Origin of the sequence: Billgrantia pellis (genome assembly GCF_008297955.1) — a bacterium.
Lineage (GTDB): Bacteria > Pseudomonadota > Gammaproteobacteria > Pseudomonadales > Halomonadaceae > Halomonas > Halomonas pellis.
Genome location: NZ_VTPY01000003.1, coordinates 846,766 through 901,041, shown reverse-complemented (window position 1 = coordinate 901,041; position 54,276 = coordinate 846,766). Strand labels below are relative to the sequence as shown.

Genomic DNA, 54,276 nt, shown 5'->3' with positions numbered 1-54,276 from the left:
GAGCAACGCATTCATCCGTCAGCGCTTCGAGCAGGGGGCGGGCCATGGTGAGGTCTGTCTGGTCGAGCAGCAGAGTGCGGGGAAAGGCCGTCGCGGGCGTGTCTGGTCGACTCCCTGGGGACGGGCGCTCATGCTCTCGGTGGGCTGGCGTTTCGAGACCGGCGTAACGGCTCTGGAAGGGCTGAGTCTGGCCATCGGCGTGGCGCTGGCCAGAGTGCTGGAACAGCATGGCGTCAGGCCCAGGCTCAAATGGCCCAATGATGTCCTGCTGGAGGATGATGAAGGTCGGTTGGGCAAGCTGGCAGGTATCTTGGTCGAGATCAGCGGTGACACCGCCGGGCCCTGCGAAGTCGTAGTGGGCATGGGAATCAACTTTGACTTGCCCCAGGCCTTCCGTGCACGGATCGAACAGCGTGTCGCGGCAGTGCACGACCAAGCGCCGCAGCTGTCACGCAATCGGCTGGCAGCAGAGTTGCTGGACGAGCTGATGCCGTTGCTTGCCGGCTACGAGACGCTGGGCTTTGCCGCCTGGCAGGAGGAATGGAACGCTCGGCATGCATTTGCCGAGTGCGACGTCGAGGTGCATCGGGGGGCGGAGCGGCTCACTGCGGTAGCGGAATCGGTGGACGAGGCGGGCAACCTGTGGATCCGGCATGGCGAAAGGCGTGAGCGTCTGGGAGGGGGGGAAATCAGCGTGCGTGGGCGCTCATGATCCTGGATCTTGACATTGGCAATACGCTCTCCAAGTGGCGCCTGAAGGATGCCGACAGCAGCGAGATTCGTTCGCGTGGCGCCGTGTGGACCCGTGAGGAATGGAGGCCGGGCTCGGACATTCCCGATCTCGATGTGGTCGAGGCGGTGAGGATCTCCAGTGTCGCCAGGCAAGCCGTGCTCGAGCAGACCGTGGCGTTGTTGCAGAGCCGCGTCAGCCATGTCCATGTGGCGCGCTCGGTGTCGGAAGCGTTGGGGGTTGTCAACGGGTATGAGGAGCCGCATCGCTTGGGAGTGGATCGCTGGTTGGGAGTGCTGGCCGGCTATCAGTTGGCTGGAGGATGCTGCGCGGTGGATTGTGGCAGCGCCATCACGATCGATTTCGTACTGCCGGGGGGGAGGCATCTAGGCGGCTACATTATTCCCGGTCTGAGATTGATGAAGGAGAGCCTCAAGCTGGGCACGCGCAATGTAGCGATCGATCCTGACAGCGAGGCGGAAGAGCTGCTGCTTCCGGGCAAGCGCACCGTCGAGGCGGTCAATCATGGGATCTACCTGGCTGCCGTCAGTGCGGTGAACCGCATCTATGCCGAGGTTTGCGATCGTGAAGGGATCGCTCTGCCGATGTTGCTGACCGGCGGCGATGCTCGCGTCGTGGCACGCGGTGTTCAATCCCCCCACGCCGTCTGGCCTGACATGGTGTACGGCGGCCTGGAAGCCTGCTTTCCACTTACCGCTGCCGAGCGCGCCGGGCGCATGTCGGGGGCGCCCCGAGTTCCGCAACCGGCCGGCCTCGAAAAAATCAGGGCCGGACTTGCATTCTCAATGCTGCTTTGACACAATGCAGCGCGTTCCGAGGCCGCAGGCTCGCCCGAGGGGGTGAGTGTCGAGCAAGTCGCTGATAAGTAAGCGCTTGACAGGGGTTCGGTAGGCGGTAGAATAGTCCGCCATCTGGAGGGGTTCCCGAGTGGCCAAAGGGAGCAGACTGTAAATCTGCCGCGAAAGCTTCGAAGGTTCGAATCCTTCCCCCTCCACCAGATGAGCCGATCAAGATCGATGAGGTCTGGATTGGGAAGAGTGGGTAGGCGGGCATAGTTTAATGGTAGAACCTCAGCCTTCCAAGCTGATGATGCGGGTTCGATTCCCGCTGCCCGCTCCAGGCATTGCGATGCCAGAGGTTGCGCTCATGTAGCTCAGGGGTAGAGCACACCCTTGGTAAGGGTGAGGTCGACGGTTCAAATCCGTCCATGAGCTCCAAATAGCGAAAGGCGGGCCGAGGCTCGCCTTTTTCTTTTCCGGACGTGTCGACGTGCCGGAAGGGGTTGCCAGCTTGCGAGACCTTCGCTATCATGGCGCCCGCTGTTGTGCATGCCATCTGCAAAGGATGGTGCATATCAGATACAGGCCAGTAGCTCAATTGGCAGAGCAGCGGTCTCCAAAACCGCAGGTTGGGGGTTCGATTCCCTCCTGGCCTGCCAGCTTTCCCCAGGCTGGCATCCTTCTTTACGAACACTCGATTGCCGCACCCTGAGGAGTCTCGTTTGCATGAAACATAACGCCGAGGTGCAGGAGTCGCGCCACGACGGGCTCAAGTGGGCGGTTGTCGTCACGTTGCTGGTTCTGGCGGTGGTGGGTAACGCCTATTTCGCCGACCAGGCAATCCTTTATCGTGTGCTTGGCGTTGTCGTGCTGTGCGCGGCAGCCGCGGCGATCGCGCTGATGACCGCCAAGGGGCGAGAGTTGGCCGAGCTTGCCAGGAACGCCAAGAAAGAAATTCAGCGCGTGGTATGGCCGACCCGACCCGAAACCGTGCAGACGACCGCCATCGTGCTCGTTGCCGTGCTGATCGTCGGGCTGATGCTGTGGCTGATCGACACCCTACTTGGCTGGGCGATGTCCGGCGTCATCGGTTAGGAGTTCTCATGTCCAAGCGTTGGTACGTCGTACACGCCTACTCCGGCTTCGAAAAGCATGTCATGCGCTCTCTCAAGGAGCGGGTGAAGATGTACGGCATGGAGGATCGCTTCGGCGAAATCCTGGTGCCGACCGAAGAGGTCGTCGAAGTGCGTGACGGCAAGCGCCGCAAAAGCGAGCGCAAGTTCTATCCCGGCTACGTGCTGGTCGAGATGGAGATGGAGGACGCGACCTGGCACCTGGTCAACGAGACGCCGCGGGTCATGGGTTTCATTGGCGGTACCAAGGAGAAGCCTGCCCCCATTACCCAAAAGGAGGCGGATGCCATCCTGCGTCGGGTGAAGGACGGTAGCGACAAGCCCCGGCCCAAGACGATGTTCGAGCCGGGCCAGTCCGTGCGCGTCGTCGACGGCCCTTTTGCCGACTTCAATGGCGTGGTGGAAGAGGTCAACTACGACAAGAGTCGCCTGCAGGTCAGCGTACTGATCTTCGGCAGGGCGACGCCGGTCGAGCTGGAATTCTCTCAGGTCGAGAAAGAGTGACGTTTCTCGATCGATGATTTGCTGTGCGGTCACTTCGGTGGCCGTTTAACCCGGGGAGCCGCAAGGCGCTATTACCCAACTGGAGTGCATCATGGCCAAGAAAGTACAGGCTTACATCAAGCTGCAGGTTGCAGCCGGTAAGGCCAATCCGAGTCCCCCCGTGGGCCCCGCGCTGGGTCAGCACGGCGTGAACATCATGGAGTTCTGCAAGGCGTTCAACGCTGCGACCCAGGACATTGAGCCGGGTCTGCCGACGCCGGTGGTTATCACCGTATACTCCGACCGCAGCTTCACCTTCATCACCAAGACCCCGCCCGCGGCCGTCCTGCTGAAGAAGGCCGCTGGCATCAAGTCCGGCTCTGGCGAGCCGAACAAGAAGAAGGTCGGTACCGTGACCCGCGAGCAGCTCGAGGAAATCGCCAAGACCAAGGAGCCGGACCTGACGGCTGCCGACCTCGATGCCGCGGTGCGTACCATTGCCGGTAGTGCCCGTAGCATGGGCCTCAACGTGGAGGGTCTGTGATCATGGCCAAGCTTTCCAAGCGCGCTCAGATGATTCGCGAGAAAGTCGACCCGACCAAGGCGTACTCGCTGGAAGAGGCCGTGGCCCTGCTCGCCGAGCTGTCCACCGTCAAGTTCAAGGAGTCGTTGGACGTCGCCATTAACCTGGGCGTCGATCCGCGTAAATCCGACCAAGTGGTGCGTGGTGCGACCGTCATGCCCAACGGTACCGGCAAGGACGTGCGCGTCGCCGTGTTCACCCAGGGCGCCAATGCCGATGCCGCCAAGGAAGCCGGTGCCGATATCGTCGGCATGGACGACCTGGCCGAGCAGGTCAAGAAGGGCCAGCTCGACTTCGACGTGGTCATCGCCTCGCCGGACGCCATGCGCGTTGTCGGTCAGTTGGGTCAGATCCTCGGTCCGCGCGGCCTGATGCCGAACCCCAAGGTCGGCACCGTGACGCCCGACGTGGCGACAGCGGTCAAGAACGCCAAGGCGGGTCAGGTGCGTTTCCGTACCGACAAGAACGGCATCATCCATACCACCCTGGGCAAGGTCGATTTCGATGCCGACGCCATCCGGGGCAACCTGGAAGCGCTGGTTTCCGACCTCAAGCGTCTCAAGCCGAGCACGTCCAAAGGCATTTATTTCAAGAAGGTCACCCTGTCCACTACCATGGGACCGGGTCTGACCATCGACCACTCTGCCCTGGCTTAAGGGCAGGTGAAAGACGAGTAGCAAGAACTTTGCGGTCCCCGAGCCTTCTGCTTGCCAGGTGGCGAGGGGCGCCGTCAAAGACCGCAGGCGCCACTCCCCTGGCGGGGGTGGCTTAATCTCCCCAAGTGGGTGCCTGCGCAGATGGTGTGGCCGCCAGAACGCTGGTGAGCACCATCACCCAGGACTTCCAGCCGCTGCTTGCGGCGCTGGAAGAGATGGTAACCCCGGAGCCCGCTCTGCGAGGTTCCGGCACGAAGGAGTGATCACTGTGCCACTAGCACTCGAAGGCAAGAAGGCGATCGTTGCCGAGGTCAGTGAAGCGGCCAAGGGCGCTCTCTCCGTCGTAGTTGCCGATTCTCGTGGCGTCACGGTCGAGAAAATGACCGGTCTGCGCAAGCAGGCACGCGAGAATGGCGTCCAGCTGCGTGTTGTTCGCAACACCCTGGCACGCCGCGCCCTCTCCGGCACTCAGTGGGAGTGCCTGAACGAGAGCTTCGTTGGTCCGACTCTGCTGGCGTTTTCCACCGAGCATCCGGGCGCTGCCGCCCGCCTGTTCAAGGAGTTCGCCAAGGACGAGAAGAACTTCGAAGTCAAGGCGCTGGCCTACGAAGGCGAGCTGATCCCGGCAAGCGACATCGACCGTCTGGCGACCCTGCCGACCTATGACGAGGCCATCGCTCAGCTGATGTCCGTCATGAAGGAGGCATCCGCCGGTAAGCTGGTTCGTACGCTGGCCGCGCTGCGCGACCAGAAGCAGGAGCAGGCCGCCTGATCGGCGAACTGATTTCTGCTGCCTGAATCGAACACTGAACAGACGAGTACTCGGTGCGCCGAGGCTCCCGCAAAGTTAGGAATTATCGAAATGGCACTGACCAAAGAAGATATCATCAACGCCGTCGCCGACATGTCCGTCATGGAAGTCGTCGAACTGATCGAGGCGATGGAAGAGAAGTTCGGCGTTTCCGCCGCTGCTGCCGTCGTGGCCGGCCCGGCTGCGGGCGGTGACGCTGGCGCCGCCGAAGAGCAAACCGAGTTCGACCTGGTGCTGACCAGCGCGGGCGACAAGAAGGTCAACGTGATCAAGGCCGTTCGCGAGATCACTGGCCTGGGCCTGAAGGAAGCCAAGGGTGCCGTCGACGGCGCTCCGGCAACCATCAAGGAAGCCATGTCCAAGGACGAGGCCGAAGAGGCCAAGAAGAAGCTGGAAGAAGCCGGCGCCACCGTGGAACTCAAGTAACCCTTTGGTTTCCATGGCTTCACGCGCTGCGTAAGCTTCCATGGCTGGTGGCGGGCCTTCCCGCTGCCGGCCTTTTTCTGTTGCACTAGCGCCTTGCTGACGCAGCGTCGCTAGAAGAATCCCGACGGCGAGCTACCCCTGTGGAGCTTGCCGTCAGCGCCTGACGGGGGCGTCTCGTCGGGCGGCGCCGACCACGCATCGGTCACCCATGGTGAACAAGCTGGGGAATACAGATGGCTTACTCATACACTGAGAAAAAACGCATCCGCAAGGATTTCGGCAAACTGCCCCAAGTGATGGATGTGCCCTACCTGCTGGCGATCCAGCTTGATTCCTACTACGACTTCCTCCAGCAGGACCGCTCGGCCGATGAGCGTCTCGAGGTGGGGTTGCATGCGGCCTTCAAGTCCGTGTTCCCGATCGAGAGCTTCTCCGGTAATGCCGCGCTCGAGTACGTCAGCTATCGCTTCGGTACCCCGGCGTTCGACGTCAAGGAGTGCCAGCTGCGTGGTGTCACCTACTCCGCACCCTTGCGGGTCAAGGTTCGCTTGATCATCTATGATCGCGACTCTTCGAACAAGGCCATCAAGGACATCAAGGAGCAGGAAGTCTACATGGGGGAAATCCCCCTGATGACCGAGAACGGTACCTTCGTGGTCAACGGCACCGAGCGGGTCATCGTCTCCCAGCTTCACCGCTCGCCGGGTGTGTTCTTCGATCACGACAAGGGCAAGAGCCACTCGTCCGGCAAGCTGCTCTATTCCGCTCGGGTGATTCCCTACCGTGGCTCCTGGCTCGACTTTGAGTTCGATCCCAAGGACAACGTCTTCGTGCGTATCGACCGCCGCCGCAAACTGCCGGCCACGGTGCTGCTGCGCGCGCTGGGCATGAGTGCCGAGGAGATTCTCGACGAGTTCTTCGATACCAGCACTTTCCACATCGAGAAGTCCGGCTTCTCCGTGGAGCTGGTGCCGTCGCGTCTGCGCGGCGAGACCGCCACCTTCGATATCAAGGATGCCGATGGCAACCTGATCGTCGAGGAAGGTCGCCGCATCACTCAGAAGCATATTCGGCAGCTGGAGAAAGCCGGCCTCGAGCGTCTCGAGGTGCCGATGGATTACCTGTTCGGCAAGACCCTGGCCAAGGATCAAGTCGACCCGAACACGGGCGAACTGATCTGCCCGTGCAATAGCGTGATCACGCCCGAGCTGCTGGAGAAGCTGGGCCAGGCGGGTATCACCTCGCTCGAGACCCTTTACACCAACGACCTCGATTGTGGTCCGTTCATCTCCGAGACCCTGCGTCTGGATACCACCGGCTCTCAGCTCGAGGCACTGGTGGAGATCTACCGCATGATGCGTCCCGGCGAGCCGCCCACCAAGGAAGCGGCCGAGACGCTGTTCCATAACCTGTTCTTCACCGAAGACCGCTACGACCTTTCCGGCGTCGGTCGCATGAAGTTCAACCGCCGGCTGCGTCGCGAAGCCGACACCGGTTCCGGCGTGCTCGACAACCGCGACATTCTCGACGTGCTCAAGGAGTTGATCTATATCCGCAACGGCTTCGGCGAAGTCGACGATATCGATCACCTGGGCAACCGCCGCATCCGCTGCGTGGGCGAGATGGCCGAAAACCAGTTCCGCGTGGGTCTGGTGCGCGTCGAGCGCGCGGTGAAGGAGCGCCTCTCCATGGCCGAGAGCGAAGGCCTGATGCCGCAGGACCTGATCAACGCCAAGCCGGTGGCGGCGGCGGTCAAGGAGTTCTTCGGCTCCAGCCAGCTCTCGCAGTTCATGGACCAGAACAATCCGCTCTCCGAGGTCACCCACAAGCGACGCGTCTCCGCGCTCGGCCCGGGCGGCCTGACCCGCGAGCGGGCCGGCTTCGAGGTGCGCGACGTTCACGCCACGCACTACGGCCGCCTATGTCCGATCGAAACGCCGGAAGGGCCCAACATCGGTCTGATCAACTCGCTGGCCACCTACAGCCACACCAACAGCTACGGCTTCCTCGAAACGCCGTACCGCAAGGTGGTGGATCGTCAGGTCACCGACGAGGTGGTGCACCTCTCGGCGATCGAGGAGGGCGACTTCGTCATCGCCCAGGCCTCGGCCACCGTGGATGAATCGAACAAGCTGGTCGACGATCTCGTGCAGGTGCGCCACAAGGGCGAAACCACCTTCATGCGACCCGAGCAGGTCACCCTGATGGACGTCTCGCCGCGCCAAGTGGTTTCCGTGGCCGCGGCGCTGATCCCGTTCCTCGAGCATGACGACGCCAACCGCGCTCTGATGGGCTCGAACATGCAGCGCCAGGCGGTGCCCACGCTGCGCGCCGAGAAGCCGCTGGTCGGCACCGGCATGGAGCGTTTCGTTGCGCGCGACTCCGGCGTGTGTGCCGTGGCGCGTCGTGGCGGCGTGATCGACTCCGTCGACGCCAAGCGTATCGTGGTGCGGGTCAACGAGGACGAGATCATCGGCGGCGAAGCCGGCGTCGATATCTACAACCTGACCAAGTACGTGCGCTCCAACCAGAATACCTGCATGAACCAACGCCCGATCGTGCGCCCGGGCGACGCAGTGGCACGTGGCGACATTCTCGCCGACGGCCCGTCCGTCGACATGGGCGATCTGGCCCTGGGCCAGAACATGCGCATCGCCTTCATGCCCTGGAACGGCTACAACTTCGAGGACTCGATTCTGCTCTCGGAGCGCGTGGTGCAGGAGGATCGCTTCACCACCATTCACATCCAGGAGCTGACCTGCGTTTCGCGCGACACCAAGCTGGGCCCGGAGGAGATCACCTCCGATATCCCCAACGTCGGCGAATCGGCGCTCTCCAAGCTGGACGAAGCCGGTGTGGTCTACATCGGCGCCGAAGTGGGGCCGGGCGACATCCTGGTGGGTAAGGTCACGCCCAAGGGCGAGACCCAGCTGACGCCGGAAGAGAAGCTGTTGCGGGCGATCTTCGGCGAGAAGGCCTCCGACGTGAAGGATACCTCGCTGCGGGCGCCCACCGGCATGAAGGGGACGGTCATCGACGTTCAGGTCTTCACCCGCGACGGCGTGGAGAAGGACTCCCGCGCGCTTGCCATCGAGCAGATGCAGCTCGACGAAGTGCGCAAGGACCTCCAGGAGACCTACCGCATCGCCGAGGACGCCACCTTCGAGCGCCTCAAGCGTACGCTTTCCGGCCAGGCGGTCAACGGCGGTCCCAAGCTGAAGAAGGGCGACGTGCTCTCCGACAGCTATCTTGAGGAGTTGCCGCGCCAGCAGTGGTTCAAGCTGCGCCTGCAGGACGAGTCGCTCAACGAGCTCCTGGCTCAGGCCGACGAGCAGCTCGAGGGGCGTCGCAAGGAGATGGAAGAACGCTTCGAGGACAAGAAGCGCAAGCTGACCCAGGGCGACGACCTGGCGCCGGGCGTGCTCAAGATCGTCAAGGTCTACCTGGCGGTCAAGCGTCGTATCCAGCCGGGCGACAAGATGGCCGGCCGTCACGGTAACAAGGGCGTCATCTCGGCGATCATGCCGGTGGAGGACATGCCCTTCGACGACAACGGGGAGCCGGTGGACATCGTGCTCAACCCGTTGGGCGTGCCGTCGCGGATGAACGTGGGGCAGATCCTCGAGACCCACCTGGGCCTGGCGGCCTGGGGGCTGGGACAGAAGATCGAGGCCATGCTGCGCGACGCTCGCGATCAGCAGGTCGCCGAGATCCGCAAGTTCTTGGGCGAGGTCTACAACGCCACCGAGGGAACCCGGGTCGAGGATCTCGATTCGCTGACCGACGACGAGGTGATCGCGCTGGCGAAGAACCTGCGCGGTGGCGTGCCGATGGCCTCGCCAGTGTTCGACGGTGCCCAAGAGGGCGAGATCAAGCAGCTGCTGCGCCTGGCCGACCTGCCGGACTCCGGCCAGATGACCCTGTACGACGGGCGTACCGGCGACGCCTTCGACCGCCCGGTCACGGTGGGCTACATGTACATGCTGAAGCTCAACCACCTGGTGGACGACAAGATGCACGCCCGTTCCACTGGCTCCTACTCGCTCGTCACCCAGCAACCGCTGGGCGGCAAGGCGCAGTTCGGCGGTCAGCGTTTCGGTGAGATGGAGGTGTGGGCCCTGGAAGCCTACGGTGCCGCCTATACCCTCCAGGAGATGCTCACGGTGAAGTCCGACGACGTGGAAGGTCGCACCAAGATGTACAAGAGCATTGTCGACGGCGACCACACCATGCATGCCGGCATGCCGGAATCCTTCAACGTGTTGGTGAAGGAGATCCGTTCGCTGGGCATCGATATCGAGTTAGAGAGCTAGGAGCCGACTCCATGAAAGATTTGGTGAAAGTCCTCAAATCGCAGTCACAGTCCGAAGAGTTCGACGCGATCAAGATCTCGCTCGCCTCTCCGGACATGATTCGCTCCTGGTCCTACGGCGAGGTCAAGAAGCCCGAGACCATCAACTACCGCACCTTCAAGCCGGAGCGGGACGGGCTGTTCTGCGCCAAGATCTTCGGTCCGGTGAAGGACTACGAGTGCCTGTGCGGCAAGTACAAGCGCATGAAGCACCGCGGCATCATCTGCGAGAAGTGCGGCGTCGAGGTGACCAAGGCGGCGGTGCGCCGCGAGCGCATGGGCCACATCGAGCTGGCCAGCCCCGTTGCGCACATCTGGTTCCTCAAGTCGTTGCCGTCGCGTATCGGCATGTTCCTCGACATGACCCTGCGCGACATCGAGCGGGTGCTCTACTTCGAGAGCTTCGTGGTCATCGACCCGGGCATGACCACGCTCGAGCGTGGCCAGTTGCTCAACGACGAGCAGTACTTCGAGGCCCTCGAGGAGTTTGGTGACGACTTCGACGCCCGCATGGGCGCCGAAGCGATCCAGGCACTGCTCAAGGATATCGACCTCGTCGAGGAGGTCGAGCGCCTGCGCGAGGAGATTCCGCAGACCAACTCCGAAACCAAGATCAAGAAGCTCTCCAAGCGTCTCAAGCTGCTGGAGGCGTTCCACAACTCCGGCAACGACCCGGCCTGGATGGTCATGGAAGTGCTGCCGGTGCTGCCGCCGGACCTGCGTCCGCTGGTGCCGCTGGATGGTGGCCGTTTCGCCACCTCCGATCTCAACGACCTCTATCGTCGGGTGATCAACCGCAACAACCGCCTCAAGCGGCTGCTCGACCTCAACGCGCCCGACATCATCGTGCGCAACGAGAAGCGCATGCTGCAGGAGGCGGTGGACGCGCTGCTCGACAATGGCCGCCGCGGTCGTGCCATCACCGGTTCCAACAAGCGCCCGCTGAAGTCCCTGGCCGACATGATCAAGGGCAAGCAGGGACGTTTCCGTCAGAATCTGCTGGGCAAGCGCGTCGACTACTCCGGCCGTTCGGTCATTACCGTGGGCCCGACGCTGCGCCTGCACCAGTGTGGCCTGCCCAAGAAGATGGCGCTGGAGCTATTCAAGCCGTTCATCTACTCCAAGCTGCAGTCGCTGGGCCACGCGTCCACGATCAAGGCGGCCAAGAAGATGGTCGAGCGCGAGTTGCCCGAGGTGTGGGACATCCTTGCCGACGTCATCCGCGAACACCCGGTATTGCTCAACCGTGCGCCGACCCTGCACCGCCTGGGCATTCAGGCCTTCGAGCCGCTGCTCATCGAGGGCAAGGCGATCCAGCTGCACCCGCTGGTGTGTGCCGCTTACAACGCCGACTTCGACGGCGACCAGATGGCGGTTCACGTGCCGCTGACGCTGGAAGCCCAGCTCGAAGCGCGGGCGTTGATGATGGCCACCAATAACGTGCTGTCGCCGGCCAACGGTGATCCGATCATCGTGCCGTCCCAGGATGTGGTGCTGGGTCTGTATTACATGACCCGCGAGAAGATCAACGCCAAGGGCGAGGGCATGGTGTTCTCCGACCTCAATGAGGTCGAGCGCGCCTTCGGCACCCAGAACGTATCGCTGCACGCCCGCGTCAAGGTGCGTCTCACCGAGGTGCGCGTCGACGAGGAGACCGGCGAGCACAGCACTGAACGCACGCTCTACGACACCACCGTGGGTCGCGCGCTGCTATTCCGCATTCTGCCTGACGGCGTGCCGTTCGAACTGGTCGACCAGGCGATGAAGAAGAAGGCCATCTCGAAGCTGCTCAACGAGGTGTATCGGCGCGCCGGACTCAAGGCGACCGTCATCTTCGCCGACCAACTGATGTACACCGGTTTCCGTATGGCGACCTGGTCGGGGGCGTCCATCGGCGTCAACGATTTCGTCATCCCTGAGGCCAAGACCGAGATCGTCGAGGCCGCCGAGGCCGAGGTCAAGGAGATCGAAGACCAATTCTCCTCGGGGCTCGTTACCGCCGGCGAGAAATACAACAAGGTCATCGACATCTGGTCCAAGGCCAACGACAAGGTGGCCAAGGCGATGATGGCGGGCATTTCGAAGGAGACCGTGGTCGACCGCGAAGGCAACGACGTCGAGCAGGACTCGTTCAACAGCGTGTTCATCATGGCCGACTCCGGCGCCCGGGGTAGTGCCGCCCAGATCCGCCAGCTGGCGGGAATGCGCGGGCTGATGGCCAAGCCGGACGGCTCGATCATCGAGACGCCGATCGTCGCCAACTTCCGCGAAGGCCTGAACGTACTGCAGTACTTCATCTCGACCCACGGTGCACGCAAGGGCCTGGCGGATACGGCGTTGAAGACCGCCAACTCGGGTTACCTGACGCGGCGCCTCGTCGACGTGGCCCAGGACGTGGTGATCACCGAAACCGATTGCGGCACCGAACAGGGTCTGACCCTGCATCCGGTCATCGAAGGCGGCGACATCATCGTCTCGCTGGCTCAGCGCGTGCTGGGTCGCGTGGTAGCACAGGACGTCATCGACCCGAGTACCGACGAGATCCTGATCGAGAAGGGTACGCTGCTTGACGAGGCTTGGTGCGAGCGTCTCGACACCATGGGCGTCGACGAGATCGTGGTGCGCAGCGGCATTAGCTGCGCGTCGACCCACGGGGTCTGTTCGGCATGCTACGGCCGCGACCTGGCGCGGGGCCATCAGGTCAACATCGGCGAAGCGGTGGGCGTCATCGCCGCGCAGTCGATCGGCGAGCCGGGTACGCAGCTGACCATGCGGACCTTCCACATCGGCGGTGCGGCGTCTCGCGCTTCGGCGGTGGACAGCGTTCAGGTCAAGCATGGCGGCAAGGTGCGCCTGCACAACATGAAGTTCGTCGAGCGTGCCGATGGCCGGCTGGTGGTGGTGTCTCGCTCCAGTGCGTTGGCGGTGGCCGACGAGCATGGCCGTGAACGCGAGTACTACAAGCTGCCTTACGGCGCCGAGCTGTCGATCAAGGATGGCGAGGCGGTCGAGGCCGGTCAGGTCGTGGCCAAGTGGGATCCGCACACTCACCCGATCATCGCCGAGGTCGAGGGTAAGGTGCAGTACGTCGACATGGTCGAAGGGGTTACCATTCACCGCACGGTGGACGAGATGACCGGCCTCTCCTCCATCGAGGTGATCGAGTCGGCGGCGCGCCCGCAGGCCGGCCGCGACAGCCGTCCGATGATCCTGCTTACCGACGAGAGCGGCGAGCCAGTCAGCGTAGCGGGCTCCAATACCCCGGTGCAGTACCTGCTGCCGGGCAAGGCGATCGTTTCGGTGGACAATGGCGCCAAGCTTGGGGTCGGCGAAATCGTTGCACGTATCCCGGTGGAAGCGTCGGGCAACAAGGACATCACCGGGGGTCTGCCCCGCGTGGCGGACCTGTTCGAGGCGCGCAAGCCGAAGGAGCCGGCGATTCTGGCCGAGATCAGCGGCACGATCAGTTTCGGCAAGGAAACCAAGGGCAAGCGGCGTCTGACGATCACGCCGGAAGACGGCGGCGATCCGTTCGAAATGCTGATTCCGAAGTGGCGCCAGATCGCGGTGTTCGAAGGCGAGACGGTGGAGAAGGGCGAGGTAATCTCCGACGGCCCGAGCAACCCGCATGACATCCTGCGGCTGTTGGGCGTGGCGGAGCTGGCCAAGTACATCACCGCCGAGATCCAGGAGGTCTATCGGTTGCAGGGCGTGGGCATCAACGACAAGCACATCGAAGTGATCGTGCGTCAGATGCTGCGCAAGGTGGAGATCACCGATGCCGGCGACTCCGAGTTCATTCCGGGGGACCAGGTCGAGCTGGTCCGGGTGCTCGAGGAGAACGCCCGCCTGGAACAGGCCGAGAAGTTCCCGGCCAAGTACCAGCGCGTGCTGCTGGGTATCACCAAGGCCAGCCTGGCCACCGAGTCGTTCATCTCCGCAGCCTCCTTCCAGGAGACCACGCGGGTGCTGACCGAGGCGGCGGTAACCGGCAAGCGGGATTACCTGCGTGGCCTGAAGGAGAACGTGGTGGTGGGTCGCCTGATCCCGGCGGGAACGGGGCTCGCTCACCATCAGGAGCGTCGTCGCAAGCGGGAAGATACCGAACGTCTGCTCCATCCGTCGGCGTTCGACGTCGAGCAGGAGCTGGGTGCCCAGCTCACCGCACTCGACTCGGACGAAGACGAGCTGTAGGCGGCGCGTGACGGCGTCGGGCGGGAGGTTGGCCCTTCCGCTTGACGCCTCACCCCGCTAGACCTTAGAATGCGCAGCCTTTAACAGTGGGGTGGGTGCGCCCGTGCCCACTGAAAGGCAAGGCAACCATTGGAGTCAGCTACACAATATGGCAACGATTAACCAGCTCGTGCGCAAGCCGCGCAAGCGCCCCGTCAGCAAGAGCGACGTGCCGGCGCTGCAGGCCTGCCCGCAGAAGCGCGGTGTCTGCACCCGCGTTTACACCACCACCCCGAAGAAGCCGAACTCGGCCCTGCGTAAGGTCTGTCGCGTGCGTCTGACCAACGGGTTCGAGGTTTCGTCCTACATCGGTGGTGAAGGCCACAACCTTCAGGAACACTCTGTCGTGCTGATCCGCGGCGGTCGTGTCAAGGACTTGCCGGGTGTGCGTTACCACACCGTTCGCGGCGCCCTCGATACTTCCGGCGTTCAGAACCGCAAGCAGGCACGTTCCAAGTACGGTACCAAGCGTCCGAAGTCCTGATCGGCCTCGGTCTGCATACCTAGAATACATATCGGTCTGATAAGAGTAAGGCCGGGCGTCGTCTAAACGAGAGTCCCGGGTTTGCCTGAAAGACCCTTCGATAGAGGGCTTGTCATGCCTAGAAGAAGAGTAGCCGCCAAGCGCGAAATCCTCCCGGATCCGAAGTTCGGAAGCGAGCGCCTGGCCAAGTTCATGAACCACCTGATGGTCAGCGGCAAGAAGTCCACAGCTGAGCGTATCGTTTACGGTGCGCTGGACACGGTTGCCGAGCGTAGCAAGGAAGAGCCGCTGGACATCTTCGATCGCGCGCTGGAAGCCATCCAGCCGATGGTCGAGGTCAAGTCCCGCCGCGTTGGCGGTGCGACCTATCAGGTGCCGGTCGAGGTTCGTCCCTCGCGCCGTCAGGCGCTGGCCATGCGCTGGCTGGTGGATGCGGCGCGCAAGCGCGGTGAGAAGACCATGGTGCAGCGTCTCGCCGGCGAGATGCTCGATGCCGCCGAGGGCAAGGGCTCTGCGGTGAAGAAGCGTGAAGACGTGCATCGCATGGCTGAAGCCAACAAGGCGTTCTCGCACTATCGCTTCTAAGTGCAGCGCTTCCCAACGCATCGCCAACCAACGGGGAGTTTCCACCGTGGCTCGCAAGACTCCACTTAACCGCTACCGCAATATCGGTATTGTCGCCCACGTCGATGCCGGCAAGACCACCACGACCGAGCGCGTGCTGTTCTATACCGGCGTCAACCACAAGCTGGGCGAGACGCATGAAGGTGCTTCCACCACTGACTGGATGGAGCAGGAGCAGGAGCGTGGTATTACCATCACCTCTGCTGCCGTGACCACCTTCTGGAAAGGCATGAACCATCAGTTCGATGAGCATCGCATCAACATCATCGACACGCCGGGGCACGTCGACTTTACTATCGAGGTGGAACGTTCGCTGCGTGTGCTCGACGGCGCCGTGGTGGTGCTGTGCGGTTCATCCGGCGTGCAGCCGCAGACCGAGACCGTGTGGCGTCAGGCCAACAAGTACGAAGTGCCGCGCATGGTGTTCGTCAACAAGATGGACCGTACCGGCGCCGACTTCTTCATGGTCGTCGATCAGCTCAAGCAGAAGCTGGGCGCCAACGCGGTGCCGATCCAGATCAACTGGGGTACCGAGGAGGACTTCAAGGGCGTCATCGATCTGATCGAGATGAAGGCCATAAAGTGGAACGAAAATGACCTTGGCACCACCTATGATCTGATCGATATCCCGGCTGAGCTCCAGTCAAAGGCCGAGGAGTATCGTGAGCAGATGGTCGAGGCCGCTGCCGAGGCCTCCGAAGAGCTGATGGACAAGTACCTCGAAGAGGGTGAGCTCAGCAAGGAGGAAATCAAGGCCGGTCTGCGCCGTCGCACGCTGGACAACGAGGTCGTGCTGGTGACGTGCGGCTCGGCGTTCAAGAACAAGGGCGTCCAGGCCGTACTGGATGCCGTTGTCGAATATTTGCCGTCCCCCACCGAGGTGAAGGCCATCGAGGGGGAGCTGGACGACAAGGAAGGCACGATCGAGACCCGCGAGGCGGACGACAACGCACCCTTCGCTGCGCTGGCGTTCAAGATCGCCACCGATCCCTTCGTCGGCACCCTGACCTTCATCCGCGTCTATTCCGGCGTGCTGAAATCGGGCGACAGCGTCTACAACTCGGTCAAGCAGAAGAAGGAGCGCGTGGGGCGTATCGTGCAGATGCACGCCAACTCGCGTGAAGAGATCAAGGAAGTCCTGGCTGGCGACATCGCCGCTTGCATTGGACTCAAGGACGTTACCACCGGTGACACCCTGTGCGATCTCGAGCAAAAGATCGTGCTGGAGCGTATGGAGTTCCCGGATCCGGTGATCTCCGTGGCCGTGGAGCCGAAATCCAAGGCCGACCAGGAGAAGATGGGGGTGGCGTTGGGCAAGCTGGCCCAGGAGGACCCGTCGTTCCGCGTCAAGACGGACGAAGAGACCGGCCAGACCATCATCTCCGGCATGGGCGAGTTGCACCTGGACATCATCGTCGACCGCATGCGGCGCGAGTTCAAGGTCGAAGCCAACATCGGCAAGCCGCAGGTCGCCTACCGTGAAACCATTCGCGGCAAGGTCGAGCAGGAAGGCAAGTTCGTACGTCAGTCCGGCGGTCGTGGCCAGTATGGCCATGTCTGGCTGCGTATCGAGCCGCTCACCGAGGCGGACAAGGAAGGCGACGAAGACATGCACTTCAAGTTCGCTTCCGAGATCGTCGGCGGTGTGGTACCCAAGGAGTATGTGGGTGCCGTCGAGAAAGGAGCCTATGAGCAGCTGCAGAACGGCGTCATCGCGGGATACCCGATGATCGACGTCAAGGTCACGCTGTACGATGGTTCCTACCATGACGTGGACTCGAACGAGAACGCGTTCAAGGTTGCCTCTTCCATGGCTGTCAAGGAAGGGGCCCGCAAGGCCAAGGCCGTGCTGCTGGAGCCGGTGATGAGGGTCGAAGTCGTGACGCCCGAGGATTTCATGGGTGACGTCATGGGTGACCTGAACCGTCGCCGCGGTCTGGTGCAGGGCATGGATGACTCTTCCTCCGGCAAGGTCATCCGCGCGATGGTGCCTCTGGGCGAGATGTTCGGTTATGCGACCGATCTGCGTTCTCAGACCCAGGGTCGTGCGAGCTACACTATGGAGTTCGCGAGCTACGAAGAGGCGCCCTCCAGCATCGTTGAAGCCGTCATCAACCAGAAAGGCTAACCGCTAGCAAACGTAAAGAGGTTATCGAAGTGGCTAAGGAAAAATTCGAACGTTCCAAACCGCACGTCAACGTCGGCACCATCGGTCACGTCGACCACGGCAAGACCACTCTGACTGCGGCTCTGACTCGCGTTTCTGCTGAGGTCTTCGGCGGTGAATGGCGTCAGTTCGACTCCATCGACAACGCTCCGGAAGAGCGTGAGCGTGGTATCACCATCGCCACCTCTCACGTCGAGTACCAGTCCGAGCAGCGTCACTATGCTCACGTCGACTGCCCGGGGCACGCCGACTACGTCAAGAACATGATCACCGGTGCGGCCCAGATGGATGGCGCCATCCTGGTCTGTTCCGCTGCCGACGGTCCCATGCCGCAGACTCGCGAGCACATCCTGCTGTCGCGTCAGGTCGGCGTGCCGTACATCGTCGTGTTCCTGAACAAGGCCGACATGGTCGACGACGAGGAGCTGCTCGAGCTGGTTGAGATGGAAGTTCGCGAACTGCTCAACGAATACGACTTCCCGGGTGACGATACCCCGATCATCATCGGCTCCGCGCTGATGGCGCTGAACGGCGAAGACGAGAACGGCATGGGCACCACCGCCGTTGCCAACCTGATCAAGGCCCTGGACGACTACATCCCGGAGCCGCAGCGTGCCATCGATCAGCCGTTCCTGATGCCGATCGAGGACGTGTTCTCCATCTCCGGTCGCGGCACCGTGGTCACCGGCCGTATCGAGCGCGGCATCGTCAAGGCTGGCGAGGAAGTCGAGATCGTCGGTATCAAGGACACCACCAAGACCACCGTTACCGGTGTCGAGATGTTCCGCAAGCTGCTCGACGAAGGTCGCGCGGGCGAGAACGTCGGTGCCCTGTTGCGCGGTACCAAGCGTGACGAGGTCGAGCGTGGCCAGGTTCTGGCCAAGCCGGGCACCATTAACCCGCACACCGTCTTCGAGGCCGAAGTCTACGTGCTGTCCAAAGAAGAGGGCGGTCGTCATACGCCGTTCTTCAAGGGGTATCGTCCGCAGTTCTACTTCCGTACCACTGACGTGACCGGTACTTGTGAGCTGCCCGAAGGTGTCGAGATGGTCATGCCGGGCGACAACGTCAAGATGGTTGTCACCTTGATCGCTCCGATTGCCATGGACGAAGGTCTGCGCTTCGCCATTCGCGAAGGCGGCCGTACCGTCGGCGCCGGCGTCGTGGCCAAGATCGTTCAGTAAGTTCCGAAATAGCTGACTGATCGAAGGGGGCTCCGCGAGGAGCCCCCTTTCTGCGCACCCGAAGCGGAGTTGTTTGACTCCGGCCTCGGGCGTGCATATAATGCGCATCCTTTGAATGCGTGGGTAGGCGGCAGGCGCCGTCGACATCCATTGGAGTTTAGGGCAAATGCAGAACCAGAAGATTCGCATTCGGTTGAAGGCATTCGACCATCGCCTGATCGACCAGTCCGCCGCGGAGATCGTTGATACCGCCAAGCGCACTGGCGCCCAGGTACGCGGTCCGATCCCGTTGCCGACCAATCGTGAGCGCTATACCGTACTGATCTCGCCGCACGTCAACAAGGACGCGCGCGACCAGTACGAGATCCGCACTCACAAGCGCGTGCTCGATATCGTCGAGCCGACCGAAAAGACCGTCGATGCCCTGATGAAGCTCGACCTCGCCGCTGGCGTGGACGTTCAGATCAAGCTCGACTAACCACACTAGACACTCGCGGCCCAGCGCTCGGACACACTGCGTTTCGAGCAGCAGCCGCCACGCCGGGATGGCGTCATACAACGTGCTAGTGGAATGCTCTGGAAAGGGCAGCCATAGCGGGTGATAGCCCCGTACACTAAAGGAGACTGAGAATGACTATCGGTTTGGTCGGTAGAAAGGCCGGTATGACCCGCGTCTTTACCGAAGATGGCGCCTCCGTGCCCGTAACCGTGATCGAGGTTGAACCGAATCGCATCACCAGCGTCAAGACCGTCGACAGCGACGGCTACGCCGCGGTTCAGGTGACAACCGGCTCCCGCAAGGCCAAGCATCTCTCCAAGGCGCAGGCAGGTCTGTACGCCAAGGCGGGGATCGAGGCCGGTCGCTCCCTGATGGAGTTCCGTCTCGCCGAAGGCGAGGAAGCTCCGGAAGTGGGCGGCGAAATCACCGTATCCCTCTTCGAAGCTGGTCAGAAGGTCGATGTGACCGGCACCTCCAAGGGCAAGGGCTTCCAGGGCGCCGTCAAGCGCTGGAACTTCCGTACCCAGGACGCCACCCACGGCAACTCCCTGTCGCATCGTGCGCCGGGTTCCATCGGCATGTGTCAGACCCCGGGTCGTGTCTTCAAAGGCAAGAAGATGGCCGGTCAGATGGGCAATGTCCGCTGCACCGTCCAGAGCCTTGAAGTCGTGCGGGTCGATGCCGAGCGAAACCTGCTGCTGATCAAGGGTGCCGTGCCCGGTGCTACCGGCAGCGACGTCATCGTTCGCAGCGCCGTCAAAGCTGGCTGAAGGGGATAGAACCGATGAATCTGAATCTTGCTGCAGGCGCGGGTACTGTCGAAGTCGCCGACGCCACCTTTGGCAAAGAATTCAACGAGGCGCTGGTTCACCAGGTCGTCACCGCCTATCTGGCCGGTGGTCGTCAGGGGACTCGCGCTCAGAAGAACCGTTCCGACGTGCGTGGTGGCGGCAAGAAGCCGTGGCGCCAGAAGGGCACCGGCCGAGCTCGCGCAGGCACCATCCGTTCGCCCCTGTGGCGCAGCGGGGGCGTGACCTTCGCGGCGCGTCCGCAGGACCACTCGCAGAAGGTCAACCGCAAGATGTATCGCGCAGCAATGCGCTCCATCCTGTCCGAGCTGGTGCGCCAGGAGCGCCTGGTTGCCATCGACGCGTTCACCGTCGACGCGCCCAAGACCAAGCAGCTGGTCGCCAAGCTGGGTGAGCTGGGCCTGGAGAAGGCGCTGATCGTCACCGAGGAAGTCGACGAGAAGCTCTACCTGGCCGCCCGCAACATCCCCAATGTGGATGTGGTGGATGTGGCTGCCGCCGATCCGGTGAGCCTGATTGCCTTCGACAAGGTGCTGGTCACCGTCTCTGCTCTGCGTAAATTCGAGGAGAAGCTGGCATGAACCAGGAGCGCGTTTTCAAGGTTCTGCTCGGTCCGCACGTGACCGAGAAGGCCGCTTTCGCCGCCGAGCGCAACCAGTATGTGTTCAAGGTGGCCAGTGATGCGACCAAGCCGGAAATCAAGCAGGCCGTACAGGTGCTGTTTGGCAAGAAGGTCGATCGCGTCCAGGTGCTGAACATGAAGGGCAAGACCAAGCGCACCGCGCACGGTCTGGGCCGCCGTCAGGGTTACCGCAAGGCGTACGTGACCCTGGCAGCTGGTGAGACGCTCGAAGACTTCACTGGCGCCGAATAAGGGCAGGAGTACGGATCATGGCAATCGTCAAGACAAAACCCACATCCGCCGGTCGTCGCCACGTCGTCAAGGTCGTCAGCGAGGACCTGCACAAAGGCAAGCCCTATGCGCCGTTGCTGGAGAAGCAGTCGCGCTCCGGTGGGCGTAACAACAACGGTCGTATCACCACCCGTCACGTGGGCGGCGGTCACCGTCAGCACTACCGGCTGATCGACTTCAAGCGCACCAAGGATGGCGTTCCTGCCGTCGTCGAGCGCCTCGAGTACGATCCCAACCGCAGCGCGCATATTGCGCTGCTGAAGTACCTGGACGGCGAGCGTCGCTACATCATCGCGCCGAAGGGCGTGAGCGCAGGCGACAAGCTCGAGTCCGGCGTGAACGCGGCGATCAAGAAGGGCAATACCCTTCCGCTGCGCAACATCCCGCTGGGTTCCACCGTTCACTGCATCGAGCTCAAGCCCGGCAAGGGCGCTCAGCTCGCGCGCAGTGCCGGCACCAGCGCCCAGTTGGTCGCCCGCGAAGGTAGCTATGCCACCCTGCGTCTACGCTCCGGCGAGATGCGCAAGGTGCTGGCCGACTGCCGCGCGACCCTGGGGGAAGTGAGCAACTCCGAGCACAGCCTGCGTCAACTTGGCAAGGCCGGTGCAAAGCGCTGGAGAGGCGTGCGTCCGACCGTTCGCGGCGTGGCCATGAACCCGGTGGATCACCCGCACGGCGGCGGCGAAGGCCGCACCAGTGGCGGGCGTCATCCGGTGTCGCCGTGGGGTGTGCCCACCAAGGGCCACAAGACCCGCAAGAACAAGCGCACCGACGCGCTGATCGTTCGTCGCCGCAAGGCCAAGTAACAGACATTAAGGGGTAACGGCTGTGCCACGTTCACTGAAGAAAGGTCCCTTCATTGACCTTCATCTGCTGAAGAAGGTTGAGGCTGCAGTGGAGAAGAACGACCGCAAACCGATCAAGACCTGGTCGCGTCGTTCCATGATCCTGCCGAACATGGTCGGGCTCACCATTGCAGTCCATAACGGTCGCCAACACGTCCCGGTGCACGTCTCCGAGGAAATGGTTGGCCACAAGCTGGGCGAATTCGCTGCCACCCGCACCTATCGCGGACATGCGGCGGACAAGAAAGCCAAACGGTAAGCCAGAGAGGATTGAGAGATGGAAGTCACAGCTAAGCTGCGTGGCGCTCGTTTATCCGCCCAGAAGGCCCGTTTGGTGGCTGACCAGGTGCGCGGTAAGCCGGTCGCCGAGGCGCTCGACCTGCTGACCTTCTCGCCGAAGAAGGCTGCCAAGCTGGTCAAGAAAGTGCTGCAGTCCGCCATCGCGAACGCGGAAGAAAACAACGGCATGGATATCGACGAGCTGCGTGTCTCGACCATCTGCGTCGATGAGGGCATGACGCTCAAGCGCATCCGTCCGCGCGCCAAGGGCCGTGCGGATCGCATCCTGAAGCGCACCTGCCACATCACCGTCAAGGTAGCCGAGAAGTAGGAGTCGACCAGATGGGTCAGAAAGTCAATCCGACAGGTATTCGGCTGGGTATCGTCAAGGACCACTCCTCGGTGTGGTACGCCGAGGGCGATGCTTATGCCGACAAGCTGAACAACGACCTCGAAGTGCGTCGCTTCCTCGAGGAGCGCCTGAAGAATGCGTCCGTGAGCCGCATCACCATCGAGCGTCCGGCGAACAACGCCCGCATTACCATTCACACCGCCCGTCCGGGCATCGTGATTGGCAAGAAGGGCGAGGACGTCGATCGTCTGCGCCGCGAGGTCACCGCAATGATGGGCGTGCCCGTGCACGTCAACATCGAAGAGGTCCGCAAGCCGGAACTTGACGCCAAGCTCGTCGCGCAGAACATCGCCGGACAGCTCGAGCGCCGTGTCATGTTTCGTCGCGCCATGAAGCGCGCGGTGCAGAACGCCATGCGTCTCGGCGCCGGCGGCATCAAGGTGCAGCTCTCCGGTCGCCTCGGCGGCGCGGAAATCGCCCGCACCGAATGGTACCGGGAAGGTCGCGTGCCGCTGCACACGCTGCGTGCGGACATCGACTACGCCACCTACGAAGCGAAAACCACCTACGGCATCATCGGTGTCAAGGTGTGGGTCTTCAAGGGTGAAATCCTCGGGGGCATCGAAGAGGTTCGCGCCAAGGCCAAACAGCCGCAGGCAGCGCCCTCCAAGAAGAAAGGTTCCAGGTAAGGGGAGAGCGAGTCGATGTTACAGCCCAAGCGTATGAAGTTCCGCAAGATGATGAAGGGCCGCAACCGTGGCCTGGCGCATCGCGGAAGCAAGATCAGCTTCGGGGAATACGGCCTGAAAGCCACCGGTCGCGGCCGCATCACGGCGCGCCAGATCGAGGCCGGCCGCCGCGCGATCACCCGTCACGTCAAGCGTGGTGGCAAGATCTGGATCCGCGTTTTCCCCGACAAGCCGATTTCCAAGAAGCCGCTCGAAGTCCGTATGGGTAAGGGCAAGGGCTCCGTCGAGTACTGGGTTGCACAGATCCAGCCGGGCCGGGTCCTGTACGAGATCGAAGGTGTGTCCGAAGAGCTGGCCCGCGAGGCCTTCTCTCTCGCCGCCCAGAAGATGCCCGTATCCACCACCTTTGTGAAACGGACGGTGATGTGATGAAAGCCCAGGAAATTCGTGAAAAGTCAGTCGAGCAGCTCCAGGAGCAGCTCTTCGAACTCCTCCGCGAGCAGTTCAACCTGCGCATGCAGAAGGCCACCGGCCAGCTCAGCCAGACTCATCTGCTCAAGCAGGTTCGTCGGGATATCGCCCGGGTGAAGACTGTGCTCAACGAGAAGGCAGGTGACTGAGATGGCCGAAGAGAAAAAAGCCCGTACGCTCACCGGCAAGGTGGTGAGCGACAAGATGGAGAAATCCATCGTCGTGATGATCGAGCGCCGCGAGCGCCATCCGATCTACGGCAAGTACGTGAAGCGCTCCACCAAGCTGCACGCCCATGATGAGGCGAACCAGGCGAAGATTGGCGACACGGTCTCCATTCAGGAGTCCCGCCCGCTGTCCAGAAAGAAAGCCTGGACCCTGGTCGAGGTGATCGAGCAGGCCAAGGGCTAAGCTCGGCGAGAGCAGTCAGATTAGGTTTGGAGAAAACCGATGATTCAGACTCAGACAATGCTGGATGTCGCCGACAACAGCGGAGCGCGCCGGGTGCAGTGCATCAAGGTGCTGGGCGGTTCCCACCGTCGCTACGCTCGCGTCGGTGACATCATCAAGGTAACGGTGAAGGAAGCCATCCCGCGGGGCAAGGTCAAGAAAGGCCAGGTCCTCAAGGCGGTGGTCGTCCGCACCAAGAGCGGCGTCCGTCGTCCCGACGGTTCGCTGATCCGCTTCGATGGAAATGCGGCCGTTCTGTTGAACAATACCAACGAACAGCCGATCGGAACCCGTATCTTCGGGCCGGTGACGCGTGAGCTTCGCAACGAGAAGTTCATGAAGATCATTTCCCTGGCGCCCGAAGTGCTGTAAGGAGCGAGGCGGATATGCAAAAGATCAAACGTGACGATGAAGTGATCGTCATCGCCGGCAAGGACAAGGGCAAGCGCGGCACAGTGAAGCGCGTCCTCAAGGACGACCGCTTCGTCGTGTCCGGTGTGAACATGATCAAGCGTCACACCAAGCCCAACCCCATGGCGGGCAATCAGGGCGGTATCGTCGAGCGCGAGGCTCCGATTCACGCGTCCAACGTGGCGATCTTCAACTCGGAGACCGGTAAGGCGGATCGCGTCGGCTTCCAGGTTAAGGAAGACGGTACCAAGGTACGTATCTACAAGTCGACGCAGACGCAGATCGACGCCTAACGCGAGTCGGGTAGCAAAATGGCGAACTTGAAAGAACGTTATCAGAACGAGGTGGTGGCTCAGCTCAAAGAGCAGTTTAGCTACGCCAACGTGATGCAGGTGCCGCGGATCACCAAGGTGACCCTGAACATGGGCATCGGCGACGCGACCAGCGACAAGAAGCTGATCGAGAATGCCATCGGCGACCTGGAGAAACTCTCCGGTCAGAAGCCAATGGTGACCAAGGCACGAAAGTCCATCGCGGGCTTCAAGGTGCGCGAAGGTTGGCCGATCGGCATCAAGGTGACCCTGCGGCGTGAGCGCATGTGGGAGTTCCTCGATCGTCTGGTCAATATCGCGATTCCCCGCGTACGTGACTTCCGTGGTCTCAACCCGAAGTCCTTCGACGGTCGCGGCAACTACTCGATGGGGGTGCGTGAGCAGATCATCTTTCCGGAGATCGAATATGATAAGATCGACCGGATTCGGGGTCTGGATGTCACCATCACCACTACCGCCAACACCGACGAGGAAGGTCGTGCGCTGCTGAGCGCGCTGAACTTCCCGTTCAAGAAATAAGGGTGGGATCATGGCAAAGAAGAGCATGGTAGAGCGTGAGCTCAAGCGCACCAAGCTGGTCGAGAAGTATGCGGCCCGCCGCGCCGAGCTCAAGGCGATCATCCAGGACGTGAACACTTCCGACGAAGAGCGCTTCGAGGCGACGCTGAAACTGCAGCAGCTGCCGCGCGACTCCAGTCCGGTGCGCCAGCGCAACCGCTGCCGCATCACCGGTCGCCCGCACGGCTACTACAACAAGTTCGGGCTTGCCCGGAACATGCTGCGTGAAGCCGCCATGCGTGGCGAAGTCCCTGGGCTGAAGAAGTCCAGCTGGTAAGCCGCCACGGAAACATCAGGAGCGCAATGTAAATGAGCATGCAAGACACTCTGGCGGATATGTTCACCCGTATCCGCAATGCGCAGATGGCCACCAAGGAGACGGTCACCATGCCGTCCTCCACGCTCAAGGTCGAGGTGGCCCGCGTACTCAAGGAAGAAGGCTATATTGCCGACTTCTCAGTGGCCGAAGGCACCAAGCCCGAGCTGACCGTGACCCTTAAGTACTTCGAGGGCAAGCCGGTCATCGAGCATCTGCAGCGGGTTTCCAAGCCGTCCCTGCGCCAGTACAAGGGTAAGGATGCGCTGCCCAAGGTGGCAGACGGCCTGGGTGTCGCGATCGTCACCACCTCCCAGGGCGTGATGACCGACCGTGCCGCTCGCCAGGCGGGCGTCGGTGGTGAAGTCATCTGCACCGTATTCTAGGAGTCTGGAATGTCCCGCGTAGCCAAATATCCGGTTAAAGTGCCCGCCGGCGTCGACATCAAGCTCGACGGCGACCAGCTGACCGCCAAGGGCAGCCAGGGCACGCTATCCATGACCGTCCATCCGGACGTGGCCATCGGTCAGGAAGAGGGTCAGCTGACCTTCAATCCGAGCGAAACGGCCAAGTCCTGGGCGATGGTCGGTACCACACGTGCTCTGGTCCAGAACCTGGTCACCGGCGTCTCCGAGGGTTTCACCAAAACCCTCGAAATCGTTGGCGTCGGCTATCGTGCCCAGGCTAGTGGCCAGACGCTGAATCTGTCACTGGGCTTCTCCCACCCGGTCGAGTACTCCTTGCCCGAGGGTGTCTCTGCGGAAACGCCGAAGAACACCGTCATCGTGCTGAAGAGCGCGGACAAGCAGAAGCTGGGCCAGGTCGCCGCCGAGGTTCGCGCCTTCCGTCCGCCCGAGCCCTACAAGGGCAAGGGTGTGCGGTACGCCGACGAGCAGGTGCGTCGTAAAGAAGCCAAGAAGAAGTAAGGCAGGGTTATGAACGCGAAGAAAGAATCTCGTCTCCGTCGTGCCCGCCGCGCTCGTGCCAAAATGCGCGAGCTGGGCGTGTATCGCCTGTGCGTCAACCGTACCCCGCGCCACATCTACGCGCAGATCATCTCGCCGGATGGTGGCAAGGTGCTGGCCAGCGCTTCCACGCTGGACAAGGACCTGCGCGAGGGGGCGACCGGCAATGCCGACGCTGCCGCCAAGGTGGGTGCGCTGATTGCCGAACGTGCCAAGCAGGCAGGCATCACCCAGGTGGCCTTCGATCGTGCCGGTTACAAGTACCACGGCCGCGTGAAGGCCCTGGCCGACGCCGCACGTGAAGGCGGCCTGGAATTCTAAAGGGTTTTACGATGGCGAAGAACGAACAGAACACCGGCGATCTGCAGGAAAAGCTCGTGCAGGTCAACCGCGTCGCCAAGGTGGTCAAGGGTGGCCGAATCTTCGGTTTCACCGCACTGACCGTCGTGGGTGACGGCAATGGTCGTGTCGGCTTCGGCCGCGGCAAGGCGCGTGAAGTGCCGGTCGCGATCCAGAAGGCCATGGACCAGGCGCGCCGCAACATGATCAAGGTGAGCCTCAAGGGCAACACCCTGCAGTACCCGGTCAAGGCCCGTCACGGCGCCTCCAAGGTGTACATGCAGCCGGCCTCCGAAGGTACCGGGATCATCGCCGGTGGCGCCATGCGCTCCGTGCTCGAATTGGCCGGCGTCCATGACGTCCTGGCCAAGTGCTACGGCTCCACCAATCCGGTCAACGTGGTGCGTGCAACCGTCAATGGTCTCGCGTCCATGCAGTCGCCGGAAGACATCGCCGCCAAGCGCGGCCTGTCCGTCGAAGCGATCACGGGGTAAGTACCATGGCAGCCACACTCAAGGTTACCCAGATCCGTAGCACCATCGGCACACTGCCCAAGCACAAGGCCACCATGAAGGGCCTGGGGCTGCGCCGCATCGGTCATACGGTCGAACTGGAAGACACCCCTGCCGTGCGCGGCATGATCCACAAGGTCAACTACCTTGTGCGGGTAGAGGGAGAGTAATCCATGAAACTCAACACGCTGAGCCCGGCACCGGGTTCCAAGCACGCCGAGAAGCGCGTCGGCCGTGGTATCGGTTCCGGTCTGGGCAAGACCGGCGGCCGTGGCCACAAGGGTCAGAAGTCGCGTAGCGGCGGCTCCGTGAAGCCCGGTTTCGAGGGCGGACAGATGCCGCTGCAGCGGCGCCTGCCCAAGTTCGGCTTCACCTCTATGAAGTCGCTGGTCTCCGAAGAGGTGCGCCTGAGCGAACTGGCCAAGGTCAGCGGTGACGAAGTCACCCTGGAAACCCTGAAGCAGGCCAACGTGCTCAAGGATGCCACCCAGCACGCGAAGATCATTCTTTCCGGCGACGTCAACAAGGCAGTCACCGTCCGTGGCCTCAAGGTCACCAAGGGTGCTCGTGCCGCGATCGAAGCCGCCGGTGGCAAGGTAGAGGACTAAATGGCCAAGTCAGGAAACATGCCGGCGATGGGCAGCGGTCTGAGTGAACTGTGGGCGCGTCTGCGCTTCGTGCTCCTCGCCATCGTGGTGTACCGAATCGGTGCCCATATCCCCGTTCCCGGTATCAATCCTGACCAGCTTGCTGCCTTGTTCAGGGAGCAGCAGGGCACCATCCTGGGACTGTTCAACATGTTCTCGGGCGGTGCCCTGGAGCGCATGAGCATCTTCGCCCTGGGCATCATGCCCTACATCTCGGCGTCGATCATCATGCAGCTGCTGACCGCAGTCTCGCCCCACCTCGAGCAGTTGAAGAAGGAGGGCGAGGCCGGCCGCCGCAAGATCAGCCAGTACACCCGCTACGGCACGGTGGCGCTGGCCCTGGTGCAGGCCACCGGCATGTCGGTGGGTCTGGCCAGCCAGGGCATCACCTATACCGCAGACTTCAGTTTCTATTTCACTGCCATCGTCACCTTCGTGTCGGGCGCAGTGTTCCTGATGTGGCTGGGTGAGCAGATCACCGAGAAGGGGATCGGTAACGGCATTTCGCTGCTGATCTTCGCCGGTATCGTCGCCGGGTTGCCGGGTGCCGTTGGGCAGGCCTTTGAGCTGGCGCGTAATGAAGGGGCTTGGAACGTGCTGCCGCTGCTGGCACTTACCGTGCTTGGCGTCGCGACCGTAGCCTTCGTGGTGTTCATCGAACGCGGCCAACGCCGCATCACGGTGAATTATCCGCGGCGCCAGGTGGGCAACAAGATGTATGCCGGGCAGAGCAGCTACCTGCCGCTGAAGGTGAACATGGCGGGCGTGATTCCGCCGATCTTCGCCTCCAGCATTTTGCTGTTCCCCGCCTCCATCGGCCAGTGGGTCGGCGCCGGCGATGGCATGGAGTGGTTGCAGCGAGCCTCCCAGGCTCTCGGGCCGGGGCAGCCGCTGTACATCTTGCTTTTCGCGGCGGCGGTGGTATTCTTCTGCTTCTTTTACACAGCGCTGGTCTTCAACCCCAAGGATGTCGCTGACAATCTCAAGAAGTCAGGGGCGTTCCTGCCGGGTATTCGTCCTGGTGAGCAGACCGCTCGCTACATCGATAAGGTCATGACGCGTCTGACCCTGTTCGGTGCCCTGTACATCACTGCGGTCTCCTTGATGCCTCAGTTCCTGATCGTGGCATGGAACGTGCCGTTCTTTTTCGGCGGTACCTCCCTGCTGATCGTGGTAGTGGTCATCATGGACTTCATGGCCCAGGTGCAATCGCACCTCATGTCGCATCAGTACGAGTCGGTGATGAAGAAGTCCAACCTGAAAGGCTATGGCAGCGGCGGCATCATGCGCTGAGTCGCGCCGCCGGTGGTTTGGCGCGCCGCGTGCCGATTTTGGAGAAGGAACGATGAAAGTTCGAGCTTCCGTCAAGAAGATGTGCCGTAACTGCAAGATCATTCGGCGCAATGGCGCGGTCCGCGTCATCTGCATCGAGCCGCGGCACAAGCAGCGCCAGGGTTGATCCTGGCGCTTGTGGAAAAAGCGGTGCCGGCATGCCCCTTGCCCCCAGAAGGGTAAAGGGGTATGCTGTTGCGCCTTTTGTAGTGACCAATCGAGCAAGCCGCTCAAATTTCGGAGAAAGCTGATGGCCCGTATTGCAGGCGTCAATATCCCGGACAACAAGCATGCGGCGATCTCGCTGACCTATATCTTCGGGATTGGCCGCACGCGCGCGCAGGAAATCTGTGCCGCTGCCGGCATCGCGCCGACCACCAAGATCCAGGACCTCTCCTCCGAGGAGGTGGATACCCTGCGTAGTGAAGTCGGCAAGTACACCGTGGAAGGTGACCTACGTCGTGATGTGACGCTCAACATCAAGCGTCTCATGGACCTGGGTTGCTATCGTGGTCTGCGTCATCGTCGTAGTCTTCCGCTGCGTGGTCAGCGGACCAAGACTAACGCGCGTACCCGTAAGGGCCCGCGTAAGCCGATCCGCAAGTAACACGCACGTTCTGGCGTAAAGACAGGAATAGACATCAACATGGCTAACCCGCGTAGCAACCGTAAGAAGGTTAAAAAGCAGGTAGTGGACGCCGTTGCGCACATCCACGCCTCTTTTAACAACACGATCGTGACGATCACAGACCGCCAGGGCAACGCTCTCTCTTGGGCGACTGCCGGTGGTTCGGGTTTTCGTGGTTCTCGCAAGAGCACCCCGTTCGCTGCTCAAGTAGCAAGCGAACGTGCAGCGACCGCTGCAGCCGAGTATGGTGTGAAAAACGTCGACGTGCTGGTCAAGGGCCCCGGTCCGGGCCGTGAATCCGCCGTGCGCGCGCTGAGCGCCGCCGGCTTCCGCGTGCAGAGCATCACCGACGCGACGCCCATTCCCCACAATGGCTGCCGTCCGCCGAAGAAACGCCGCGTTTAAGGAGACAGATTCATGGCTCGTTACATTGGTCCCAAGTGCAAACTGTCTCGTCGTGAAGGCACCGATCTCTTCCTCAAGAGCGGTGTGACTCCCTTCGAGAAGAAGTGCAAATCCGAGCAGATTCCGGGTGTGCACGGCCAGCGCCGTCAGCGTCTTTCCGACTACGGCTTGCAGCTTCGCGAGAAGCAGAAAGTGCGTCGTATCTACGGCGTACTCGAAAAGCAGTTCCGCAGCTACTACAAGGAGGCCGCCCGTCGCTCCGGCGCCACCGGCGAAGTCCTGCTGCAGCTGCTCGAATCCCGACTGGACAACGTCGTCTACCGCATGGGCTTCGGCTCCACACGTTCCGAGGCGCGCCAGCTGGTGAGCCACAAGGCGATCGCGGTCAACGGCCGTACCGTCAACGTGGCTTCCTATCAGGTCAAGCCCGGCGACGTGGTTTCCGTTCGCGAGAAGGCGAAGAATCAGGCGCGCATCCAGAATGCGCTCTCCATTGCCGCCAACCGTGGCGACGTGGCCTGGATCGAGGTGGACGCGAAGAAGATGGAAGGCACCTTCAAGGCTATCCCGGAACGCGGCGACCTGTCGGCCGACATCAACGAAAACCTGATCGTCGAGCTGTACTCGAAGTAAGCGTCGCTGACTGCGTCGCGCCGGTCCTGCGGGGCCGGCGTCGAGTACCGAGTAACCGTTAGGCAGCCTCAAAGGTGTAGTTATGCAGCGTTCAGTGACAGAGTTTCTCCGTCCGCGCGATATCAAGGTCGAAGAGATCAGCGCGCATCACGCGAAGATCGTGCTCGAACCGTTCGAGCGTGGCTTTGGCCACACCCTGGGCAATGCGCTGCGCCGCATTCTGCTCTCGTCCATGCCCGGCTGCGCCGTGGTGGAAGTCGAGATTTCGGGTGTCGAGCATGAGTACAGCGCGATCGAGGGTGTTCAGGAAGACGTCATCGAGATTCTCCTGAACCTCAAGGACGTGGCCATCCGCATGCACAGTCGCGACGAGGCGGTGCTCTCGCTGAACAAGCAGGGCCCGGCCGTGGTGACAGCGGGCGACATCGTCCTCGATCACGATGTCGAGATCGTCAATCCGGATCACGTCATCGCCCACGTCAACGAGGGCGCCGAGCTCAAGATGCAGCTCAAGATCGCTCGCGGTCGCGGCTACGAGCCGGCAGACGCTCGCGTCGGTGCCGACGATGAGTCTCGCGCCATCGGCCGCCTGCAGCTGGATGCCACTTTCAGCCCCGTGCGTCGCGTCTCCTACGCCGTCGACGCCGCGCGAGTCGAGCAGCGGACCGACCTCGACAAGCTGATCATCGACCTGGAAACCGACGGCACCCTGGATCCCGAGGAAGCCATTCGCCGCAGCGCCACCATCCTGCAGGAGCAGCTGGCCGCGTTCGTCGATCTGGAAGCCGACAAGGAACAGGAGGTCGAGGAGGAAGAGGATCACGTCGATCCGATCCTGCTGCGCCCCGTAGACGATCTCGAGTTGACCGTCCGCAGTGCCAACTGCCTGAAGGCCGAGAATATCTACTACATCGGTGATCTGATCCAGCGCACTGAAGTGGAGCTGCTGAAGACGCCGAACCTCGGCAAGAAGTCCCTGAATGAGATCAAGGACGTGTTGGCTGCTCGTGGTCTTTCCCTTGGCATGCGGCTGGAAAACTGGCCGCCGGCGAGCCTGAAGGACGACAAGGCCTCCGCGTGAGCGTCGACTCGAGTCCCAGTTTGGTAAGGAATCACAACCATGCGTCATCGTAAGAGTGGTCGTCACCTCAATCGTACCAGCTCGCATCGCCAAGCCATGTTCAAGAACATGAGCGTGTCGCTGATCGAGCACGAAGTGATCAAGACAACCCTGCCCAAGGCCAAGGAGCTGCGTCGCGTCATCGAGCCGCTGATCACCCTGGCCAAGCAGGACAGCGTCGCCAACCGTCGTCTGGCTTTCAGCCGCACCCGCTCCAAGGAAGCGGTCGGCAAGCTCTTCAACGAGCTGGGTCCGCGCTACGCCGAGCGTCCGGGCGGTTACGTCCGTATCCTCAAGTGCGGCTTCCGCACCGGCGACAACGCTCCCATGGCCTTCGTCGAACTCGTCGACCGCCCGGTCGTCGAGGAGGCCGAGGAAGCTGCCGCCGAGGAGTGATCCTTTGACGGCGGGCCTTGGCCCGGCAGTACTGTAGCAAGACGAAAAACCCGGCTTCTTACGAAGCCGGGTTTTTTTATGGCTGGTCAGTTAGTTGCGGCTTGGCCGCGACAGGTCGTTGCGGGGGAGCTGTGAATACTTCCCTGTACGCTACCGATTCCTTCCCTGGAATCGGACCCCCGTTACGACCAGTCCCCGGCGCCGCTGGCCGTCATATAGCTATTGGGATGTTGCCAGTTCGGCCTGCTGGCTTCTGGCTCGTTCCAGTAATGGCTTGAGGAAGCGCCCGGTGTGGGAGACTTCCATCTCGGCGACCTGCTCGGGGGTGCCCTCGGCGATGATGCGCCCGCCGCCGGAGCCGCCCTCGGGGCCGAGGTCGACGATCCAGTCGGCGGTCTTGATCACGTCCAGGTTGTGCTCGATGACCACGATGGTGTTGCCATGATCGCGTAGGCGATGCAGCACGGCGAGAAGCTGGCGGATGTCCTCGAAGTGCAGCCCTGTGGTGGGCTCGTCAAGGATGTAGAGGGTCTTGCCGGTGTCGCGTTTGGCCAGCTCACGGGCCAGCTTGACGCGCTGCGCCTCGCCACCGGAGAGGGTGGTGGCGCTCTGCCCCAGGCGGATGTAGGAGAGTCCCACATCGAGCAGGGTCTGCAGGCGGCGGGCGATGGCCGGCACCGGACTGAAGAACGCCAGCGCGTCCTCCACGGTCATTTCCAGAACCTCGTCGATGCTCTTGCCCTTGTACGCGATCTCCAGCGTCTCGCGGTTGTAGCGCTTGCCCTTGCATACGTCACAGGGCACGTAGATGTCGGGAAGAAAGTGCATCTCGACCTTGATCATGCCCTCGCCCTGACACGCTTCGCAGCGACCGCCCTTGACGTTGAAGCTGAAACGGCCCGGCTTGTAGCCGCGCGAGCGAGCCTCCTGGGTGCCGGCGAAGAGTTCGCGGATGGGCGTGAAGATGCCGGTGTAGGTGGCCGGGTTGGAGCGCGGCGTTCGCCCGATGGGACTCTGGTCGATGTCGATCACCTTGTCGAGCTGGTCGAGTCCCTCGATATGCTCGTAGGGTGCGGGCATCAGGGTGGTGGCGTGGTTGAGCTCGCGCGCGGCGATCGGCATCAGCGTCGAGTTGATCAGCGTCGACTTGCCGGAGCCCGAGACGCCGGTGACACAGATGAACAGCCCCAGCGGCAGCTCGAGGCTGACGTTGCGCAGGTTGTTGCCGCTCGCCCCGGTCAAGCGCAGGCGCTTTTCCGGATTGCCGGGGATGCGCCACGGCGGCACTTCGATACGCCGCTGACCGGACAGATATTGGCCGGTCAGCGACTCGGGGGCTGCCATCACCTCGTCGGGGGTACCCTGGGCGACGATTTGCCCGCCATGTACGCCGGCGCCGGGCCCGATGTCGAGCACGTGATCGGCGGCGCGGATGGCGTCCTCATCATGCTCCACCACGATCACGGTATTGCCTAGGTCGCGCAGGTGGAACAGCGTCTTGAGCAAACGGTCGTTGTCGCGCTGATGCAGGCCGATGGAGGGCTCGTCCAGGATGTACATGACGCCCACCAGGCCAGCGCCGATCTGGCTCGCCAGGCGGATGCGCTGGGCTTCGCCACCGGAGAGCGTTTCGGCGCTGCGCTCGAGGTTGAGGTAGTCGAGGCCGACGTTGACCAGAAACTCCAGGCGAGCATGGATCTCGTTGATGACTTTCTGGGCGATCTCGCCCTTGCGTCCGGGCAGGGATAGGCGCTGGAAGTAGTCCCACGCCTCGCCGATCGGCAACTGCACGATGTCGGGCAGCGTATGATCATCGACGAAGACGTGGCGAGCCTCCTGGCGCAGGCGTGAACCATGGCAGGTGGGGCAGGGGCGATCGGCGATGTAGCGCGCCAGCTCCTCGCGCACCATGCTCGACTCGGTCTCGCGATAGCGGCGCTGCATGTTGGGCAGCACGCCTTCGAAGGGATGTTCACGCGTGACCCGCCGTCCGCGGTCATTGACGTAGCTGAAGGCAATCTCGTCGTCGCCGCTGCCATACAGGATAATATCCTTCTCGTGGCGGGCGAGCGCCTGCCAGGGTGTCTCCAGGGTGAAGCGGTAATGGTCGGCGACTGCCCGCAGTTGGCTGAAGTAATACACGCTGCGCCGATCCCAGCCCTTGATGACGCCTTCAGCCAATGACAGTTCCGGATGGCTGATCAGCTTATCGGGATCGAAGACCTGTTGCACGCCGAGCCCATCACAGGTGGGGCAGGCGCCGGCCGGGTTGTTGAACGAGAACATCCGCGGCTCGAGCTCGGCGATGGCGTAGCCGCAGACGGGGCAGGCGAAGCGCGCCGAGAACGGGATGTCTTCGGCCTCGCCGTCCATGAAATGGACCACGGCGGTGCCATCGGCCAGGTTGAGGGCGGTTTCGAACGACTCGGCCAGACGCTGCTGCAGGCCTTCGCGCACCTTGATGCGATCGACCACCACGCTGATGTCATGCTTCTTGTTCTTGTCCAGCGGGGCGATGTCGTCGAGTTCCAGCGCCTGGCCGTCGATCATCACGCGCACGAACCCCTGGGCGCGAAGCTCGGCGAGCAGCTGCAGATGCTCGCCCTTGCGCCCCCTGACGACCGGGGCGAGCAGCATCAGTCGGCTGCCTTCGGGCAGGGCCAGCACTTGGTCGACCATCTGCGACACGGTGCTGGCCTCGAGATCCTCGCCATGCTCGGGACAGCGCGGCGTGCCGGCGCGGGCGAACAGCAGGCGCAGGTAATCGTAGATCTCGGTGATGGTACCCACGGTCGAGCGCGGATTGTGCGACGTGGACTTCTGCTCGATGGAAATCGCCGGCGACAGCCCTTCGATATGATCGACGTCGGGCTTCTCCATCATCGACAGGAACTGGCGGGCATAGGTGGAGAGTGATTCCACGTAGCGTCGCTGGCCTTCGGCATAGAGCGTATCGAAGGCCAGCGAGGATTTGCCCGAACCTGAGAGGCCGGTGACCACGATCAAGCTATCGCGGGGGAGCTCGACGTCGATCTGCTTGAGGTTGTGGGTGCGGGCACCCCTGACCAGAATCCTGTCCATTGCCACCTCATGGCATTCGGCAAAGCCTCGATTATACGTCCGCGTCCCGCTGCGCGCCAAAGCGCTATGGCAGGGACGTTTCCTGCCTGGCCCGGAATCGTTAGAATAGGCGGTTCACCAAAAGGGCCTAGGCCCCCCACCACGGAAGCGTTCCTATCCCTATGCGCAAGGTCTCTGGACTGCTGCTAGCCTCCGAACGGCGTGCCATCGCCGGCCTGGCCAACCTCTATGCGACACGCATGCTGGGGCTGTTCATGGTGCTCCCGGTGCTGGCACTGTATGCCGAAGAGCTGACCGGTGCCACGCCGCTGCTGGTGGGACTGGCGCTGGGCATCTACGGCCTGACCCAGGCGTTATTGCAGATCCCTTTCGGTCTGCTCTCGGATCGCATCGGCCGCAAGCCGGTGATCGCCACCGGTCTGCTGCTGTTCCTGCTCGGCAGCGTGGTGGCGGCCGGCTCCGAAACCATTGGCGGTGTGATTGCCGGGCGCTGTCTACAGGGCAGCGGGGCGGTTGCCGCCGCTATCATGGCGCTGCTCGCCGACCAGACACGCGAACAGGTACGCACCGCGGCCATGGCCACCATTGGCCTGTCGATCGGCGTGGCCTTTGCCGTCGCGATGGTGTTGGGGCCATGGCTGGCAGCCGCTTTCGGGCTCTCCGCGGTATTCTGGTTCACCGCACTGCTCGCCGCCCTGGGCCTGGCGGTGCTATGGAAGCTGGTACCGCCGGCGCCCCGGCGATTGCGACATCGCGACGTGGGCATCGATCGCGGGCAGCTGGCCGCGATCTTCACGCGCGCCGACCTTTGGCGGCTGGACCTATCGATCTTCTCGCTGCACCTGGTGCTGATGGCGATCTTCGTTGCCGTACCGTTCCGCCTGGTCGAGGCGGGCATTGGCGTGGAGCGGCATGGCCTGACCTACCTGGCCATCATGGCGCTGGCTTTCGTCGGCATGGTGCCGCTGGTGATCATTGCGGAGAAGCGCCAGCGCATGAAGAGCATGTGCCTGGTGGCGATCGCCGCCATCACCGTCAGTCTGGCGGGGCTGGCCGGATTCGGTAGCGGCTGGGCATTGTTCGCCTGGCTGCTGCTATTCTTCATCGCCTTCAATCTGCTCGAGGCAACCCTGCCCTCGATGCTGAGCAAGCTGGCGCCGGCCGGTGCCAAGGGGTCGGCGATGGGGCTCTATTCCACCAGCCAGTTCCTGGGCGCTTTTCTTGGCGGCGTGATGGGCGGGCTGCTGGCCCAGCAGTGGGGGCTGACGGCGGTTTTCGTCGGCAGTGCCGTGCTGGCCGGCGTCTGGTGGCTGCTGATGTTGGGCATGCCGCCACCGCCCCATCTGTCGAGTGAGGTCGTGGCCTTGGGAGACGAGCATCAGGGCGATGCCCTCGATACACTGATGGCCAGCTTCGCCGATGTAGCAGGGGTCGAGGATGTTCTGGTCGTGCCTGAGGAGCGAGTCGCGTATCTTAAGGTGGACCGGCGTCGCCTCGACGAGGAGGCCCTGGCACGGCTGATCCGCTCCGGCCGCCAGCGAGGCGGTTAACCTGCGCGCAGGCAGCGGCCTGGTGGTCGTTGCATGACAATGTTCCATGTACAACCTAAAGGGAGTTCAGCATGGCCCGCGGCGTCAACAAGGTCATTCTCATCGGCAACCTGGGTCAGGATCCCGAGGTGCGCTTCATGCCCTCCGGCAGTCCTGTCGCCAATCTGCGGCTGGCTACCACCGACACCTGGACCGACCGTCAAAGCGGTCAGCGCCAGGAGCGTACCGAGTGGCATAGTGTCGTGATGTTCAACAAGCTGGCCGAGATCGCCCAGCAGTACCTGAAGAAAGGCGCGCGAATCTATGTGGAAGGTCGCCTGCAGACCCGCAAGTGGCAAGGGCAGGACGGCCAGGATCGCTATACCACCGAGATCGTCGCCAACGACATGCAGATGCTCGACTCCCGCAGTGGCGGTGGCGACTTCGCCGGCCAGCCCGGTGCCGGCATGCCGCAGCAGCAGGCTGGCAGCTATGGTGCCCCGCAAGGAGCGCCGGCTCCGCAGCCGCAGGGCGGCTATGGCGGCCAACCCCAGCAGCGCCCGGCTCCCCAAGGCGGTCATCCCCAGCAGGGCGGGCAACCCCAGCAGGGAGGCCAGCGGCAGAACAATTACGGCGCCCCGGATCCGGGCAGCTTCGATGATTTCGATGATGAGATCCCGTTCTGACGCCAATCGCCCCAGGCGGGAGACTATTGTGTGAAGCTGTTGGTACTGGACGCCGGCCACTGCCTCAACCTGGCCCTGGCCAGGCTGGTGCATCGGCGTAGTGACACCGAACTCGTTATCGAGCCGGGGCTGGCGGTCGATGCCGCCCACTTGCGGGAGCTGGCGCCGGATGCGGTGATCATACCGCCGCTGTCTGCTCCCATGGAGATAGAGCCAGCGGCAGTGATCACGCATGGCGAAGGGGTCGAGGCGTGTCTGGCGGCATGCCGCCAGACGGATACCCCGCTGGTTTGGTGCGTCTCCGATCAGCTCTATCAGGACGGCTTCGAGACGCCCATCGACGAACACGTCATCCCGGCGCCGCGTGACGAGAGCCTGCGTCGACTGATCGCCGTGGGCGATAGCATTCGTCGCTCCCATCCGCGCCACCTGATCGTGCGGCTGGGGCCGCTGTTCGCTCTTGAGGGAGGGCATGCCTGGCTCAGCGGCGTCATCGACAGCCTGGTGAATGGCGAAGAGGTGCGCGCCGCACAGGATGTGATTTTCTGTCCCACTTCGGCGGATGCCGTGGCGATGGCTTTGGTGGGTATGCTGCATCAGTTGGCGTGCGGTTCCAACGCTTGGGGCGCCTACCATTTGGCAGGTACCGAGCCGGTCAGCGCTTATACCTTCACTTCCATGGTGCGTACCCAGCTGTCGACTCGGCTCGAAGGGCTCGGGGAACACATCGCGCTGGGCGAGGTGAAGGCGCTCAAGCATCACCATGATCAACCGCTGCGGCGGGTACTCAATTGCCGACGGGTGCTGGAAGCCTTCGGCGTTCACCAGAAGCCGTGGCGGCTCGAAGTGGGTCGACTGCTCGACGAGTGGTGTCAGGCGCATCAGGTCACCAGCGAGGAGGACCGCGCCAGTCCATGAACGTGTTGCGCAGTCTGCTGTTTTACTTAGGTTATTTTCTGGCCATCCTCATCAGCGGGATTCTCTTCCTGCCTGTGGCACCGCTGCTGCCGCTGCGATCCCGCTATCGCCTGCTCAATCTCTACAATCATTTCATTACCGCTTGGTTCCGCTGGACCTGTGGCGTTCGCTATCGCATCCAGGGACGGGAGCGCCTGCCTTCGGGGCCGTGTGTGATCCTGGCCAACCATCAGTGCGAATGGGAAACGATCTATCTGCAGATCCTCAAGCCTCCGGTCTGCACGGTGCTCAAGCAGGAGCTGTTGCGCATCCCGATTTTTGGCTGGGGCCTACGCCTGTTGCATCCCATTGCCCTCGACCGTTCGAAGCCGGCACGGGCCATGCGACAGGTGTTGTCCCAGGGCGTGGCGCGGCTTCAGGAGGGACTGACGGTGCTGATCTTTCCCGAAGGAACGCGGGTGTCGCCGGGGCAGCGACGCCGCTACAACAAGAGCGGTGCCGTCATCGCCTGTCGCGCGGGCGTGCCGGTGGTGCCGGTGGCGCATAATGCCGGAGAGCGCTGGCCGGGGCGTCATTGGGTGAAAAATCCCGGGGAACTCAACGTGGTGGTGGGCGAGCCGATCGAAACGATCGGACGCACACCGGAGGAGGTGCTGGTTGCAACCGAGGCGTGGATCGAGGCACGCCTGGCCGAGATTTCGGAAGTGCCGCGGCCTGCCGTCGCCAAGCCGGCGATCGAGCCGAATACCAACGCTTGAGTGGGATCGTCACGCTGGTGGGCTGCGAAGCCATCTGACGGATTCGCGCCTGGGAGGGAAAGTAAAGGGCGCCCCATGGGGCGCCCTTATCGTGGTATCGCTGTCGGCGCCGCTCAGTCGCGATAGCGCTGCAGTACCAGGCAGGCGTTGGTGCCACCGAAGCCGAAGCTGTTGGAGAGCACCCGTTCGACGCTGACATCGTCGCGGCGGCGAGTCACGATATCGAACCCCGCGGCCTGATCGTCGAGTTCCTCGACGTTGGCCGAGGCTGCAATGAAGCTGTGCTCCATCATCAACAGCGAGTAGATGGTCTCCTGCACGCCGGTGGCGCCCAGGGAGTGGCCGGTCAATGACTTGGTGGAACTCATCGGCGGCGTGCTGTCGCCGAAGACCTCGCGGATCGCCCGCAACTCGGCCACGTCACCCACCGGTGTCGAGGTGCCGTGAGTGTTGATGTAGTCGACCTTGCCGTCGACGGTGGCCATGGCTTGGCGCATGCAGCGTGCCGCGCCCTCGCCGGAAGGCGCGACCATGTCGTAGCCATCCGAGGTGGCGCCGTAGCCGACCAGTTCGGCATAGATCTTCGCGCCGCGTGCCTTGGCATGCTCGAGCTCCTCGAGCACCAGCATGCCGCCGCCGCCGGCGATGACGAAGCCATCGCGCGTCTTGTCATAGGGCCGTGAAGCCTTCTCGGGCATTTCGTTGCACTGAGTGGACAGGGCGCCCATGGCATCGAACAGGCATGATAGGGTCCAGTGCTCCTCCTCGCCGCCACCGGCGAAGACGACGTCCTGCTTGCCCATCTGGATCTGTTCCATGGCACTGCCGATGCAGTGCGCCGAGGTGGCGCAGGCCGAGGAGATGGAATAGTTGACGCCCTTGATCCGGAACGGGGTGGCAAGGCACGCGGACACGGTGCTGCCCATGGTGCGTGTAACCCGATAGGGGCCGACCCGACGCAGGCCCTTCTCGCGCATGACGTCGGCGGCCTCGACCTGGTTGGCGCTGGACGCGCCACCGGAGCCGGCGATCAGGCCGATGCGCTCGCTGGAAATCTGCTCGGGAGAGAGGCCGGCATCCTCGATGGCCTGAGCCATGCTGACATATGCATAGGCCGCCGCGTCGCCCATGAAACGACGCAGCTTGCGATCGACCAGCGCATCCAGATCGATATCCACGACCCCGGCGACCTGGCTACGAAAGCCGCGCTCGGCGTATTCCTCCTTGAAGCGAATGCCCGAGCGCCCGCTCCGGAGCGCTTCGACGACCGATTGTGCGTCGTTGCCCAAGCAGGACACGATGCCCAGGCCGGTGACTACCACTCGTCGCATGGGAGCCTCCTGTTTCAGAAATTCGCGGTAGAGGTGAACAGGCCGACGCGCAGGTCGTGGGCCTGGTAGATATCGCGGCCATCGACCGAGACGGTGCCGTCGGCGATGCCCAGAATCAGGCGCCGGGTAATGATGCGCTTGATATTGATATGATAGGTAACCTTCTCGGCCTCGGGCAGGATCTGGCCGGTGAACTTCACTTCACCGCAGCCCAGCGCACGACCGCGCCCGGGATGGCCGAGCCAGCCCAGGTAGAAGCCTACCAGCTGCCACATGGCATCCAGTCCCAGGCACCCGGGCATTACCGGATCGCCGGGGAAATGGCAATCAAAGAACCAAAGGTCGGGGTGGATATCCAGCTCGGCGATCAGCTCGCCCTTGTTGAACTGGCCGCCCTGTTCATGGATGCGCGTGATGCGGTCGAGCATCAACATGTTGGGCGCCGGCAACTGGGCATTGCCGGGACCGAAGAGTTCACCGCGGCTACATGCCAGCAGTTCTTCGCGTTCGAAAGAGTGTTGCTTGGTCACTGAGTCGTTCCGAGTCGCAGTTGTTGTGGGCCCTCCCGCGCGCAATGCGAATGCGGCATGGCACTGACGGCCGACCCGCCCGGGCGGCCCTGCCTAGTCTACTGGCCGAGGCTCGCGATTGCACGTCAGGCATGACGCGGTAGTGGCTAGCGATTAAAGTGTCGGCTCTTTGTGTCGATATTTCTGGGCAGGGTCGATGCTTCGCATGGGCGTGCTGTCGTACTTTACCAATCGATTTACCGGGGTCTTACATGCGGTCATCCATTGCGACCAATCGCCCGCTCGTCTGGGCTGCCCTGGCAGCATTGACGGCCTGCATCTGGCTGCCCAGCCCAGCCCTGCGCATGGTCGCAATCGGCGTCGTGGCGCTGGGGATCGTGGACGTATGGCGGCAGGTGAGGCGCGACCGTGAGCATGCCGATCTGATGCAGCAAGCCTTGATGCTCTCCGAGGAGGGCGTACAGATCACCGATGCCGATAACCACATTCTCGCCGTGAATCCCGCCTTCACGCGCATCACCGGCTTCACCGAGGAGGAGGTGCGCGGCCTCAACGCCACCAACCTGGCTGCGGCACGTCACGATACGGCATTCTTCAAGCGCTTCTGGCAGACCCTGCAGAGCAAGGGGCGCTGGGAAGGCGAAATCTGGAACCGGCGCAAGCAAGGCGACGAGTTCCCCGAATGGCTGCGAATCAAGGCAATCACCGACAGTCGTGGACGCATCACTCACTATGTCGGTACGTTTACCGACATCTCCGTTCACAAGGCGCGCGAGCAGGATCTTCGACGCATCGGTTTCGAGGACCCTCTCACCGGACTCCCCAACCGTCGTCGTCTTCACGACCTGATGACCTCGCGTCTACGGCACTTGCGGGCAGGCGAGAGCCTGGACATGGCGATCATCGACATCGATGGCTTCAAATCGGTTAACGACAGCCTCGGCGTGGAACAGGGCGATCGCCTGCTGGCACGATTCGGCCAGCGCCTGGCGCGCCACATTGCCGGCGGCGTGGTGGGTCGCCTGGGTGGCGACGAGTTCCTGGCGATACGCACCACGACGTTCGATGATCACGAAAACTGGGTTGCCGGATTGCGCCAGCACATGGGCGAGCCCTTCGAGCTGGGCAACAAACCGCTGCGCCTGGGGCTCTCCATCGGTAGCTGCCGCGCTCCGGAGGATGGCAAGGAGTCCGGCGTGTTGTTCCAGCGGCTAGAGTCGGCGCTCTATTCGGCCAAGCGTCATGGACGCAATGTCAGTCAACGGTTTCGCCCGGCTCTGGATGTGCAGAATTCACCGCACATGACGCTCGTCTATGGCCTGCGCGATGCCCTGGCCAACGGCGACCAACTCGAATTGCATTATCAGACTCAGCATCGCATCAGCGATGGCGCCGTGGTCGGCATGGAGGCGCTGCTGCGCTGGCGCCATCCGGAATATGGCATGGTATCGCCCGGCGACTTCATTCCCCTGGCGGAGCGGCATGGCCTGATGGGGCCACTGGGCAATTGGGTGGTCGACGAGACACTGGCCCAGATGGCACGCTGGCGCGAGCTGGGCATGCCGGCCTTGCCGGTATGGATCAATATCTCGGCGATCCAGATGTTTCAGGGCGAATTGGAAACGGCGCTCTCGGCGGGGCTGGCGCGGCACGGCATCGCTCCTGCCCAGCTTGGCCTGGAACTGACGGAATCGGTGCTGCTTGACGAGCGCGCCGGCGATATCGTGCCGCGCCTCGAGGCGCTTCGTGCACGTGGGCACCGTATCGCGATCGACGACTTCGGCATGGGCTATTCATCGCTCAGCTATCTCAAGAACTTGCCACTGGACAAGCTCAAGCTCGACCGCGCCTTCATCCGTTCGCTGCCCGACGACCCGGCCGATGCCGCCATCGTCAGCGCCGTGCTGGCAATGGCGCGCGGACTGGGATTGGACGTGGTGGCCGAAGGGGTGGAGACACAAGGACAGCTGGATTTCCTGCAACAGGCCGGTTGCCGGCTGGTGCAGGGCTTCCTCTATGCGCGACCGGGGCCGGCCGCGGCAATCGAGGCGCAGTGGCAGGTGCAGGTGGCGGGTCAACAGCCGGAACTGGTATTGCGACCCGAGCCCTTGACATGACCGGCTGCAGCGGCCCGCATCCTCTACGTGCAACAGTTTCCGCCGGAGCTTTCCGAAACACATCGGCATACGCATGAGCGGTGGCCTCGTGACGGGCGTCGTCATGCGTCATGGATCAAGGAACGCAGGCGGGTCATGGCCAAGGGCAGGTCATCACCCAGTAGCTCCACCAGGCTGTCGGCCAGCACATTGCCGCGAATGCGCGCCACCGGCCCGCACAGGCCGAGGGGGGCGTCGAGTTGTTCCGCCAATCGCGGCAGCTGGCGGCGCACCAGGTCGGCCCGCTCGGCGCGGCCGCTGACCAGCAGCAGAGCGCCGGCCCCGAATCGCTCTACCGCCAGCGGCAGCTCGCCGAACGGCAGTGCGGTGTCCAGCAACTGGATGCGGTAACCGGCGTCGCTGGCTGCCAGGGCGGCCAGCAGCAGCCATAGCGGCCCCGGATCGTCGGGCAGCGGGGCGACCAGCAGCGTCGGTCCCTTGAGGCACTGGTTGGCATGATGAAGACGAATGCCGATGCGCGTGCGCAAAAAGGCTTCCAGGCAGCGGCGCTGCAGCGCTGCGCCGAGCTGGTCCGACCAGCGCTCCTCGAGTTCGCGCACGGCGGGTTGCCACAACTCCGACAGGCAAACGGATACCGGATAGAGCGCCAGGCTCTGATTGAACAGCACTTCCAACTGACCCAGATCCAGCGCCTCGATGGCGGCGATGAGCTGGCGCTGTTGGCTGGGCCAGTCGCCGCTGGCGGGAATGGGCGTGGGCGCCGCTTCAGGCTGGTCGAGCAGTTCCCTGACTTGGCTGACGGGCACGCCGCGCCCGAGCCATTGCAGGATGCGCTCGACGCGCTCGATGTCCTCGTGGGCATACAGTCGATGCCCCTTGGGGGTGCGTTGGGGGCGGATCAGGCCATAGCGGCGCTCCCAGGCACGCAGCGTGACCGAGTTGACCCCGGTGATACGTGACACCTCGCGGATCGGATAGAGCGGCGTGTCGGCCGGGTGGGGCGCCTTGTCGGTCATGCTCGCCTCTGCCTCTCGTGGGTCGTGGCTTTTGCGCAGCGCGGGAGTGGCGGCCTGCGCGCCGTCAGGCTCGTCGCCGGGAAATATTGTACGCTAAACGAGTCATGTACAACGAATGTGATCGCTTCAAGTCGACAATGCGTCGCCGGCTTGCTCGGCGATCACGGCGGCCAGGGCATCGACGAAGGCGGGATGTTCGCCGACCGGCGGCAGCAGCGTCAGCGCCATGTGGGGATGAGCGGCACGTAGCGCTTCCACTTGAGCGGGCACGTCACGGCGCAAGTGGCGGCCGGCGGCGAAGAACAACGGCAGGATCTCAGCACGCTGGATGCCGGAGGCCGATAGCTCGGCCACGGCCGTCTCGAGCGAGGGCTCGCTGAGTTCCATGTAGGCCAGTTGCAGCGGAGTCTGCAGACGCGCGGCCAACGCTTCGTGGAGTTGCGCAAAAGGAGCGCGCCACTTGGGATCGCTGGATCCGTGAGCCAGCAGGATCAGGCCATAGGTCATGTGCATTCTCCATCGGGGCAATGGCCGGATGAAAGGCAAGCAGCGCAAGGGCGCCATGTTTCCATTAGAATAGCAAAGATGTACAAAGGCTGTATAACCAGGCGGGACGGCAGTCGAGAGAGGGGGCAGCAATGCGTGTACTCATTACCGGGGGCAGCGGTTTCGTCGGCCAGCGGCTGTGTCAGCGGCTCAAGGAGGCAGGGCATCGTCTCCAGGTCGTTTCTCGTGAGCCGGATGCCGCCAGGCACAGGTTGCCCGGAGGCGTCGACATTCGTCGCTCGGTGCTCGATTTCGTCGACGCTTCGCCCCAGGCCATCGTCAATCTGGCCGGCGAGCCGATCGCCGCGCATCGCTGGACCGCCAGCCAGAAGCAGCGGTTGGTCGACTCGCGGATCAACGTCACCCGTGACCTGGTGATTCTTTGCGAACAGCTGGCACAGGCCAGCGGTGTGCCGCCCCGCGTCATGGTGTCGGGGTCGGCCATGGGCTACTACGGCGATCAGGGCGACCGCGAGGTCACCGAGGCGACCCCGCCTCACGACGAGTTCGCTCACCGCCTGTGCAAGCGCTGGGAAGATACGGCCAAGGAAGCAGCCGACTTCGGCACTCGGGTGGTACGGCTTCGCACCGGATTAGTGCTGGATGCAGGCGGCGGCTCCCTCGAAAAGATGCTGACCCCGTTCAAGCTGGGACTCGGCGGGCGCTTCGGTGATGGCCGTCAGTTCATGCCGTGGATCCATCGCGAGGATCTGGTGCAAGCGATTCTGTTCCTGCTCGAACGCGACGACCTCGAGGGAGCGTTCAACGGCAGCGCGCCCAGGCCGGTGACCAACGCCGAATTCACCCGCACCCTGGCGCACCTGCTGCATCGGCCGGCCCCGCTCCCGGTACCCGCACTCGTGCTCGAAGCGACGTTCGGCGAGATGGCGCGCCTGCTGCTGACCGGTGCCGACATGCGTCCGGCGCGGTTGCTCGAGGCCGGCTTCACATTCCGCTATCCGACCCTTGAAGCGGCGCTGACGAATATCCTCGGTAAGCGCTAATGCACCCAGTACCCGCCCTTACCGGACGCCGGCTCAGCGGCTTTCCTCGCCTACCGTGACGATGACCCGTACCGCATCCAGGCGAAGCCGGGTTCCATCGATTGCCGCATCGAGCTCACCCCGTTCGCGGCGCAGGGCCTCGAGTTCCTCCTCGCGCACCGCCGGGTTGAGCCGGGCCAGTGCTTCCAGACGGGCAAGCTCGGCATCGAGCGCTTGTCGCATGCGGATCTGGGCGGACTCGACGATACTCGGCAGCTCGCGCTCGGCTTCCTCTTCGCCCTGGATCAGCAAACCCCGCAATTGGTCGTGGCGGCTGCGGATCAGATCGCGTGCCATCGCCTTCCTGACCTTTTGCAGGTTCTTCGACAGCCCGGTGAACGAGACCTTGTCGGTCAGCACGGCGCCGGACTCGTCGAGCAGTACCCGCACTGCGGTGGGCGGCAGGAAGCGGTTGACGTGCAGCCGCTTCGGCGCCGGGCAGTAAGTGCGAAAGACCAGCTCGGCCATCAGCCGCCCGGCAGGGATTGCCGGGTGCCTGAGCAGCGCCAGCGCGGTGTTGCCCATGGTGCCATCGAGGATACGTCCCATCACCTCGCGCAGCAGCGGGTGCTCCCAGGAGAGTCGCTGCACGTCGTCACGGGCCAGGGCGCGCGAGCGCGACAGGGTGGCGGTGAAGCCCTCCTCGCCCTTGGCCAGCCCGGGCAGGCCGTCAAGCATTTGCGGGCTCGGCTGCAGCAGCAGTAGGTCGCCGCCGAGTTCCTGGCTGTCGACCCCGAAGATATCCAGCGCCTGATCCAGATAGCGCGGCAGTGCCGGATCATCGTCGAGCTCGCGGATTGCCGCGGCCACTTCCTCGGCTCGCACCGGGCGGCAGGCGTTGAGTTCCAGCAGACGATTGCGTCCGGCGTTGCGCTGGGCCAGGCGGCCCTCGAACAGGGCGCGGGTCTCGGCGATCACCTCGTCCAGGGCTTCGTCGTCGAGCAGGGCTTCGGACAGCGCATCGCCGAAGGCGTCGAACAGCTCATTGCCGACCCCGTGGGGGGCGTCGAAGGCATCCATGCCCTCGTGAAACCAGCGAAGCAGCCGTTCGCCGGGGCTGGCCTCGAACAGCGGCACGTGAATCTCGATCGCGTGACGCTGTCCGATGCGGTCGAGCCGACCAATACGCTGCTCGAGCTGATCGGGATGCTGCGGTAGATCGAACATCACCAAGTGCCGACAAAACTGGAAATTGCGCCCCTCGGAACCGATCTCCGAACACACCAGCACCTGGCTGCCCTCCTCCTCGTCGGCGAAGGCCGCCGCGGCACGGTCGCGCTCCACTAGCGTAAGCCCTTCATGGAACACCGGGGCGTGCACACCACCCAGCACACGCAGCGCTTCGGCCAAGCCCTGGGCGGTCTCGCGCTGATGGGCGATTACCAGTACCTTGTCGTCGGCGAAGCCCCGCTCTCCCGTATCGCTGAGGCGCTCCAGCAACCAGGTCACGCGTGGATCGATCTGCCACCAGGGTTCGGCGTTGAGCGGGTCATCGGTGAGCGCCCGGTAGACGGCGTCGGGGTAGATGAGCCCATCGGGGTGGTCGAGTCCGGTCTCGATGAGCAACTCGTCGAGATAATCCTCATTGCGCTCGAGCTTGCGTAGCACGCGGCGGTAGGCCGAAGGCAGCGGAAGCGACGCCAGGTGCAGGTGGCGCTCGGGAAAGCCGCCCACGTGGCGGCGGCTATTGCGGAACATCACCCTGCCGGTACCGTGGCGGTCGAGCAGTTGCTCGCGCAGTTGGGTACGGGCGCTGGCCTGCTGCCTCTCGCCGGTCTCGGGATTGGACAGGATGCTCAGCAGGGCCAGGCTGTCGGGTTCGCCGATCACGGCGGCCACCGCATCATAGTCGGCGGTGCCGCCATCGGGCAGGCGCTCCAGGGCGTCGATCGCCTGGGCCACCTCGACATAGTGCTGCTCCTCCTCACGGAAGGCGTCGAGGCTGTGGTAGCGATCCGGATCGAGCAGGCGCAAGCGGGCGAAATGACTGTCGAGCCCCATCTGCTCGGGGGTGGCGGTTAGCAACAGCAAGCCCGGCACGGCCCTTGCCAAGCGTTCGACGCAGGCGTAACCCGGGCCGACCTGCTCGGCGCTCCAGTCGAGATGGTGTGCCTCGTCGACGATCAGCAGATCCCAGTCGCAGGCGGCGGCCTGTTCCTGCCGATGCGGATTGGCGAACAACCACTCCTGGCTGGCGAGAATCAACTGACCGGATTCGAAGGGATTGCTCTCGGCCTGGGCCAGGCTCTGCTGCTCGTCAAGCAGCGTCACCTCGAGAGCGAAGCGGCGCAACAGCTCTACCAGCCATTGATGCACGAGACTCGCCGGCACGAGGATCAAGGCCCGCTCGGCACGGCCGGTGAGCAGTAGCCTGTGCAGGATCAGGCCGGCCTCGATGGTCTTCCCCAGCCCCACCTCGTCGGCCAATAGCACCCGCGGGGCGTGGCGGCGGGCGACCTCGTCGGCAATGTAGAGCTGGTGCGGAATCAGGTCGATGCGCGGCCCCGCCAGGCCCAGCGCGGGGTTCTGCTCGATGCGGTGATGATGATGCAGGGTGCGGAAGCGCAGGTCGAACCAGTCGTTGCGGTCGACCTGTCCGGTGAGCAGGCGGTCGCGGGCCTGGTCGAACTGCATGGTGTCGGCCAGGCGGGCCTCGGGCAGCTCGCGCAGCTCGCCCTGGTCGTCTTCGCCGATGTAGACGATGAGGCCGTCGACTTCCTTGCTGTCCTCGACGGTCAGGCTCCAGCCCTCGGCAGACAGGATACGGTCGCCGATGCCGAAAGCGACCCGAGTGAGGGGCGCCTGGCGACTGCTGTAGGTGCGGGTCTCCTGGCTGGCGCCGAACAGTACGGTGACGCTACGGTGATCGCAACTGAGAATGGTGCCCAGGCCCAGGTCGGCCTCGCCGTCGCTGATCCAGCGCTGGCCGGGTGAAAAGTCGCTCATGATGCCTCGGTCGATGCTGAATACGGTGCGCATGCCACCGCGAATAACTCTCCGGCGGCGACAGGGCGGGGGATTCTAACGCAAAGCCGGCCACGGCTTAAGGGGGTGGCGAGCGGCGGGAAACGATAGACGTGGATCAGTGCCGCTCGAGCCAGGAGGTGAGTTGGGCGCGTGAGAGTTCGCCCACATGGCGTTCCACGGCGCGGCCACGAGTATCGAACAGCAGGGTGGTGGGCAGGCCCGGCGATTCGACCGTCCTCATCATCTCTTGCTGGGGATCGAGCAGCGGATAGCGAAAAGAAAGCCCCTGCTCGTCCAGGTAGCGCACCACCTGCAGCAGCTCCTCGCCTTGATTGATCACTACCACGGTCACGTCCTCGCGGTTGTCGGCCTCGGCCAGCAACGGCATCTCGCGCAGGCAGGGCGGGCACCAGGTGGCCCACAGGTTGACGACGACCCGCTCGCCGCGAAGCGTTTGCAGATCGACCGGCTCGCCGTCGAGGTTCTCCAGGGTAACGGCGGGCAGTTCGCCCATGGCAGTGCCGCCGCCCAGCGGAGCCAGGGTGACCAGCACCAGCCAGAGTGCCGACACGCCGATCGTCAAAGCCATGGCGCCAATCATGCGCAGCAGGTGGTCGCGTAGCGTCCAGGCGGTCCAGGCCAGCGCCGCGAGCAACCCCCATACGCCGTGGTATCCCGGCTGCCACAGCTTGAGCACGTCGAGCGGAGCCGCGGCATAGGCGTCGAGGTGCATTCCCACGTGCCCCAGCCGGGCCCCGGCCAGCCAGACCAGCAGCAGGCCGTTGAACCAGCGTGCCCGCGCGGGGCCGGAAAGGCCCAGCAGGGACCAGGCTGCGACCAGCAGCAGTAGGGCGCAACCCAGCGCATAGAGGCGTGAAATCGAGATCAGCACGGGGCCCAGGGCGAAAGCGTCCATGGCAACAGCTCCGAGAACGGGGTCGGCGTCGGCGGCAGGAGCGGTTAGAATCCTACACTTGCTGGCCTCGCAGCGACCGGCTGAGCAAGAGCCTACTGTGCGAGCATCGCACTGTCACCCGGCAGGAGCCTCCATGGCGAATCAGTCTTTCGACACCCTGCGTGCCCTGGCCATCGCCAGTCAGGCGCTGGGCTTCATCCTGATCCTTACATTGGAAACCCTAATGGGCGGCGAGGCCGCCCGGCCCTGGCAGGGGTTGACCCTGGGCGCCATGGTGCTCTTTGCCCTGGGGCTCGCGCTGGCGCGCCGTTATCGCCGCAACAAGGCGCGCAAGCGGCTGGAAGGGCGCTTGGCGGATAACGATGACGAACCCTGAGCCACCTCGGATGACTTGGCAACGCGGCTGGGTGGGGGGGTGCTTGCTGGCACTACTGCTGTCCGGCTGCGCCGGCGCCCCGGTCCCGCGCGAGCATGGTGCCCCGCTGCCGCCGGCCGAAGTCGAGACCACTTGGTTGGGACAGTGGGCGGCGCTGAGCGCGGCTCCCCATGCCGCACAGAGCGGCTTCGCTCTGCTCACCAGCGGTCAGGACGCTTTTAGCCTGCGCATGTTGCTCAGCGAACAGGCCGATCGACGCCTCGATATCCAGACCTATCTGATGGGGGATGGATTGACGACTCGCATGTTGCTGCTGCGGTTACTGGAAGCCGCGGAGCGGGGCGTGACGATACGTTTGCTAATCGACGATCTGGCAACGGTTGGGCAGGGCGAACGGTTGGCGGCGCTATCCAGCCACCCCAATATTGAAGTGCGCGTTTACAATGCCCTGGCCATCGGTCGGAGTAGCCTGACGGCCAGGGTGTTGGCCTCGCTGCCGGTCGCGACGCGACAGCAGCGCCGCATGCACAACAAGCTATGGATCACCGACGGAGCGCTGGCCATCGTCGGTGGGCGCAACCTAGGCGATGAATACTACAGCGCCAGCGAGCGCAACCTCACCGATCTCGACCTGGTGACAGTCGGGCCGGTCGTGCCGCAGCTCTCGATGAGTTTCTATCTCTATTGGAATCACGGCCTGGCGCAGCCGATCGAGCGTTACCACCGCGTGCGCGGGGAGGCTTGGCGTGAGCTGAGAGCGTCGCTTTCCGATTGGTTCCTCGAGCATGCCGATTCGCCCTATTTCACCCATTTGCGGCAACGCTATGCCGATGCGGACCAAGGGCCGTTGATCGGCAGGCTCCATTGGGGTGAAGGCGTGGCACTGTGGGATCCGCCCGGCAAGCCGGCTTGGCGTGGCCGCCCGCCACTGCGGCGCACCATGGCCGGAGAGCTGATGGCGGCCGTGGGCAGGCCGATCGAGCGTTTGGCAGTGATCTCGGCCTACTTCGTGCCGGGCAAGGTGGGGACGCGGCTGATACGGGAGCTCGCCGAATCGGGCGTCGATGTCGAGGTCTTCACCAATTCGCTGGAAGCCTCCGACGTGCCGTTCGCTCACGGCGCTTACCAACCGTATCGTGGCACACTGCTCGAGAGCGGCGTGGCACTGTACGAAATGCGCCCCGACCAGGAGCTAGGCCAAACCAACGGACGCGGTGTCGGCTCGTCGACTTCCGCCCTGCATATCAAGGCGCTGGCCATCGATGACGACCGGCTCTTCGTGGGGTCGGCCAATGCCGATCCTCGCTCGGTCTGGTGGAATACGGAGGTGGGTGTCCTGGCCCGCAGCGAAGGGTTGGCCGCCGAGCTGGATGCGCTGATCGAACTCGGCAAGCGACCCACCCTCAGCTATCGCGTCGAACGTGAACCGGACGGGCGGCTGGCGTGGGTAACGGAGCGTGGCGGCGAGAACCTGCGGCTGTCTCGCGAGCCCGGCGATCTTTGGCGTCATCTCGGCGCTTGGCTGACGCGACTGATGGGGTTGGAGCCCTGGCTGTAAAGTACGGGGTTGCTCCAGAAGCCTGAGTGGCTAGGCTGAAGATAGTGAGCGGCCTCCAGTCGTCTCGTTCCACTTAGGCCCAACTGCGAGGGCTTGCCATGCTTCGTACCATTCTGGTTCCCATCGACGGCTCGTCGCATGCCGAGAAAGCGCTTTCGATCGCAGCGCAGCTGGCGCGAGCCTCGTCGGCGATCCTGCACCTGCTGTACGTGACCGAACTGCCGGACGATGCCGGCATGCTGGCCGGCACCACCGGTCAACCGTTGACCGAGGCGCGCCGGCGTGAGCTGGCCGAGACGGGCGAGACGGGCGAGCCCCAGGCGCACGGTGTTCTGGACAGGGCTCGACAGGCCGTCGAACTTTCCGGCCTGGAAGTGATGGAAACCATTCGCGAGGGCAAGCCCGCCGACACGATCCTGCGCGAAGCCGAAGCCATCGGCGTCGATGCCATTGTCATGGGTAGCAGAGGAATGAGTGATCTCAAGGGCATGGCGGTGGGCAGCGTGTCCCACCAAGTGGCGCATTCCGCCGGCTGCACCGTGATTACGGTAACCTGACGTCGGTCGGTTCAGCCGTCCGCTCCGGGTGCGTCTTGGAAACGCATGTGTCTCAAGGAGGAAGCCATGAATCGTTACCTGGCGGGTGCCATCGGTGGCCTGCTGGCCACCGTCCCCATGACCTTGGCCATGGAGGCGCTGTACCGGCGCCTGCCCCGGGAGGAGCGCTACCCTCTGCCCCCACGTGAAATCACGCAGGGTATCGTGCACAAGGTGCAGCCGGATGCACCGCTGGATGACGAACGGCATGCCGAGCTGAGCCTGCTCAGCCACTTCGGCTACGGCGCCTTTGCCGGGGCGCTATATCCGATCACCCGCCATGAGATTGCGCACCCGCTGGTTTACGGTAGCGCCTATGGCGTGGCGGTATGGGCGGCGAGTTATTTCGGTTGGATTCCCGCGCTGAACATCCTGGCGCCGCCTCACCGACACCCGGCCAACCGTCGCCGCCTGATGATCGCGGTACATCTGGTATGGGGCGCGAGCACCGTATGGATCGGAGAGCGGCTAGCCAATCGACCGGGCGACATCCACGGCAGCGGGCGAGCCGGTACCCGGCTCGAGGCGTTCCATGAGTCGACGGAGAGGGCGCATGCCGCGGACCGACAGGGCGCACGCCGAAACGAAGAAACCGCCACCCGGAATGATCCATAAGTGACGGTTTCTGCGGCATATTCTGGTCGGAGTAGCAGGATTCGAACCTACGACCTCTGCCTCCCGAAGGCAGCGCTCTACCAAGCTGAGCTATACTCCGTTTTTTTCGTGTCAGCGGCCTTTCTCGGAAAGCTCGAGAAAGCTGACGGATGGGCATTATACGTAAAACATGAGGTGTTGCAAGCCCATCGGCGACCGTTGACGAGAGCTCAGGTCTGGCGTTCCACCGCCAGGCGGGCCAGGTCGGCCATGCCGTCGCGATAGCGACTGGGAGGCAGTCGGTCGAGCTGTTCCAGCGCCTTGGCCGCCATCTCCTCGGCACGAGCCCGAGTGTAATCCAGGGCGCCGGTATCGCGTACGATGGCCAGCACCTCGTCGAGGTGATCGAGCCCACCCTGGCGGATCGCCTGGCGAATCGTCCTGGCCTGATTCGGCGTGCCGGCGGCTATGGCCTGAATCAGCGGCAGGGTCGGCTTGCCTTCGGCCAGGTCGTCTCCTACGTTCTTGCCCATGGCTTGGGCATCGCCCTGGTAATCGAGCAGGTCATCGACGAGTTGAAAGGCCAGGCCCAGATAGCGGCCGTAGTGTTGCAGGGCGGCCTCCTGCTGCGGATCGGCCTCGGCGAGGATCGCACCGCTGTGAGTGGCGGCTTCGAACAGCATGGCGGTCTTGCCCTGGATGGTGTCGAAGTAGGTTGCCTCGTCGATGTCGGGATTACCCACGTTGGTCAACTGCTGCACTTCGCCCTCGGCAATGATGCAGGTGGCGCTGGAGAGCACGTTCATGATTCGTAGCGAGCCGATTTCCACCATCATCTGGAAGGAGCGCGAATAGAGGTAGTCACCCACCAGCACCGAGGGAGCGTTGCCCCAGGCATTGTTGGCGGTGGCCTTGCCGCGGCGCATATGCGACTCGTCCACCACGTCGTCGTGCAGCAGCGTCGAGGTGTGCATGAATTCGATCAGTGCGGCCAGCGAAATGTGCTGGTCGCCGCGATAGTCAAGGGCGCGGGCGGCCAGCAGCACCAGCAGCGGGCGCAGGCGCTTGCCGCCGCTGGCGATAATGTACTGGCCGATGGTTTCCACCAGCGGCACGCGCGAAGCCAGTTGCTCCGCGATGGTGCGGTT

60 protein-coding genes and 5 tRNA genes (2 of these 65 cut by a window edge) are annotated in these 54,276 nt (G+C 63.3%); 56 read left to right on the top strand and 9 right to left on the bottom strand.

Features of this window, described 5'->3' with window-relative positions; genetic code table 11:
• The 46 genes from F0A17_RS10140 to rplQ form a co-directional block, all read left to right on the top strand.
• Positions 1-712 carry the 3' portion of a biotin--[acetyl-CoA-carboxylase] ligase gene (locus F0A17_RS10140; protein WP_149328180.1) on the top strand. 272 nt of this gene lie to the left of the window's left edge, so 712 of the gene's 984 nt are visible here — the last part of the coding sequence; its start codon lies beyond the left edge, outside the window; its stop codon occupies positions 710-712.
• Complete coding sequence (locus F0A17_RS10135; RefSeq protein ID WP_149328179.1) at positions 709-1,548, top strand: type III pantothenate kinase; 840 nt, start codon at positions 709-711, stop codon at positions 1,546-1,548. Before F0A17_RS10140 ends, F0A17_RS10135 begins: the two co-directional genes overlap by 4 nt.
• A 116-nt stretch (positions 1,549-1,664) precedes the next feature.
• Positions 1,665-1,748: transfer RNA gene (locus tag F0A17_RS10130), tRNA-Tyr, on the top strand.
• A 48-nt stretch (positions 1,749-1,796) separates the two neighbouring features.
• A tRNA-Gly gene (locus F0A17_RS10125) sits at positions 1,797-1,870 on the top strand.
• 23 nt (positions 1,871-1,893) lie between these two features.
• Positions 1,894-1,968: transfer RNA gene (locus F0A17_RS10120), tRNA-Thr, on the top strand.
• Between the two features lie 145 nt (positions 1,969-2,113).
• Positions 2,114-2,189 (top strand) — tRNA-Trp (locus F0A17_RS10115).
• A 67-nt stretch (positions 2,190-2,256) separates the two neighbouring features.
• Positions 2,257-2,625: a preprotein translocase subunit SecE gene (secE, locus tag F0A17_RS10110; protein ID WP_149328178.1), complete on the top strand. Its 369-nt coding sequence runs from the start codon at positions 2,257-2,259 to the stop codon at positions 2,623-2,625.
• An 8-nt stretch (positions 2,626-2,633) separates the two neighbouring features.
• Positions 2,634-3,167 carry a transcription termination/antitermination protein NusG gene (gene nusG / locus F0A17_RS10105; RefSeq protein WP_149328177.1) on the top strand — a complete coding sequence of 178 codons (534 nt, stop codon included), beginning with the start codon at positions 2,634-2,636 and terminating at the stop codon, positions 3,165-3,167.
• Positions 3,168-3,258: 91 nt separating this feature from the next.
• Complete coding sequence (gene rplK / locus F0A17_RS10100; protein WP_071943762.1) at positions 3,259-3,690, top strand: 50S ribosomal protein L11; 432 nt, start codon at positions 3,259-3,261, stop codon at positions 3,688-3,690.
• Positions 3,691-3,692: 2 nt separating this feature from the next.
• A complete protein-coding gene (gene rplA / locus F0A17_RS10095) occupies positions 3,693-4,385 on the top strand; it encodes a 50S ribosomal protein L1 (protein ID WP_149328176.1) in 693 nt (230 codons plus the stop codon).
• Positions 4,386-4,653: 268 nt separating this feature from the next.
• Positions 4,654-5,157, top strand: coding sequence for a 50S ribosomal protein L10 (rplJ, locus tag F0A17_RS10090; protein WP_149328175.1), 504 nt, complete (start codon positions 4,654-4,656; stop codon positions 5,155-5,157).
• A 90-nt stretch (positions 5,158-5,247) separates the two neighbouring features.
• Positions 5,248-5,622, top strand: coding sequence for a 50S ribosomal protein L7/L12 (gene rplL, locus F0A17_RS10085; RefSeq protein ID WP_111413331.1), 375 nt, complete (start codon positions 5,248-5,250; stop codon positions 5,620-5,622).
• 233 nt (positions 5,623-5,855) lie between these two features.
• The gene (gene rpoB / locus F0A17_RS10080; RefSeq protein WP_149328174.1) at positions 5,856-9,935 is read left to right on the top strand and encodes a DNA-directed RNA polymerase subunit beta; all 4,080 of its coding nucleotides are present in this window, start codon (positions 5,856-5,858) and stop codon (positions 9,933-9,935) included.
• Positions 9,936-9,946: 11 nt separating this feature from the next.
• Positions 9,947-14,167, top strand: a complete 4,221-nt coding sequence (gene rpoC / locus F0A17_RS10075) for a DNA-directed RNA polymerase subunit beta' (protein ID WP_149328173.1) — start codon at positions 9,947-9,949, stop codon at positions 14,165-14,167.
• Between the two features lie 148 nt (positions 14,168-14,315).
• Positions 14,316-14,690 carry a 30S ribosomal protein S12 gene (rpsL, locus tag F0A17_RS10070; RefSeq protein ID WP_149328172.1) on the top strand — a complete coding sequence of 125 codons (375 nt, stop codon included), beginning with the start codon at positions 14,316-14,318 and terminating at the stop codon, positions 14,688-14,690.
• Positions 14,691-14,804: 114 nt separating this feature from the next.
• Entirely contained in the window at positions 14,805-15,275 is a 471-nt protein-coding gene (gene rpsG / locus F0A17_RS10065; protein WP_149328171.1) for a 30S ribosomal protein S7, read from the top strand.
• A gap of 46 nt (positions 15,276-15,321) precedes the next feature.
• Positions 15,322-17,442: an elongation factor G gene (gene fusA, locus F0A17_RS10060; protein ID WP_149328170.1), complete on the top strand. Its 2,121-nt coding sequence runs from the start codon at positions 15,322-15,324 to the stop codon at positions 17,440-17,442.
• A gap of 29 nt (positions 17,443-17,471) precedes the next feature.
• The gene (gene tuf / locus F0A17_RS10055; protein WP_149328169.1) at positions 17,472-18,665 is read left to right on the top strand and encodes an elongation factor Tu; all 1,194 of its coding nucleotides are present in this window, start codon (positions 17,472-17,474) and stop codon (positions 18,663-18,665) included.
• Positions 18,666-18,831: 166 nt separating this feature from the next.
• On the top strand, positions 18,832-19,143 hold the full coding sequence (gene rpsJ / locus F0A17_RS10050) for a 30S ribosomal protein S10 (RefSeq protein WP_010626466.1): 312 nt from the start codon (positions 18,832-18,834) through the stop codon (positions 19,141-19,143).
• 152 nt (positions 19,144-19,295) lie between these two features.
• Positions 19,296-19,934, top strand: coding sequence for a 50S ribosomal protein L3 (gene rplC, locus F0A17_RS10045; RefSeq protein WP_149328168.1), 639 nt, complete (start codon positions 19,296-19,298; stop codon positions 19,932-19,934).
• 14 nt (positions 19,935-19,948) lie between these two features.
• Positions 19,949-20,554 (top strand): 50S ribosomal protein L4, encoded by a 606-nt coding sequence (rplD, locus tag F0A17_RS10040; protein WP_149328167.1) that lies wholly within the window; start codon positions 19,949-19,951, stop codon positions 20,552-20,554.
• Entirely contained in the window at positions 20,551-20,847 is a 297-nt protein-coding gene (gene rplW, locus F0A17_RS10035) for a 50S ribosomal protein L23 (protein ID WP_111413338.1), read from the top strand. The genes rplD and rplW overlap by 4 nt, the downstream gene beginning before the upstream one ends.
• Positions 20,848-20,864: 17 nt before the next feature.
• Complete coding sequence (gene rplB, locus F0A17_RS10030; RefSeq protein ID WP_149328166.1) at positions 20,865-21,692, top strand: 50S ribosomal protein L2; 828 nt, start codon at positions 20,865-20,867, stop codon at positions 21,690-21,692.
• Between the two features lie 22 nt (positions 21,693-21,714).
• Positions 21,715-21,990 (top strand): 30S ribosomal protein S19, encoded by a 276-nt coding sequence (gene rpsS / locus F0A17_RS10025; RefSeq protein ID WP_009098993.1) that lies wholly within the window; start codon positions 21,715-21,717, stop codon positions 21,988-21,990.
• A gap of 18 nt (positions 21,991-22,008) precedes the next feature.
• Positions 22,009-22,341, top strand: a complete 333-nt coding sequence (gene rplV / locus F0A17_RS10020; protein WP_097790618.1) for a 50S ribosomal protein L22 — start codon at positions 22,009-22,011, stop codon at positions 22,339-22,341.
• Positions 22,342-22,352: 11 nt separating this feature from the next.
• Positions 22,353-23,051, top strand: coding sequence for a 30S ribosomal protein S3 (gene rpsC / locus F0A17_RS10015; RefSeq protein WP_104205221.1), 699 nt, complete (start codon positions 22,353-22,355; stop codon positions 23,049-23,051).
• Between the two features lie 15 nt (positions 23,052-23,066).
• Positions 23,067-23,480, top strand: a complete 414-nt coding sequence (gene rplP, locus F0A17_RS10010; protein WP_149328165.1) for a 50S ribosomal protein L16 — start codon at positions 23,067-23,069, stop codon at positions 23,478-23,480.
• Positions 23,480-23,671, top strand: coding sequence for a 50S ribosomal protein L29 (gene rpmC / locus F0A17_RS10005; protein ID WP_010626474.1), 192 nt, complete (start codon positions 23,480-23,482; stop codon positions 23,669-23,671). The genes rplP and rpmC overlap by 1 nt, the downstream gene beginning before the upstream one ends.
• 1 nt (position 23,672) lies before the next feature.
• A complete protein-coding gene (rpsQ, locus tag F0A17_RS10000; protein ID WP_149328164.1) occupies positions 23,673-23,933 on the top strand; it encodes a 30S ribosomal protein S17 in 261 nt (86 codons plus the stop codon).
• Positions 23,934-23,972: 39 nt separating this feature from the next.
• Positions 23,973-24,344 carry a 50S ribosomal protein L14 gene (gene rplN, locus F0A17_RS09995; RefSeq protein WP_149328163.1) on the top strand — a complete coding sequence of 124 codons (372 nt, stop codon included), beginning with the start codon at positions 23,973-23,975 and terminating at the stop codon, positions 24,342-24,344.
• Between the two features lie 14 nt (positions 24,345-24,358).
• The gene (rplX, locus tag F0A17_RS09990) at positions 24,359-24,676 is read left to right on the top strand and encodes a 50S ribosomal protein L24 (RefSeq protein ID WP_149328162.1); all 318 of its coding nucleotides are present in this window, start codon (positions 24,359-24,361) and stop codon (positions 24,674-24,676) included.
• Positions 24,677-24,694: 18 nt separating this feature from the next.
• Positions 24,695-25,234: a 50S ribosomal protein L5 gene (gene rplE / locus F0A17_RS09985; RefSeq protein WP_149328161.1), complete on the top strand. Its 540-nt coding sequence runs from the start codon at positions 24,695-24,697 to the stop codon at positions 25,232-25,234.
• A 10-nt stretch (positions 25,235-25,244) separates the two neighbouring features.
• The gene (rpsN, locus tag F0A17_RS09980) at positions 25,245-25,550 is read left to right on the top strand and encodes a 30S ribosomal protein S14 (protein WP_149328160.1); all 306 of its coding nucleotides are present in this window, start codon (positions 25,245-25,247) and stop codon (positions 25,548-25,550) included.
• 32 nt (positions 25,551-25,582) lie between these two features.
• Positions 25,583-25,975: a 30S ribosomal protein S8 gene (gene rpsH, locus F0A17_RS09975; protein WP_149328159.1), complete on the top strand. Its 393-nt coding sequence runs from the start codon at positions 25,583-25,585 to the stop codon at positions 25,973-25,975.
• Between the two features lie 9 nt (positions 25,976-25,984).
• On the top strand, positions 25,985-26,515 hold the full coding sequence (gene rplF, locus F0A17_RS09970; protein WP_149328158.1) for a 50S ribosomal protein L6: 531 nt from the start codon (positions 25,985-25,987) through the stop codon (positions 26,513-26,515).
• A gap of 9 nt (positions 26,516-26,524) precedes the next feature.
• The gene (gene rplR, locus F0A17_RS09965; protein ID WP_104205215.1) at positions 26,525-26,875 is read left to right on the top strand and encodes a 50S ribosomal protein L18; all 351 of its coding nucleotides are present in this window, start codon (positions 26,525-26,527) and stop codon (positions 26,873-26,875) included.
• A gap of 11 nt (positions 26,876-26,886) precedes the next feature.
• Positions 26,887-27,387 (top strand): 30S ribosomal protein S5, encoded by a 501-nt coding sequence (gene rpsE, locus F0A17_RS09960; protein ID WP_104205214.1) that lies wholly within the window; start codon positions 26,887-26,889, stop codon positions 27,385-27,387.
• Positions 27,388-27,392: 5 nt separating this feature from the next.
• A complete protein-coding gene (gene rpmD / locus F0A17_RS09955; protein ID WP_010626484.1) occupies positions 27,393-27,575 on the top strand; it encodes a 50S ribosomal protein L30 in 183 nt (60 codons plus the stop codon).
• A gap of 3 nt (positions 27,576-27,578) precedes the next feature.
• Positions 27,579-28,013, top strand: coding sequence for a 50S ribosomal protein L15 (rplO, locus tag F0A17_RS09950; RefSeq protein WP_149328157.1), 435 nt, complete (start codon positions 27,579-27,581; stop codon positions 28,011-28,013).
• Positions 28,014-29,345, top strand: a complete 1,332-nt coding sequence (gene secY / locus F0A17_RS09945) for a preprotein translocase subunit SecY (protein WP_149328156.1) — start codon at positions 28,014-28,016, stop codon at positions 29,343-29,345.
• 52 nt (positions 29,346-29,397) lie between these two features.
• Positions 29,398-29,511 (top strand): 50S ribosomal protein L36, encoded by a 114-nt coding sequence (rpmJ, locus tag F0A17_RS09940; RefSeq protein ID WP_009099023.1) that lies wholly within the window; start codon positions 29,398-29,400, stop codon positions 29,509-29,511.
• A gap of 123 nt (positions 29,512-29,634) precedes the next feature.
• Positions 29,635-29,991 (top strand): 30S ribosomal protein S13, encoded by a 357-nt coding sequence (gene rpsM / locus F0A17_RS09935; RefSeq protein ID WP_104205211.1) that lies wholly within the window; start codon positions 29,635-29,637, stop codon positions 29,989-29,991.
• Between the two features lie 39 nt (positions 29,992-30,030).
• Positions 30,031-30,417: a 30S ribosomal protein S11 gene (rpsK, locus tag F0A17_RS09930; RefSeq protein WP_010626488.1), complete on the top strand. Its 387-nt coding sequence runs from the start codon at positions 30,031-30,033 to the stop codon at positions 30,415-30,417.
• 12 nt (positions 30,418-30,429) lie between these two features.
• A complete protein-coding gene (gene rpsD, locus F0A17_RS09925; protein WP_149328155.1) occupies positions 30,430-31,050 on the top strand; it encodes a 30S ribosomal protein S4 in 621 nt (206 codons plus the stop codon).
• Positions 31,051-31,132: 82 nt separating this feature from the next.
• Positions 31,133-32,131, top strand: a complete 999-nt coding sequence (locus F0A17_RS09920) for a DNA-directed RNA polymerase subunit alpha (protein ID WP_104205210.1) — start codon at positions 31,133-31,135, stop codon at positions 32,129-32,131.
• A 39-nt stretch (positions 32,132-32,170) separates the two neighbouring features.
• Positions 32,171-32,566, top strand: a complete 396-nt coding sequence (gene rplQ / locus F0A17_RS09915) for a 50S ribosomal protein L17 (protein WP_149328154.1) — start codon at positions 32,171-32,173, stop codon at positions 32,564-32,566.
• Between the two features lie 219 nt (positions 32,567-32,785).
• Here rplQ and uvrA read toward each other — a convergent pair whose 3' ends face one another.
• Positions 32,786-35,647: an excinuclease ABC subunit UvrA gene (gene uvrA, locus F0A17_RS09910; protein WP_149328153.1), complete on the bottom strand. Its 2,862-nt coding sequence runs from the start codon at positions 35,645-35,647 to the stop codon at positions 32,786-32,788.
• 161 nt (positions 35,648-35,808) lie between these two features.
• Between uvrA and F0A17_RS09905 the strand changes: the two genes are divergently transcribed.
• The 4 genes from F0A17_RS09905 (at position 35,809) to F0A17_RS09890 (ending at position 39,538) form a co-directional block, all read left to right on the top strand.
• On the top strand, positions 35,809-37,197 hold the full coding sequence (locus tag F0A17_RS09905; protein ID WP_149328152.1) for an MFS transporter: 1,389 nt from the start codon (positions 35,809-35,811) through the stop codon (positions 37,195-37,197).
• A gap of 71 nt (positions 37,198-37,268) precedes the next feature.
• Positions 37,269-37,862, top strand: coding sequence for a single-stranded DNA-binding protein (gene ssb / locus F0A17_RS09900; protein WP_149328151.1), 594 nt, complete (start codon positions 37,269-37,271; stop codon positions 37,860-37,862).
• A gap of 30 nt (positions 37,863-37,892) precedes the next feature.
• Entirely contained in the window at positions 37,893-38,780 is an 888-nt protein-coding gene (locus F0A17_RS09895; protein WP_149328150.1) for a sugar nucleotide-binding protein, read from the top strand.
• A complete protein-coding gene (locus F0A17_RS09890) occupies positions 38,777-39,538 on the top strand; it encodes a lysophospholipid acyltransferase family protein (RefSeq protein ID WP_149328149.1) in 762 nt (253 codons plus the stop codon). Before F0A17_RS09895 ends, F0A17_RS09890 begins: the two co-directional genes overlap by 4 nt.
• Before the next feature lie 113 nt (positions 39,539-39,651).
• Here F0A17_RS09890 and fabB read toward each other — a convergent pair whose 3' ends face one another.
• Positions 39,652-40,869, bottom strand: coding sequence for a beta-ketoacyl-ACP synthase I (gene fabB, locus F0A17_RS09885; protein ID WP_149328148.1), 1,218 nt, complete (start codon positions 40,867-40,869; stop codon positions 39,652-39,654).
• 14 nt (positions 40,870-40,883) lie between these two features.
• Positions 40,884-41,399: a 3-hydroxyacyl-[acyl-carrier-protein] dehydratase FabA gene (fabA, locus tag F0A17_RS09880; protein WP_149328147.1), complete on the bottom strand. Its 516-nt coding sequence runs from the start codon at positions 41,397-41,399 to the stop codon at positions 40,884-40,886.
• Positions 41,400-41,650: 251 nt separating this feature from the next.
• Here fabA and F0A17_RS09875 point away from each other — a divergent pair, with 251 nt between their 5' ends.
• A complete protein-coding gene (locus tag F0A17_RS09875; protein ID WP_149328146.1) occupies positions 41,651-43,516 on the top strand; it encodes a putative bifunctional diguanylate cyclase/phosphodiesterase in 1,866 nt (621 codons plus the stop codon).
• Between the two features lie 101 nt (positions 43,517-43,617).
• Here F0A17_RS09875 and F0A17_RS09870 read toward each other — a convergent pair whose 3' ends face one another.
• Positions 43,618-44,532, bottom strand: a complete 915-nt coding sequence (locus tag F0A17_RS09870; RefSeq protein ID WP_149328145.1) for a MerR family transcriptional regulator — start codon at positions 44,530-44,532, stop codon at positions 43,618-43,620.
• 126 nt (positions 44,533-44,658) lie between these two features.
• Positions 44,659-45,039: a sirohydrochlorin chelatase gene (locus F0A17_RS09865; RefSeq protein ID WP_149328144.1), complete on the bottom strand. Its 381-nt coding sequence runs from the start codon at positions 45,037-45,039 to the stop codon at positions 44,659-44,661.
• Between the two features lie 131 nt (positions 45,040-45,170).
• Between F0A17_RS09865 and F0A17_RS09860 the strand changes: the two genes are divergently transcribed.
• Positions 45,171-46,082, top strand: coding sequence for a TIGR01777 family oxidoreductase (locus F0A17_RS09860; RefSeq protein ID WP_149328143.1), 912 nt, complete (start codon positions 45,171-45,173; stop codon positions 46,080-46,082).
• Positions 46,083-46,115: 33 nt separating this feature from the next.
• On the opposite strand, the gene rapA is transcribed toward F0A17_RS09860, so the two are convergent.
• Both rapA and F0A17_RS09850 read right to left on the bottom strand, forming a co-directional pair.
• Entirely contained in the window at positions 46,116-49,067 is a 2,952-nt protein-coding gene (gene rapA / locus F0A17_RS09855; protein ID WP_149328142.1) for an RNA polymerase-associated protein RapA, read from the bottom strand.
• 136 nt (positions 49,068-49,203) lie between these two features.
• Positions 49,204-50,004, bottom strand: coding sequence for a TlpA disulfide reductase family protein (locus F0A17_RS09850; protein ID WP_149328141.1), 801 nt, complete (start codon positions 50,002-50,004; stop codon positions 49,204-49,206).
• Positions 50,005-50,137: 133 nt separating this feature from the next.
• Here F0A17_RS09850 and F0A17_RS09845 point away from each other — a divergent pair, with 133 nt between their 5' ends.
• The 4 genes from F0A17_RS09845 to F0A17_RS09830 all read left to right on the top strand — a co-directional run bounded on the left by F0A17_RS09845 (position 50,138) and on the right by F0A17_RS09830 (position 53,149).
• On the top strand, positions 50,138-50,380 hold the full coding sequence (locus tag F0A17_RS09845; RefSeq protein WP_149328140.1) for a DUF883 domain-containing protein: 243 nt from the start codon (positions 50,138-50,140) through the stop codon (positions 50,378-50,380).
• Between the two features lie 10 nt (positions 50,381-50,390).
• Positions 50,391-51,938, top strand: coding sequence for a phospholipase D family protein (locus F0A17_RS09840; protein ID WP_228716864.1), 1,548 nt, complete (start codon positions 50,391-50,393; stop codon positions 51,936-51,938).
• A 98-nt stretch (positions 51,939-52,036) separates the two neighbouring features.
• Entirely contained in the window at positions 52,037-52,495 is a 459-nt protein-coding gene (locus F0A17_RS09835; protein WP_149328139.1) for a universal stress protein, read from the top strand.
• 66 nt (positions 52,496-52,561) lie between these two features.
• On the top strand, positions 52,562-53,149 hold the full coding sequence (locus F0A17_RS09830; protein ID WP_187774673.1) for a hypothetical protein: 588 nt from the start codon (positions 52,562-52,564) through the stop codon (positions 53,147-53,149).
• A 23-nt stretch (positions 53,150-53,172) separates the two neighbouring features.
• Here the strand turns inward: F0A17_RS09830 and F0A17_RS09825 are convergent.
• Both F0A17_RS09825 and ispB read right to left on the bottom strand, forming a co-directional pair.
• A tRNA-Pro gene (locus F0A17_RS09825) sits at positions 53,173-53,249 on the bottom strand.
• Between the two features lie 109 nt (positions 53,250-53,358).
• Positions 53,359-54,276 carry the 3' portion of an octaprenyl diphosphate synthase gene (ispB, locus tag F0A17_RS09820; RefSeq protein WP_149328138.1) on the bottom strand. It continues 87 nt past the right edge of the window, so only the last 918 of its 1,005 coding nucleotides appear in the window; the start codon falls outside the window, past its right edge; it ends in the stop codon at positions 53,359-53,361.

What these genes read in the sequence shown, in the direction of transcription:
- F0A17_RS10135 (WP_149328179.1), top strand. Translation starts at nt 709, where the DNA reads ATGATCCTGGATCTTGACATTGGCAATACGCTCTCCAAGTGGCGCCTG.
- secE (WP_149328178.1), top strand. Translation starts at nt 2,257, where the DNA reads ATGAAACATAACGCCGAGGTGCAGGAGTCGCGCCACGACGGGCTCAAG.
- nusG (WP_149328177.1), top strand. Translation starts at nt 2,634, where the DNA reads ATGTCCAAGCGTTGGTACGTCGTACACGCCTACTCCGGCTTCGAAAAG.
- rplK (WP_071943762.1), top strand. Translation starts at nt 3,259, where the DNA reads ATGGCCAAGAAAGTACAGGCTTACATCAAGCTGCAGGTTGCAGCCGGT.
- rplA (WP_149328176.1), top strand. Translation starts at nt 3,693, where the DNA reads ATGGCCAAGCTTTCCAAGCGCGCTCAGATGATTCGCGAGAAAGTCGAC.
- rplL (WP_111413331.1), top strand. Translation starts at nt 5,248, where the DNA reads ATGGCACTGACCAAAGAAGATATCATCAACGCCGTCGCCGACATGTCC.
- rpoB (WP_149328174.1), top strand. Translation starts at nt 5,856, where the DNA reads ATGGCTTACTCATACACTGAGAAAAAACGCATCCGCAAGGATTTCGGC.
- rpoC (WP_149328173.1), top strand. Translation starts at nt 9,947, where the DNA reads ATGAAAGATTTGGTGAAAGTCCTCAAATCGCAGTCACAGTCCGAAGAG.
- rpsL (WP_149328172.1), top strand. Translation starts at nt 14,316, where the DNA reads ATGGCAACGATTAACCAGCTCGTGCGCAAGCCGCGCAAGCGCCCCGTC.
- rpsG (WP_149328171.1), top strand. Translation starts at nt 14,805, where the DNA reads ATGCCTAGAAGAAGAGTAGCCGCCAAGCGCGAAATCCTCCCGGATCCG.
- rpsJ (WP_010626466.1), top strand. Translation starts at nt 18,832, where the DNA reads ATGCAGAACCAGAAGATTCGCATTCGGTTGAAGGCATTCGACCATCGC.
- rplC (WP_149328168.1), top strand. Translation starts at nt 19,296, where the DNA reads ATGACTATCGGTTTGGTCGGTAGAAAGGCCGGTATGACCCGCGTCTTT.
- rplD (WP_149328167.1), top strand. Translation starts at nt 19,949, where the DNA reads ATGAATCTGAATCTTGCTGCAGGCGCGGGTACTGTCGAAGTCGCCGAC.
- rplW (WP_111413338.1), top strand. Translation starts at nt 20,551, where the DNA reads ATGAACCAGGAGCGCGTTTTCAAGGTTCTGCTCGGTCCGCACGTGACC.
- rplB (WP_149328166.1), top strand. Translation starts at nt 20,865, where the DNA reads ATGGCAATCGTCAAGACAAAACCCACATCCGCCGGTCGTCGCCACGTC.
- rplV (WP_097790618.1), top strand. Translation starts at nt 22,009, where the DNA reads ATGGAAGTCACAGCTAAGCTGCGTGGCGCTCGTTTATCCGCCCAGAAG.
- rpsC (WP_104205221.1), top strand. Translation starts at nt 22,353, where the DNA reads ATGGGTCAGAAAGTCAATCCGACAGGTATTCGGCTGGGTATCGTCAAG.
- rplP (WP_149328165.1), top strand. Translation starts at nt 23,067, where the DNA reads ATGTTACAGCCCAAGCGTATGAAGTTCCGCAAGATGATGAAGGGCCGC.
- rpmC (WP_010626474.1), top strand. Translation starts at nt 23,480, where the DNA reads ATGAAAGCCCAGGAAATTCGTGAAAAGTCAGTCGAGCAGCTCCAGGAG.
- rpsQ (WP_149328164.1), top strand. Translation starts at nt 23,673, where the DNA reads ATGGCCGAAGAGAAAAAAGCCCGTACGCTCACCGGCAAGGTGGTGAGC.
- rplN (WP_149328163.1), top strand. Translation starts at nt 23,973, where the DNA reads ATGATTCAGACTCAGACAATGCTGGATGTCGCCGACAACAGCGGAGCG.
- rplX (WP_149328162.1), top strand. Translation starts at nt 24,359, where the DNA reads ATGCAAAAGATCAAACGTGACGATGAAGTGATCGTCATCGCCGGCAAG.
- rplE (WP_149328161.1), top strand. Translation starts at nt 24,695, where the DNA reads ATGGCGAACTTGAAAGAACGTTATCAGAACGAGGTGGTGGCTCAGCTC.
- rpsN (WP_149328160.1), top strand. Translation starts at nt 25,245, where the DNA reads ATGGCAAAGAAGAGCATGGTAGAGCGTGAGCTCAAGCGCACCAAGCTG.
- rpsH (WP_149328159.1), top strand. Translation starts at nt 25,583, where the DNA reads ATGAGCATGCAAGACACTCTGGCGGATATGTTCACCCGTATCCGCAAT.
- rplF (WP_149328158.1), top strand. Translation starts at nt 25,985, where the DNA reads ATGTCCCGCGTAGCCAAATATCCGGTTAAAGTGCCCGCCGGCGTCGAC.
- rplR (WP_104205215.1), top strand. Translation starts at nt 26,525, where the DNA reads ATGAACGCGAAGAAAGAATCTCGTCTCCGTCGTGCCCGCCGCGCTCGT.
- rpsE (WP_104205214.1), top strand. Translation starts at nt 26,887, where the DNA reads ATGGCGAAGAACGAACAGAACACCGGCGATCTGCAGGAAAAGCTCGTG.
- rpmD (WP_010626484.1), top strand. Translation starts at nt 27,393, where the DNA reads ATGGCAGCCACACTCAAGGTTACCCAGATCCGTAGCACCATCGGCACA.
- rplO (WP_149328157.1), top strand. Translation starts at nt 27,579, where the DNA reads ATGAAACTCAACACGCTGAGCCCGGCACCGGGTTCCAAGCACGCCGAG.
- secY (WP_149328156.1), top strand. Translation starts at nt 28,014, where the DNA reads ATGGCCAAGTCAGGAAACATGCCGGCGATGGGCAGCGGTCTGAGTGAA.
- rpmJ (WP_009099023.1), top strand. Translation starts at nt 29,398, where the DNA reads ATGAAAGTTCGAGCTTCCGTCAAGAAGATGTGCCGTAACTGCAAGATC.
- rpsM (WP_104205211.1), top strand. Translation starts at nt 29,635, where the DNA reads ATGGCCCGTATTGCAGGCGTCAATATCCCGGACAACAAGCATGCGGCG.
- rpsK (WP_010626488.1), top strand. Translation starts at nt 30,031, where the DNA reads ATGGCTAACCCGCGTAGCAACCGTAAGAAGGTTAAAAAGCAGGTAGTG.
- rpsD (WP_149328155.1), top strand. Translation starts at nt 30,430, where the DNA reads ATGGCTCGTTACATTGGTCCCAAGTGCAAACTGTCTCGTCGTGAAGGC.
- F0A17_RS09920 (WP_104205210.1), top strand. Translation starts at nt 31,133, where the DNA reads ATGCAGCGTTCAGTGACAGAGTTTCTCCGTCCGCGCGATATCAAGGTC.
- rplQ (WP_149328154.1), top strand. Translation starts at nt 32,171, where the DNA reads ATGCGTCATCGTAAGAGTGGTCGTCACCTCAATCGTACCAGCTCGCAT.
- uvrA (WP_149328153.1), bottom strand. Translation starts at nt 35,647, where the DNA reads ATGGACAGGATTCTGGTCAGGGGTGCCCGCACCCACAACCTCAAGCAG.
- F0A17_RS09905 (WP_149328152.1), top strand. Translation starts at nt 35,809, where the DNA reads ATGCGCAAGGTCTCTGGACTGCTGCTAGCCTCCGAACGGCGTGCCATC.
- ssb (WP_149328151.1), top strand. Translation starts at nt 37,269, where the DNA reads ATGGCCCGCGGCGTCAACAAGGTCATTCTCATCGGCAACCTGGGTCAG.
- F0A17_RS09890 (WP_149328149.1), top strand. Translation starts at nt 38,777, where the DNA reads ATGAACGTGTTGCGCAGTCTGCTGTTTTACTTAGGTTATTTTCTGGCC.
- fabB (WP_149328148.1), bottom strand. Translation starts at nt 40,869, where the DNA reads ATGCGACGAGTGGTAGTCACCGGCCTGGGCATCGTGTCCTGCTTGGGC.
- F0A17_RS09875 (WP_149328146.1), top strand. Translation starts at nt 41,651, where the DNA reads ATGCGGTCATCCATTGCGACCAATCGCCCGCTCGTCTGGGCTGCCCTG.
- F0A17_RS09870 (WP_149328145.1), bottom strand. Translation starts at nt 44,532, where the DNA reads ATGACCGACAAGGCGCCCCACCCGGCCGACACGCCGCTCTATCCGATC.
- F0A17_RS09865 (WP_149328144.1), bottom strand. Translation starts at nt 45,039, where the DNA reads ATGACCTATGGCCTGATCCTGCTGGCTCACGGATCCAGCGATCCCAAG.
- F0A17_RS09860 (WP_149328143.1), top strand. Translation starts at nt 45,171, where the DNA reads ATGCGTGTACTCATTACCGGGGGCAGCGGTTTCGTCGGCCAGCGGCTG.
- rapA (WP_149328142.1), bottom strand. Translation starts at nt 49,067, where the DNA reads ATGAGCGACTTTTCACCCGGCCAGCGCTGGATCAGCGACGGCGAGGCC.
- F0A17_RS09850 (WP_149328141.1), bottom strand. Translation starts at nt 50,004, where the DNA reads ATGGACGCTTTCGCCCTGGGCCCCGTGCTGATCTCGATTTCACGCCTC.
- F0A17_RS09845 (WP_149328140.1), top strand. Translation starts at nt 50,138, where the DNA reads ATGGCGAATCAGTCTTTCGACACCCTGCGTGCCCTGGCCATCGCCAGT.
- F0A17_RS09840 (WP_228716864.1), top strand. Translation starts at nt 50,391, where the DNA reads ATGACTTGGCAACGCGGCTGGGTGGGGGGGTGCTTGCTGGCACTACTG.
- F0A17_RS09835 (WP_149328139.1), top strand. Translation starts at nt 52,037, where the DNA reads ATGCTTCGTACCATTCTGGTTCCCATCGACGGCTCGTCGCATGCCGAG.
- F0A17_RS09830 (WP_187774673.1), top strand. Translation starts at nt 52,562, where the DNA reads ATGAATCGTTACCTGGCGGGTGCCATCGGTGGCCTGCTGGCCACCGTC.